The following is a 57,671-nucleotide window of genomic DNA, read 5'->3' as shown; positions in this document are numbered from 1 at the left end:
GAACATCGTCAGCTGCAACACCAACCTGACCTCGATCATGATCGGCGAGCGGCTGGCGGACTGGCTGAGCCGCGACTGACCGCCACCGGCCGCCACGGCCGGCCGGCCCCGGGCCCGTTCGCGTACCAGGCGGACGGGCCCGGGGCCGTTCGCGTACCCGGGACGCCGGCCGGCCGAAATGACCAATACCCGTGCCCGGTCCGGCCTTTGACCAACCGGCCGACCGGTCGTTCAATCCACCTGGCAGAGGGCAATCTCGGAGACACCAGACCGACCGCCCGGTGCCACCATCGTGGGAAAGCAAAGCACCGAAATCACCGTCCGCGGAATATCCGAACCACTCGGAGAGCAGGAGAGATTGACATGACGGAGCAGCAGCAGATCCCCGGGGTCCGCGTCCCGATGGTGTCCGAATCCGAGGCCACCGGCCGCACCGCGGAACTGTACGAGCGCATCAAGGAGACGACGAAGCTTCCCTTCGTTCCGGACATGTTCCGGCTGGTATCCGCCCGGCCGGCCCTCCTGGAGGTGGTACTCGCCGGCTATTCCGGGGTCTTCAGCGACGGCGTGCTGCCGCGCGGCACCCGGGAACTCATCTCCGCCTGGACGTCGAAGGTCTGCGGCTGCCCGTACTGCGTCGGGACGCACAACTGGTTCCTGCTCCAGTTCGGCGGCAGCAAGGAGCTCGCCGACGCCATCACCGTCGCGAGCTCCCCCGACGAGCTGCCCGTCGACGCGCCCACCGCCGAACTGCTGCGGCTGGTCACCAAGGTGACCACCGGCGCCTACCGGGTCACCGACGAGGACTGGCAGCGGGCCGCCGCCGCGGGGTGGAACGACGAGGAACTGCTGGAGGCGGTCTTCGTCGCCGCCTTGTTCAACTTCATCACACGGCTGGTCGACGGCCTCGGGCTCGGCACGACGGTCCGCGAGAGCCGGATCTCCCGGCAGGACACCGAGGAGCAGGACACCGGGGAGCAGGCGACCGGAGACGCCGGGGACGCCGGGGACACCGAGGACGCCGCCCGGTGAACGCCTCCCGCGCCGTTCTGCTCACCGGCGCCTCCTCCGGCACCGGCCTCTCCTCCGGCACCGGCCGGGCCGTCGCACTCCGGCTGCACCGGGCCGGCTGGCCGGTGTACGCGACCGCCCGCGACCCCGAGATGCTCGCGCCGCTCGCCGCGGAGGGCATCACCACGATGCGCCTGGACGTGACCGACGAGAAGTCGATGCTGGCGGCGGTGGAGCGGATCACCGCCGAACACGGCGCGGTGGGCGTGCTCGTCAACAACGCGGCCTACAGCCTCAACGGGACCATCGGCGAGACGCCGATCGAGGAGGTCCGCCGGCAGTTCGAGACCAATGTCTTCGGGCTCTCCCGGCTGACCCAGCTGGTCCTGCCCGGCATGCGCGAGCAGGGGCAGGGCCGGATCGTGATGATGTCCTCGATCTTCGGGCAGTTCGCCACCCCCGGGCGCGGCTACTACCAGGCCACCAAGCACGCGCTGGAGGCCATCGGGGACTCGCTGCGGCACGAGGTCGCCCACGTCGGGATCAAGGTGGTCCTGGTCGAGCCCTCGCCGATCCTCGGCGGCTTCGTGCCGACCAGCGTCGCCGACCTCGGGATGTCCGGCCAGGAGAAGTCCGGCCTGTACGACGCGTTCTGGGAGCACTTCGTCGACTGGCACGGGGCCTACCGCGAGACCGAACACCCCACCGGCCGCGGGCGGATGGCGGTCCGGGCCGAAACGGTCGCCAAGGTCGTGGAGCGGGCGGTGGCCAGCGACAACCCGAGGATCAGGTACCGGATCGGGGTCCCGTCCCGGCTGCTGCCCCGGATGCGCTGGACCATCGGTGACCGCATGTTCGAGCGATTTGTGCGAGCTTTCTTCCCGATCCCTTAACATGCGGTCCACCGAACGTTCCTGACTGGCACTCAGTCGGACTCCCCAACCACCGCCGGTCCCGCCGGCGCCCACCGGACGTCCGGCCCCGTTCCCGTCCCTCCGGCCCACACACCTACTACAGGGGAACCGCGTGCACCGAAGAATCGTCCAACGCGGGCTGCGCAACCTGTCGCTCGCCCAGATCCGCCACGTCTCGCCGGCCGGCTACCACAGCGGCGGACTGCCCGTACGCCGCGTCTACCGGGAGGTGGAGCGCGACTTCGGGGTGCTCGCCCCGCCCATCGCACTGCACTCCCCCGCGCCGGACGTGATGACCGCGAGCTGGCTGGTCCTCCGCGCCTCGCTGGTCGCCCCCGGCCGGGCGCGGCGGGCGGCGAAGGAGGCGGTGGCCGTCGCGGTCTCCGAGGCCAACTCCTGCCCCTTCTGCGTCCGGATGCACGCCGCGACCCTGGCGGTGCTGCTGCCCGGCGGCGGCGCCGGTCCGGGGCAGCCCGCCACCGTCGCGGGCGGCGACGGGCTGCCCGACCCCATCCCGGCGGACGAAGTGCCCGAACTGATCGGGACCCTGGTGGTGATGCACTACCTCAACCGGATGGTCAACGTCTTCCTGAGCGAAGTCCCGCTGCCGCCCGGCGCCCCCAGGACCTCGCTCGGCCCGGTCCTGCGGGTGCTCACCTGGCTGATCCGCTCGGCGGGCCGGACGGCCTCCCCGCGCTCGCGCAATCACGGCCTGCTCCCCGCGGCCGAGCTGCCGGAGGACCTCCGCTGGGCGGCGGGCGAGCCGAGCGTCGCGGACGCCTTCGCCCGGGCCTGCGCCGCCCTCGACGAGGCCGGCCGCCGGGCCGTTCCGGCCGCCGTCCGGGCCGTGGTGACCGCCGAACTCGACCAGTGGGACGGGCAGCCGCCGGGGCTCGGCACCCCCTGGCCGGAGCGGGCGCTGGCCGGCCTGTCGGCCGAGGACCGGCCGGCGGGCCGGCTGGCCCTGCTCAGCGCGATGGCCTCCTACCGCGTCGACGACCGGACCGTCGCCGCCGCGCGGCCCGGCCGGACCGACCGCGACATCGTCGAAATCACCGCCTGGGCGAGCTTCGAGGCGGCCCGCCGAATCGGCGACCGGACCTACCGGCAGACCGGCCGGAAGGACGCCACCGGCCATTGAGGGCTACCCCGCCCGGGCATGGCCCGAACCTCGGGCGTGACCTTGAGTTCGACATACGACTCCGCTAACGTAACGGCCCATAACACGGGGGCATCACAAATTGACGACGGTTTCTCCACTAACGGAACAGAGCGTCCCGCCGAATCGGCGGAATTCCACGGCCGCGCGCCGCCACAGGCTCGACGGAGGCTGCGCCCGGCCGGTTCCATGCGCCATCTGATCCGGGCGCCGCTTCCCGCGGCGCCCGCGGTCTCATGCCGCGCACCTCTTCCCCCGATTGGAGAGATGTCATGCGGGCTGCTGTCGAGCGTGCGATCAACACGATGTGGGACCACTACAACGAGCCGCTCTCGCTGGCCGACCTGGCCGACACCGCCATCCTCAGCAAGTTCTACTTCTCCCGTGTCTTCAGAGACCAGACCGGCACCTCCCCCGGCAGATTCCTGACCGCCATCCGCCTGTTCAAGGCCAAGGGCCTGCTCCAGCACACCCTGCTGAGCGTCACCGACATCTCCTATCAGGTCGGTTACAACAGCCTCGGAACATTCACCAGCCGTTTCACCCGGAGCGTCGGAATGTCGCCGGCGCGATTTCGCGCGTTTACCCGAACCGGAATTCACGATATTAACCGCCCGCCGGCGGCAGGTTTAGGACAACGGGTCTCCACGGTCACCGGATCGGTCACCGTGCCGCCCACCGAAGGCGCCGTCCGGGTCTATGTCGGGGCTTTCAAGGAACCGATCGTGCAGGGTTTCCCGGTGGCCTGCGCCGTCCTGAACGGCCCCGGGCGCTACCGGCTCGACGCGCTGCCCGACGGGCTCTGGTACGTCCGCGCCACCGTCCTCGCGCTGGACTCCCAGCCCCGCCGGCGCTCGCACCAGCCGCTGTTCGTCGGGTCGAGCGCGCCGATGACGGTCCGCAGCGGCCGCGCCGAGGCCGACATCGACACCAGACCGCTCTGTCTGCTGGACATGCCGATCCTGCTCGCCCTGCCCGAACTGGACTGCCACTTCTCGGGATCCGCGTGCACACCCGCGGCGTCCTCGCCGTGGAGCCGCGAGGCGAGGTCCGAGCTGACCCAGCAGGCGTACCCGGCCTGACGGCCGGGCCGAGACCCGGCACCCCGGACCGCCGGCCGGTGTGCCGTCGAACGAACCGGCCGACCACGCCCCACCGTGCCGTGTCGTGCCCTGCCGACCATGCCCGCCGAGCCGTGCCCTGCCGCGTCACCCCCACCGCGGACGGCCTCGGGGAGCAGGCCGGGACCAGGGTGTCCCGCCGCCGGAAGCCCGACCGCCGGTCCCGCCCCGGCCCGCCTCCGACCGGGCCCGCCCGGCCTCGCCCGGACCGGCCTCGCCCGGACCGGACGCACCGACCCGGACGCGCTCAGACCCGGCCGGACGCGACGGTATCCGGGTGCCCGCCGGCCGCCCGGCCGGCCTGTCGGGCGGAGATCCGCCCCGAGCGGTGCAGCCAGCCGACGGTGTCGGCCAGGGTCTGCGCGAGCGGTCGCGCCCGCAGCCCCAGCGACGGCGCGTCCACGGCCACCGGCGCCGCCACCGCGCAGGTGTAGACCGCGCCGAACTCCGCCGGGATGTACCACGGCCACACATGCTGCAGCAGCCCGACCAGTCGGCCGACCGGGAACATCGCCCGGGCGGGCAGATACCCGGCCGGCAGCCGCCGACCGGTCACCTCCCCCACCGTCTCGACATACTGACGGGTCGTCAGAAACTTCCCGGGCGCGAAGTACCGGTCGGCGGCGGGGACTCGGCCGGCCGGCCTGGTGACCAGCGCGGCGTGCAGGGCCGCGGTGTCCCGGACGTCCCCGAGCGGGAGCCCGCCCGACGGCCAGAGCGGCATCAGGCCGCGCAACTCGTTGCGCAGCCGCGCGTTCTGGTCGCCCAGGTACGGATCGTGCGGCCCCAGCAGCGCCGGCGGGTAGCTGATCACCACCGGGGCGCCCGCCTCCTGGTGCCCGCGCGCGAGCAGGTCGGCCGCCGCCTTGCTCGCCAGGTAGGCCTCCCGCGGCCGCCCGACCGGCGAGTGCGCGCCCAGCTCGGCCTGCGGGGAGGGGAAGAGCGCTCCGACGCTGGAGACATGGACGATCGGGTCGGCCCCGGCCCGGCTGGCGGCCTCGATGACCAGCCCGGTGCCCTGCACGTTGACGCGGCGCACCTGCGCGTACTTCCTGCTGTCGAAGGAGTAGACGGAGGCCGCGTGCAGCACCGCGTCCGCTCCCGTGACCGCCCGGGCCACCGCGTCGGGATCCGTGACGTCGCCGACCACCACCTCGACCCGGGCCGGGTCGACGCCCAGCGGCCCGAGCGCCCGGCCCACCGCCGCCGGATCGCGGACCAGCAGGCGTACCCGGCAGCCCGCCGCGAGAACCGCCGCTACCGAATGGGCTCCGACGAACCCGGTTCCCCCCGTGACACAGACCAGCATGAGCCCTCCACCCTCGGCCGTACGACGGTCCCGTTCAGCCGGCCGGTCCGGGTGGACGCGGTGGCCCGGCCATCGTGCCGCAGCGGGGTGGACGGCGTCTTCTCACAGCGTGCCCCCCGTGGGCCGAACCCCGCCCCCTGGCCAGGTGGTTCGGCCGGGCCGGGTTCGGTCAGCCGGTGCGGCCGGGCGGGGTTCAGCCGGGCAGGCCGGCCGCGAGGTCGGTGAGCGCCCGGACGACGGAGCCGGCGGCCGGCGAGCCCGGCTCGATCAGGGTGTAGTGCCCGGTGCCGGGCAGCACGATCTCCCGCGCGTCCCGGTGCGCGGCCAGGTAGCCGGTGAACTGGTCGTGCGGCAGCTCCTCGTCGTTCGCCCCGCGCAGGACGACCGTCGGCACGCCGGTGGTGCCCGCGCCGCGCAGCAGCGTCAGCGGGTCCACCGCGGGCAGCCGTTCGACGGCCGGGCCGTCACCGCCGAGCAGGAGCAGCCCGGCGTCGTCGCTGAGGCCGTCGCGGATCACGCCGGCCAGGTCGGTGATCGGCGCGAGCCCGAGCACGGCGTCCGGCAGCCGGGTGCTGTACCAGGGCGAGTCCTCGGGGAGCAGCGCCCGGGCGGCGGCCCACAGGGCCAGGTGCCCGCCGGAGCAGTGGCCGGCCAGGATGTAGGGCCGCCCGGCGGGCAGGGTGTCCACGGCCCGGGCGACGTCGTCGAAGGTCGCCGGGTAGCCGCCGGCGCCGCCCGCGCGGCGGAAGCCCGGCAGCAGGACGTCGAAGCCCTGGCGGGCGAGGTGGGCGGCGAACGGCGTCAGGTGCAGCCGGTCGTAGCGCCAGTAGCCGCCGTGCAGCAGCACGACCAGCGGGGCGTCCGGCCGGTTCGCCGTCCAGAGGTCGTAGGTCTGGTGCGGATGGCCGCCGTAGGAGCCGCGCGCGGGCGCGAGCACCGGCTTCAGGGAGAGGACGCGGCGTTCCTCCTCGGCGCCCTGGGCGGAGAGCGGCGGGCGGACGCGGGGTGCGGGGGCCGGGACATCGGGGCTGCCGGGGGCGTCAGACATGGCTGCGGGCCGTCCAGAGCTCGGGGAAGACCGGCCGGGCGGCGCGCTGTTCCAGCCAGACCACGCCCGGTGAGCCGCCGCTGCCCGTCTTGGCGCCCATCGCCCGCCGGACGACCAGCACATGGTCGGCGCGCCAGCGCAGCACCAGTTCGGCGATGTCGGTGAGGGTCTCCGCCAGGGTGAGCAGCGGGTCGTGCGCGGGCCCCGCGTAGATCCGGCGCCACACCTCCTCGACGCCCGGGTCCGGGCGGTAGGGCTCGGTGACGTCGCGCTCGCGGACCGCCTCGGGGACGGGCAGGCCCCGGCGGTACAGGAACTGCAGCACCTCGTCGTAGAGCGACGGCCGGACGAGCGCGGCCTCCAGCGCCTCGTGCGCCGCCCGGTGGCCCCGGTAGGAGTCGACCATCGGGCGGGACTTGTCCCCGAGCAGGAACTCCATCTGCCGGTACATCGCCGACTGGAAGCCGGAGGCCTTGCCGAAGGCGGCGCGGAAGGAGTTGAAGCGGCCGGGGGTGAGGGTCGCGATGGGGTGCCAGGAGTCGTTGAGCGCCCGGTGGGCGCGGGCGCTGCGGCGCAGGGCGTCGAGCGCGGCCTCGGGGTCGTCCTTGGACAGCGCCTCTCCGGCGGAGCGCCACTCGTGCACGGTGAGGGCGAACCACAGCTCCATCACCTGTGCGGTGACCAGGAAGCCCATCTCGTCGGGGGCGTCGGTCAGCGGTTGCTGGAGCGAGGCGAGGAGGTCCGCGTGGACGTAGTCCTCGTAGGGGGTCACTCCCTGGAATTCCAGGAACGGTGCGTCGGTCATGAGGACTCCGTGGGAATCGGGGCTGTCGACCGGGACGGCCGGTCAGCGGTGTCAGAGGTCGAAGTCGAGGGCGATCTCGCCGGTGGCGTCCGGCTCCGGCCGGGCCCGGCAGGTGAGCACGCAGCCCTCGGCCACCTCGCGCTCGCCGAGCGCGTAGTGGCGGTCCATCCGGACGGCGCCGCGGACGACCCTGGCCCGGCAGGCGCCGCAGAGGCCGTCGCGGCAGGAGTACGGGGTCTCGGGCCGGGCGCGCAGCACCGCGTCCAGGACGACGCGGTCGCCGGGTGCCATGGTGACCGCGCTGGTGCGGCCGGCCAGCCGTACCGTGATCGGGCGGCCCGCGGTGCGGGCGTCGGGGGCGGCGGCCGGTGCCGGGGTGTCGTCGGCGGTGAAGAACTCGCAGTGGATCCGGTCCGGTTCGGCGCCCCAGCGGGCGAGCGCCGACCGGGCGGTCCGCACCAGCCCCCAGGGGCCGCAGAGGTAGAAGGAGCACGGGTCGCCGGGGGCGGCGCCGAGCAGGGTCAGCAGGCCGGGCAGCCGTTCCTCGTCGATCCGGCCGGAGAGCAGTTCGCTCTCCCGGCTCTCGCGGGAGAGCACATGGAGGGCGGTGAACCGCCGCAGGTGGGCGTCCTTGAGGTCGGCGAGTTCGTCGGCGAGCAGGGCGGCGCGGGCGGTCGGCACCGCGTGGACCAGGGAGACCCTGGCGTGCGGGTCGGTGCGCAGGGCGTGCGCGGCCATGGCGAACAGCGGGGTGATGCCGCTGCCGCCGCCGATCATCACATGGTGCTCGCCGGGGCGGTCGGCGAGGGCGAACCCGCCGGTGGGCGTGGAGAGTTCGAGGGTGTCGCCGGCGGCGAGCGCGGTCGTGGCGTGGTCCGCGAAGCCGCCGGGGCCGAGCCGGCGGACGACCAGGCGCAGCGTCCGCGGTTCGCCGGGCGGCGGGCAGAGCGAGTAGCTGCGGCGCAGTTCGCCCCGCGGCCCCCGGTGGCGGACCACGACGTGCTGTCCCGGCCGGTGGGCGAAGGCCGGGGCGAGCGGGTCGGGCAGGTCGAGGCGGATCGCCACGGCGTCGTCGGTGAGCCGGTCCAGGCCCGCGACGCGCAGCCGGTGCCAGCCGGGCGTGCGGGGCGGGGCGGCCGCCGGTATCGCTGTCATGACGGATCGTCACATCGCTTTCAGGTGGGCGAAGGTCTCCCGGCAGGCGGTGCAGACGAGCACGGCCTGGCAGCGGGTGGCGCCGAACGGGCTCTGCGGCCTGGTCGCGGCCGAGCCGCAGTTGGGGCAGGGCAGGCCGAGGCCGAGGCGCAGCGGCAGGGGCGCGGTGGCGGGGCCCGGGGGCACGATGCCGTGCTCGGCGAGCCGGCGGCGGCCCTCGGGGGTGATCGCGTCGGTGGTCCAGGCGGGGGTGAGCTCCTGGCGGACCCGGCCGTCCGGGTGGCCGCAGTCGGCCAGGGCCTCCCGGATGGCCTCCGTCATGGCGGGCAGCGCGGGGCAGCCGAGGTAGGTCGGGGTGATGACCACCTCGACCGCGCCGTCGGGGGCCAGGCCGACGGCGCGGATCACACCGAGGTCGGCGAGCGTGATCATCGGCAGTTCCGGGTCGGGGACGGTGGCGACGCGGGCCCGGACGCGGTCGAGGTCCGGGGCGGCCGGGGTGGCAGGCGCGGTCACCAGGTGCCGCCGGGGTACTGACGGTGGACCGACTGGAACTCGGCGAGCAGCGGGGCGAACGCCTCGGTGTGCAGGCCGGCCCGTCCGCCGGTGGCCCGCCAGCGGGGGGCGGGGACGGCCAGTCCCGCGGTGGCGAGCACGGCGGCCGTCTCGCGCTGCCAGGCGTCGCGCAGCCGGGCGGGGGCGACGGCGGTGCCGGCGGCGTCGAGCCGGCTGCTCGGCCCGTCCTCCTCGAACAGTTCGTCGGTGTAGGGCCAGAGCGCGTCCAGGGCGGTGGTCATCCGGCGGCGGCTCTCGGTGGTGCCGCGGCCCAGCCGGACGGTCCACTGCGCGGCGTGCATCCGGTGGTACTCGACCTCGGCGGCGGCGCGGGCGCCGAAGCCGGACAGGACGGGGTCGGCGCAGTCCGCGAGCGCGGTGTAGAGCAGTCCGGCGTAGTGGGAGAAGACCAGCTGGCGGACGACGGTCGCGGCGAAGTCCGGGTCGGGCAGTTCGACCAGCAGCACGTGGCGGAACTCGCGCTCGGTGCGGCGGTAGGCGAGGTCGTCGTCGCCGCGTCCGGTGCCGTCGCGCTGCCCGCTGTAGGAGAGCAGGGTGCGGGCGTGGCCGAGGAGGTCGAGCGCGATGTTGGAGAGCGCCAGGTCCTCCTCGATGGTCGGGGCGCGGGTGATCCAGCCGCAGAGCCGCTGGCAGAGCACCAGGGCGTCGTCGCCGAGCCGCAGCGCGTAGCCGGCCAGGTCCGGGTGGGGGGCGGGGCCCGGGGCGGCGGGGCGGGCCGGTGTGGTGTCAGTCGTCATGGGCGCCGTCCTCGGTGAGGGAGACGTAGTGCTCCGGGTAGCGGTACGGCTTGTCCGCGGCGTTGCTGAACAGCGGGTCCTTCTCGGCGGGCGAGGAGGCGCGGACGGCGTCGCTGCGCACCACCCAGATCGACACCGGGTCGCCCCTGCGGGCGTACAGGTCACGGGCGTTGGCGAGCGCCATGTCGGCGTCGGCGCCGTGGACCGAGCCCACGTGCTGGTGGGACAGGCCGCGGCGCGGCCTGATGAACACCTCCCAGGGCGTCTGCACCCGTCCGCTCCCCCGCGTCGTCGCCGTCATGACCGCCGCCCGGCCGGTTCGGCGGCCTCGGGCCGCGCCGCGTCCGGCAGGGTGCCGTCCTCGTCGAGGCGGGCGGCGTAGGCGTCCACCGCGGCGCGGACCCAGGCGCCGTTCTCGTGCGCCGCGACCCGGTGGGCCAGCCGGGCCCGGGCGCACTGCGAGTCGTCGCCGAGGGCGTCCCGGAACAGCTGCCAGTCGATCGGGCTGAAGTCGTAGTGCCCGCGCTCCTCGTTCCAGCGGATCGCCGGGTCGGGCAGGGTCACGCCCAGCCGCTCGGCCTGCGGGGCGGCGTTGTCGACGAACCGCTGGCGCAGCTCGTCGTTGGTGTGCCGTTTGATGCCCCAGGCCAGCGAGCGGCGGGAGACCCCGGCGCCGATGGCGGCGGTGCGCCTGTCCAGGCCGCCGGCCTCCGTGTCGGGCGGGCCGAACATCAGCGCGACGGCCGGCAGCCACCACCGGTCGACGGCGTCCTGCGCCATCGCCCGCTGCCCGGCCGTGCCCCGGCAGAGCGCCCACAGGACGTCGTAGCCCTGGCGGACGTGGAAGGCCTCCTCCTGGCAGACCCGGCGCATGGCCCGGCCGTAGGGGCCGTACGAGGTGTGGCAGAGCGGGGCCTGGTTGACCACCGCCGCGCCGTCCGTCAGCCAGGCGATGGCGCCGGTGTCGGCCCAGGTCAGGGCCGGGTGGTTGAAGGTGGCGGCGTACCGCTGGTGGCCGCGGTGCAGGGCGTCGAGCAGGTCTTCGCGGGAGGCGCCCAGGGTCTCCGCCGCCGCGTACAGGTAGAGCCCGTGCCCGGCCTCGTCCTGCACCTTGGCCAGCAGCGAGGCCTTGCGGTGCAGCGAGGGCGCGCGGGTGATCCAGGAGCCCTCCGGCTGCATGCCGATGATCTCGGAGTGGGCGTGCTGCGCGATCTGGCGCAGCAGCATCATCCGGTAGCCGGGCGGCATCCAGTCGCGCGGTTCGATCCGCTCGTCGGCGGCGAGCAGCGCCTCGAAGTGCTCCTCCAGCCGCTGTCCTGCGGTGCCGTCGCCGTCGTCCGGCGCCGGCCCGGCCGGTGCCCGGCCGGCCTCCTCCACGGGCCCTGAACGCACCCGGATCACCCCTCGCTCCTCCTCGTCGCACGCACGCTCCGGCCGACGGCCCGGCGCGTGCCTTCACGGGTAGAGGAGGAGCGGGGCGGGGTGCTCCATCCCCCGGCCGTACAACCGCGCCAGTGATGCTGATCACAGACATGACAGGGATTGGTCAGGCCGCGACCGCTCCTCTGTAAGGGCGGGTCAGACACGCCCGGGGGCGGCAAGGCCCCGCACGGGACCGCTACGAGAGGCAGGGCATGAGCACTGTACGAAAGATGCTGGTCGACCTGACCGGCCTGCCGGAGTTCGCCGACGCGATCGAGGACACCGCCGATCTCACCGCCAGCGGCATCGACTCGGGCGACATGGTGCGCCTGGTCCTGCTGATCGAACAGCACACCGGGGCGGAGGTGACCGCCGGGGACCTGGAGGGGCTCTCGACGATCGCCGACTACGAGCGGTTCCTGGCCGGGCACGGCGGTCCCGCCTGATGTGGCTGACCCAGCTCTTGGAGCGCAACCGCCAGTGCTACCCGGACCGCCGGGCCCTCGTGGACGAGCGGCGCTCGGTGACCTGGAGCGAGCTGCACGACCGGACGCTGCGCCTCGCCCACGGGTTCGCCAGGCTGGGCCTGCGGGCCGGTGACCGGGTCGCGGTCCTGTCGCTGGACCGGATCGAGGTGCTGGAGACGTACTTCGCGCTGGCCCGGATCGGCGTCCTGTTCGTGCCGCTCAACCACAGTCTGACGACCGCGGAGATCGGCGGGATCGTCGAGCGCACCGGGCCGGCGGCGATCGTCGGCGAAGGGAAACTGCTCGGCCGGCACCCGGATCTGCCGGTGCGGCTGCGGATCGCCCTGGACGGCGCGGAGTACGCCGCGCTGGCCGACGGCGACGGCGACGGCGGGGCCGGTGCCCCCGGGCTGCCGGCCGTGCCGGACGACGCGCTCGCCGCGATCCTGCACACCTCGGCCACCACCGGCCAGGCCAAGGGCGTCACGGTGGACCACGCGTCGTTCCGCGCGATCGCGCTCGGCTGGCTGGCGCTCGCCCGGCCCGAGGACGACATGGTGCTGGTCAACTGCTGCCCGCTGTACCACGGGAGCGTGGTCGTCTCGCTGACGTACCTGGCCGCCGGGGCCACCGTGGTGCTGATGCCGGGCTTCAAGCCGCAGACCGCGCTCGCCGCCATCGAGGAGAACCGCGCCACGCACGTCTGGCTGGTGCCGCAGATGCTGCGCTTCATCCTGCGGGCCGGGGCGCGACAGGGCACGGACCTCTCCTCGCTGCGGGAGATCCTGTACGGCGCGGCGCCGATGCCGGTCGACGTGTACGGCGAGGCGCTGGAGGAACTGGGCTGCGGCTTCCGCCAGGTGTACGGGATGACCGAGGTCGGGGGTCCGTTCGTCACCCTCGGCCCCGAGGAGCACCCCCCGCTGGACCGGATCCCCGACATCATCCCGAGCGGCCGGGTGATCCCCGGGATGTCGGCGCGGGTGCTGGACACCCGGGGCGGCGAGGCCGGGCCGGGCGAGATCGGCGAGATCGGCGTCCGGGGGCCGGGCGTGATGCGCGGGTACTGGGGCAACGACGAGGCCACCGCCGAGATCACCGTCGACGGCTGGACCCTCACCGGCGACCTCGGGTTCATCGACCGGGACGGCCGGATCCACCTGGTCGACCGGAGCAAGGACCTGATCATCCGGGCCGGGCAGAACGTCTACCCGACGGAGATCGAGCGGGCGCTGCGCTCCCACCCCGGGGTGGCCGACGTCGCGGTGGTCGGGGTGCCGGACGAGGACTACGGCGAGGTGCCGCTGGCCTATGTGGTGGCCGACGGCGAGGTCGGCGCGGCCGAGCTGCTGCGGCACGCGGCCGGGCTGCTGGCCCCCTACAAGCGGCCCCGGCGGGTCGAGTTCATCGAGCAGGTGCCGAGGAACCCGGCCGGGAAGATCGTCAAGAAGCTGCTGCGGACGGCCGGTTGACGGGCCCGTGGTGCACGGTGAGGGGCCCCGTCGACGACGGGGCCCCTCACCGTGCACTCGGCGCGCAGGCTCAGCGGGCGGCCCGGACGTCCTCGACCACCAGCCGCAGCAGCGGGGTCGGGGCCGGCTGGAAGTAGAAGTGCGCGCCGGGCAGCAGCCTGGTCCCCAGGAAGCGCGTCGTCCGGGCCGCCCAGCCGGGCAGCAGGCCCGGCGGGGTGACCTCGTCCCGTTCGCCGCCGTACACCGCCAGCGGGACGGGCAGCGGCTCCCGGTCCAGGTCCGGGCGCCAGCACTCGACGAGTCCGAAGTCGGCCCGCAGGACGGGAGTCAGCAGCGGCCAGAACTCCGGGTCGTCCAGGATCGCGCGCGGGGTGCCGCCCATCGCCTCGACGGCGGACCGCAGCTGGTCGTCGTCGGAGAGGTCGAAGCCGGAGACCCGCCGGGGGTGGTGCTCGGGCGCCGCGAGCCCGGAGAGGCCGAGCCACTCGGGCAGCGGCAGCCCGCGCCGGTGCAGCGCGTGGGTCAGCTCGTAGGCGGCGATGGCTCCCATGCTGTGGCCGAACAGCGCGTACGGGCGGTCGAGTTCGCCGGACAGCCCGCGCAGCAGCGCCCCGGCGAGCTCGTCGGCCGTGCGGCAGGGCGGCCCGGACCGGCCGATCCGCCCCGGCGCCTCGACCAGGCACACCTCCCACTCCGGGGGCAGCAGCGGGGCCCAGGGCCGGTAGCCCACGTGGGAGCCGCCGGCGTGGTGCAGCACGAACAGCCGCAGCTCCGGTGCGGCCGGGCGGCGGACCCGGAGCAGCTCGGCCGCGGGACCGGCGGCGCCCGGGTCGACGGCGTCCGGCCCGGACCGGGCCCGCCCGGTGGGCGAGTCCGGTCCGGCGGGGTCGGGCCGCCTCATCGCGGTCCGGCCGGCGCGGCCGGGCGCAGGTCCAGCCAGTGCTCGTTGACGTGGGCGACGCAGGCGGCGCGGTCCGCCGGGCCGTGCGCGGTCCGCCAGCCGGCCGGCACGGCGAGCGCGGCGGGCCAGAGCGAGTGCTGGTTCTCCTGGTTGACCAGCACCAGGTAGTCGGCCGACTGGTCCTCGAACGGGTTCGTCACCGGTGTGTTCCCTTCAGTTCGGTCTCGATGAGGTGGGCGATGTCGGCGGCCGCCTCGGGCCGCAGCATGTCGCCGTGCGCGCCCGCGACGGCGTGGTCCCTGATCCGCCCGGCCACGTACGGGCGCCAGGCCCGGGCGGACGGCCCGGTCTCCGGGCCGGCGCCGACGGTGCCCTCGGAGGCGTGGAAGAACAGCGCGTCCCCGTCGTAGTGGCCGGGCACGAAGGCGTAGCCGAGCGCGGTGTCGTTGGCCATGACGGCGAGCAGCGCCGAGACCGCCCGGTCGTCCAGCCCGCGCAGCGTGCTGTCCTCGCGCTGGAGGACGGCCAGTACCCCGGCCCGGTCCGGCGGGGCGTCGTCCGGGCCGGCCGGGCGGGCCGCGCCGGAGGAGGCGAGCAGGATGCCCAGCAGGACGCGTTCGAGCTCCTCGGCGGCGGGCAGCGGGGGCCGTCCGGGCAGCGCGCCCATCGGGAGGCAGTCGAGCATCGCCAGCAGCCCGGTCGGCTCGCCCGCCGCCCGCAGCCGGACGGCCATCTCGTGGGCGACCAGACCGCCGAAGGACCAGCCGAGCAGATGGAACGGGCCGTGCGGGTGGACGGTCCTGATCTGCCGGAGGTAGTCGTCGGCCATCTCCCGCACCGAGCCGGCCGGCCGCTCGCCGGGCAGCAGGCCCCGGGCCTGGATGCCGTAGACCGGGCGGTCCGGGTCGAGGCCGCCGAGCAGGGCGGCGTACGGCCAGCCGACCCCGGCGCCGGGGTGGACGCAGAACAGCGGCGTGCCCGAGCCGGCCGGGCGCAGCGGCAGCAGGACGTCGAGCATGCCGCCCGCCACCGGGTCGGCGCCGCCGTCCGGGCCCGCCCCGTCGGCCTGGGCGGCCAGGCCCTCGACGGTGGGGCTCCGGAACAGCGCGGCCACCGTCAGGTCGACGCCCAGGGCGGTGCGCAGCCGGCCGAGCATCTGGGTGGCGAGGATGGAGTGGCCGCCGAGTTCGAAGAAGTTGTCGCGCAGGCCGATCCGGTCGTGCTGGAGCAGGTCGCGCCAGATGCCGGCGACGGTGCGTTCGGTCGCGGTGGCCGGCCGGTCCGGTCCGTCCTCGGCGTCCGGGCTCGGGCCGGTGCGGGCGAGCCGGTCGCGGTCGATGGCGCCGTCCGCGGTCCTGGGCAGTTCGGCGACGGGCAGCGCGGCACAGCCGACGGGGGTGCCGTAGCGGTCCGGGAGTTCGCCGCCGGGGTCCGGGGCGGCGCCCGCGGCCGGGGCGGGCCCGGTCTCGACGTGGGCGGCCGGGGTGCGCAGCGGGTGGACCGGGGCGAGGGTCTGGGCGCGGATCCACGGCGCGTCGGGGTCGAGGCCGATCAGCACCTGCGGGGTGTCGTGGCACAGGGCCGTGTCGAGCGAGCGCAGGGCCTCGCGGACGCCGAGGATGCGGTAGCCGCGGGCCTCGGTCAGCTCGCGCATCGCGTAGCCCCGGCTCATGCCGCGCTCGTCCCACATGCTCCAGGCCAGGCTGCGGCCGTCGATGCCGCAGTTGTCGCGCTGGTGGGCGGCGAGGGCGTCGAGGTAGGCGTTGGCCGCCGCGTAGCTGCCGACCCCGGCGCCGCCGAAGTGGCCGTTGACGGAGGAGAAGGAGAGGAAGAGCGCGCCGGGCCGGTCGGCGACCAGCTGGTGCAGGGCCCAGCCGCCGAGGATCTTCGGGGCCAGGACGGCGGCGCGCTGTTCGGGGGTCTCCCCCGTCACCGGCCGTTCGGCGAAGTGCCCGGCCAGGTGGAGCACGCCCGCCAGTTCGGTGTCCCAGGCGCGCTCGGCGGTGCGGACGACGGCCCGGACGGCGTCGGCGTCGGTGATGTCGACGGCGGCGTAGGCGATGTCGCCGGCGGCGCTCAGCTCGCGGTGGGCGGCGAGGCGGCGGGCGAGCTCGCCGCCCTCGGCGAGGTGGCGGTCCTGGTCGGCGGGGGCCGGCAGCGGGGTGCGGCCGAGCAGCAGCAGCCGGACCGGGTGGGCGGCGAGCAGGTGGCGGGCGGCCTCGACCGCGACCCCGCCGAGGCCGCCGCTGATCACGTACAGCCCGCCGTCGCGGAAGACCGGGGCGGCCGGGGCCTTGAGGTCGCCGCCGGGCAGCCGCCGCAGCCGGCGCGCCCAGCGGGCGGGGGCGCGGCCCCGACCGGGGCGCAGCGCGACCTCGGTGTCCCCGGCGGGGGCGGCGAGTTCGGCGACGAGGTGGGCGAGGAGCGCCTGGTCCGGGCCGGGGGCGGTGAGCGCCGTACGGCTGCCGAGGTCGATGTGCCGAGTGTGCAGCCAGGGCAGTTCCTGGCCGAGGCTCTTCGCCAGGGCGACGGCGGGGGCGCGGCGCGCGGCCGGGGTGTCGGTGGCCAGGACGCGCCCGCTGTCGGCGGCGACGACGTACAGCGCCACCGGCCGTTCGGGGCCGTAGCGGTCGGGCCGGGCGGCGAGCGCCGTCGCGAGCTGGGCGATCTCCTCGACGCCGTCGGCGCCGGGGCCGTCGTCGGGGGCGCCGGTGGTCAGGTGGACCACCCGGCCGAGCGGCGGCATCGCGTCCAGGAGGGCGTCCCACTGGGCGCGGTCGGTGGCGTCGAGCGGGGCCAGCGGGGCGTCGGCCGGGCCGGGGCCGGCGGCCGGGGCGCGCCGGACGAGGGTGGTGTCGTGGCCCTCGGCGCGCAGGGCGGCGGCGAGCCGTTCGCCCGGCCCCGCCTCGTCCGCGACCAGCAGGGTGTGTCCGCCGGGGCGGGCCGCCCCGGGCCCGGCCGGGTGGACGAGGGCGGCGGGCTGCCAGACGGGCTGGAAGAACCAGTTCGGCAGGGTGTCGCCGAGCGCCGTCGTGGCGAACTCCCCCGCCTCGAAGCGGGCGCGCAGCCTGGTCCGCTGGATCTTGCCGATCTCCGTCTTGGGGATGTCCGCGCGGTCCAGCGGGACGAGGTGGGCGGGGTTGACCCCGCCCTCGCGCAGCACCTTCTCGCGGATGCGGCGGGCGGCGGCGTCCGGGTCGGCGCCGGGCGCGAGGACGTAGAAGAGCGCGAGTTCGTCGCTGTCGCGGCCCTCGGCGCGCACCGCGCAGGCGGCCGTGAACGAGCTCTGGACGTCGTCGAGTTCCTCGACGATCGCCTCCAGCTCGTGGCTGGGGTGGTTGACGCCGCCGATGATGACGACGTCCTTGGCCCGGCCGGTGAGGGTGAGCGCGCCGTCCCTGAGCAGGGCGAGGTCGCCGGTGCGGAACCAGCCGTCGGCGGTGAACGCCTCGCGGTTCTGCCCGGGGTCGGCGTCGTAGCCGCGGGTGACGGCCGGGCCGCTGACCTGGAGGTGGCCGACGGTCCCCTCCGGGACGACGGTGTCGGTGTCGTCGGTGATCCGGACCGCGAAGCCGGGGTAGGGGCGGCCGACCTCGGTCGGGGCGTCCGTCGCCCCGGCCGTCGCGGAGAGCGGGGCCGAGACCTCTCCGGAGGAGGTCTCGGACATCCCCCAGACCGGGTGCATCGCCCCGGCGGGCAGGCCGTGCGGGGCCAGCAGGCGGACGAAGCGCCGGGCGACCCGGTCGACCACGGCCTCACCGCCGTTGAGCGCCAGGCGCAGCGCGGAGAGGTCCCACCGCTCCCCCGCGATCCGTTCGGCCTGGTCGTTGACCAGGCCGAACGCGAAGTTGGGGGCCCAGGTCGCGGTGGCCCGCCGGGTGTGCAGCGCCTCGATCCAGCGCAGCGGGTCGGCGAGCACCCAGGCGGTGGGCGCGTGGATCTGGGCGGCGCCGGCGGCCAGGAAGGCCAGGTGGAACATGACCACGCCGCCGACGTGGTCCAGCGGCATCCAGTTGAAGGCGGTGTCGGCGGGGCCGAGTCCGTGCGCCTGGCGGGAGGCGGCGGCGTGGGTGAGCACGTTGTCGTGGCAGAGCCGGACGGCCTTGGGGGTGCCGGTGCTGCCGGAGGTGAGCATCAGCAGGATCAGGTCGTCGGGGCGGGCCCGGTGCGGCGCGTCGTCGGCCGGGCCGGTGCGCAGGTCCTCGATGACGGCCCGGCGGCGGTCGGCCGGGAGCGTGGCGCCGTGGGCGCGGTCGGTGAGGGTGAGCGGTTCGCCGAGGGAGCGCCAGGCGTGGGCGGCCCGGGTGGCGACCGCGCCGTCCGGCTGGTCGGCCGGGGGCGTGGCGAGCGGGACGGCGACGAAGCCGCCCAGCACGCAGGCCCAGAAGCCGGTGACGAAGTGCCGGTTGTCGGCGAGCTGGAGCAGCACCCGGTCGCCCGGCCGGAGTCCGGTGGCGCGCAGGGCGCCCGTCACCCGGGACGCCTCGTCGAGGAGTTCGGGGTAGCTCTGCCGCTCGGTGGTGCCGTCGGGGCGGAGGTACTCCAGGCCGGACGGCTGCGCGGCCCCGGCGACGCGCCGGAGCACGGCGCCGAGCGTGGACTCGGGGTAGGGCCGCAGCGGGGCGCCGGTGCTGAGCGAGGGCGGGGCGGCCCGGTCGGGGGTGGTCGGCTCCGGGGTGGCGAGGTCCGGGGTGGCCTGGTCGGCGGCGCGGACCGGGGGCCGGGCGGGCCCGGGCGGGCGGACGCGCCGGGCGGGACCGCCGGACGGCCGGTGGGCGACGCGCGAGACGGCGGCCCGGTCGCGGCCGGCGGTGGTCAGCCAGCGGTCCTCCCAGCGGGCCAGCAGGTCGTCGTCGAGGACGGGGATCCGGGCCAGCGCCGCCTCGTCGAGCGCGCCGCCCGGGGTCCGCGGCAGGTCGGAGACCAGGACGGCGGCGGTGAGCGGCAGGGCCGCGGGCAGTTCCCCGGTCGCGGCGCGGACGATCCACTCCTCGCCGATGTCGCGGGTGGGCACCACGTAGGCGACCAGTTCGGCGACGCCCGCGGTGCTGTGGCGGACGGCCAGGGCGCAGTCGCGGACGGGCTCCAGCTCCCTGATCCGCCGGGCGAGCGCGGCGAGCCGGAGGGTGTGGTCGCCCACCTGGGCCAGGCCCGGGGTGCGGGTGGTGGTCTCCAGGTCGCCGTCCTCGGTGAGCCGGCCGAGGTCGCCGGTCGGCGTGCCGGCGGCGGCCGGCCCGGCGGGGAGCGGGGCGTCGGCGGCCGGGGCGAGGTGGACGGCGCCGGACACGCCGAGCGGCGCCGGCCGGCCGTACCCGTCCAGGACGCGCAGCGGGCGGACGGGGCGCAGGGCGCCGGGGCGGCCGGGGTCGGCGACGGCGAGCGGGCCGGTCGCGGCCGTGGTGTGGGTCGGGCGCAGGACGGCGCCGAGCGCGTCGTGGTACCGGGCGGTCTGGTCGGGCGTCAGCGCCCGGCCGGTGTGGACCACCGCGCGCAGGGTGGTGGGCAGGGGCTGCGCGGCGAGCCGGGCGAGGTCGCGGTCGACGGCGAGGGCGACGCTCGCCCCGTCGTCCTCGGTTTCCCCCGCCGGGACGGCCAGGGCGGCGCCGTGGAGCAGCGGCAGCAGGGTCTCCCAGACCGATCGGGCGGTGCCGGGCGGTGCCCACCGCCGGACGGTGTCGGCGGCGGTGAGCCCGGCGGCGGCAGCCAACTGGTCGATCTGGTGGACGAGTTCGGCGTGGTCGACGGTGACCGGCGGTTCCTCGGCGCAGAGCAGGACGGCCGGGTGCCGCCCGGTGAGCGGCACGGGCGCGTCGTCCGCGGCCGGGGCGTCGGCGGCCGGGGCGGCAGCGTCCAGGGCGTCGGGGCCGGCCAGGGCGGCGAGGTCGAGGACCACGGGTGCCGGGCCGTCGGCCGCCGGGCGGGCGGCGAGCGCGCCGGCCGTCCCGGGCGGCGCGTCGGTGAGGACGAAGGCGGCGCCGGACCGCCGGAGCAGGGCGGTCAGCCGCTGCGGCGGGTCGGCGGGGTCGAGCGGGACGCCGACCGCCCCGGCCCGCACGACCGCGAGCAGCGCGAGGGCGCCGTCGGCCCCGGGGCCGCAGCAGAGCGCGACCCGGCTCCCGGGCGTCACGCCCCGCGCGCGCAGGCGCCGGGCCAGCCGGTCGGCGCGGGCGTCGGCGTCCCGGTAGGTGAGGGCGGCCGGGCCGGTGCGCAGCGCGGTCGCCGCGGGGGTGGCCGCCACCCGGGCGGCGAACCGCCCGGTGACGGTGGCGTCCCGGTCGTAGCCGGGCACGGCGGCGGTGACGCCCACGAAGCCCACGGGGTCGGCGGCGTCCTCGGCCAGCGGCAGCCGGGACAGCGGCAGGCCCGGATCGGCGGTCACGGCCTCCAGCAGCAGCCGCAGCCGCTCGGTGGCGCGCCGGGCGGTGCGGCGGTCGAACAGGTCGGTGGCGAAGACGAGGGTGCCGCGCAGGGTGCCGTCCTGCTCCCACAGGTGCAGTTCCTGGTCGAACCGGCAGGTCCAGTCGGCGACGGTGGCCGGGGTGACGGTCAGGCCCGGCAGCCCGATCTCCGGGCGGTCGAAGTTCTGCAGCGCGAAGACGACCTGGAAGAGCGGGTTGCCGCCCGGGTCGCGCTGCGGGGCGATCTCCTCGACGATCTTCTCCAGCGGGATGTGCTGGTGGGCGAAGGCACCGAGGCTCACCTCCCGCACCCGGTGGACCAGCGCGGCGAAGGCCGGATCGCCCGAGGCGTCCACGCGCAGCGGCAGGGTGTTGACGAACATACCGATGAGCGGGTCGAGTTGGGCGTTGTCCCGGTTGGCCGAGGGGGTGCCGACCAGGATGTCGTCCTGCCCCGTGGTGCGGTGCAGCAGGGCGGCGAACGCGGCCAGCAGCACCATGTAGAGGGTGGCGCCCTGATCGCGGGCGAGCCGTTTGACGGCGTCGGCGAGGTCCGGCGGGAGAACGAAGTCCAGCCGGTCGCCGGCGAAGGAGCGCTCGGCGGGCCGGGGCCGGTCGGCGGGCAGCCGCAGCACCGGCAGGTCCCCGGCCAGGCGTTCGCTCCAGTAGGCGAGCCCTTCGGCGAGCGGTTCGCCGGCCAGGTGCTCGCGCTGCCATTCGGCGAAGTCCCCGTACTGGATCTCCAGCGCGGGCCAGCCGGGCGCGCTGCCCGTGACCCTGGCCCGGTAGGCCTCGGCGAACTCGCGGACGAACACGCCCGCCGAGACGCCGTCGATGACGATGTGGTGCACGCAGACCAGCAGCAGGTGGTCGGCCGGCCCGAGACGGAACAGGACGGGCCGCAACAGCGGGCCCCGCTCCAGGTCGAACGGGTGCCGGACCTCCGCGAGCAGCCGCTCGCGCAGCTCCTGGTCCGCGGCGAGGTCCGCCCCGGCGGCGACGACGCCCGTCAGGTCGACGGTGGCCAGCGGCAGCTCCAGCCCGTCGGCGACCACCTGGAGCAGACCCTCGGCGGAGTCGGCGAAGGTGGTGCGCAGCGTCTCGTGCCGGTCCACCAGGTCGCCCAGCGCCCGGGCGAGCGCCCCGGTGTCCGGGGCGCCCCCGGTCAGCCGCAGCAGCAGCGGGACGTTGTAGAAGGCGTTGCGCGCGTCGAGCCGGTAGAAGAACCACATCCGTTCCTGGGCGTACGACGCCGGGAAGGTGAGGGGCTGCGCCGTCGCGGGCGGCTCGGACGGGCCGTCGGGGCCGGCCGTCGGGCTGGGCATCGTGGTGCTCCTTGGGGTGTGGGTGCCTGGACGCCCGCGCGGGGCGGGTCACCAACGGGTCGGGGGGCCGGGTGGGCGGAACCGGCCGCCCACCCGGCGGGTGGTCAGCTCCGGCCGCCGCGCCGCCGGCTGGGGGCGATCCGCTCCGGGGCGGGCGCGGCGTTCTGCCGGAGGGCCTCGATCTCGCGGACGACGGCGGCCACCGTCAGGTTCTCGAACAGCTTCTTGACGGCGAGGTCGACCGACAGTTCGTCACGCAGCCGGCTCGCCATCTGGAGAACCAGCAGCGATTCGCCGCCGAGGTCGAAGAAGTTGTCCTCGACGCCGACCTCGTCGAGGCCGAGCACGGCGGCCCAGTGGCGGGTGACCAGCTTCTCCAGCTCGGTGACGGGGGCGACGTAGGCCGTGGCGAGGTCGGGGCGGCGGTTGAACGACCCGCCGGCGGCTGCCGGGGCCGCGCCGGGCGCGTCCTCCTCAGGGGTCCGCTCCGGCGCCGGACCGCCGGGGGCCTGATCGCCGGGGAGCTCGCCGTCCGCGAGGAGTTCCACGGTGGCGCCCAGCGCCCGCAGTTCGGCGAGCCGGGCCGCCGCGAGCCCGTCCGCGACGGCGCCGCCGGGCCGGGTGCCGATGATCAGGCCGTGGTCGGGGGCGGTGGCACGGCCGGGGGCCGGCAGGGCGAGGACGGGGTCGAAGCCCAGCGTGGACAGGAGCCCGGCCCAGCGGTGCGGGGGCAGCAGCGGGGAGTGCTCGCGCAGGTCGTCGTCGAAGTACCACCAGCCCTCGAAGAGGCCGACGGTCATGGTCGCGGCGCGCGGGGTGCCGGTGGCCTCCAGGATGTAGGCCCGGCCGCCGGGGCGCAGCAGCTCCCGCAGATTGCCGACGGTACGGCGCAGGTCCGGGGTGGCGTGCAGGACGTTGAAGGCGAGCACCGCGTCGAAGCCGCCGAGCTCGGCCGCGGCGGCGCCCTTGTCGATGTCCAGCACGCCGAAGGTCAGGAAGTCCAGGCCCCGGTCGGCGGCCTCCTTCTGGGCCGCCACCACGAAGGAGCGGCCGAGGTCGGTGAAGTGGTACTCCACCGGCCCGGCCCCGCGCAGCGCCTCGACCACCGGCCAGGTCAGATAGCCCTGGCCGCCGCCGACCTCGACGATCCGCAGCGGGCGGCCGGCGGCCTCCCGGACCGTCCTGGCCATCTCCTCGGCGACCAGCTCGCGGTAGACCGCGACGTCGCCGTGGGCGAGCACCCGCTCGGCGCCCGAGCTGGAGCGGTCGCCGCTGCCGTCGGGGCGCAGGACCTCGGTGCCGGAGCGGGTGCCGCCGAGGACGGCGTCGTACGCGGCCACGCAGTCCCGGAGCAGCTCCAGCTCGCCGGCCAGGTCGGGGTGGCGGGCGGTCAGCGACCGCCCGGTCTCCGCGACGAGGCCCGCGAGGACGTCGTCGCCGCCCGGGCCCGCCGTGGCCGGGCCGGTGAGGGCCACCAGACCCTCGGTGAACCGGAGGGTGTCGGTGTCCGGGTCGAAGTCCGCGACCCCGTCGGCGACCAGCCCGTCGAGCAGGGCGTGCACGAGCTTGCGGTAGGCGGGGACGGCGCCGAGGCGGGCCACCACCTCGGCCCGGGTGCGGGTCTCGCCCGGGCCGCCGGCGAGGCCGTGACGGCGCAGGTGGATGAGGGTGTGCAGGGTGCAGAGCCGGTTGAGCCCGGCCGTCCGCTCCTCCTCGCCCGCCGGGGCCGGCGGGGCGGCCGCGCGCAGCCGTTCCTCCGCCTCGGCGAGCCGGGCGGCGGCGTCCTGGCCGGGCGCGGGCACGGGCTCGGCGGCGGGGGCGGCGGGCGCGGACACGGACACGGGCGCGCCGGTGATCACCAGGTGCCCGCGGGTGCGGGCGGCGAGCGCCCGGGTGGTGGGGTAGTTGTCGTCGCGCAGGCCCTCGGGCAGGACGTACACGGTCCGCCCGGCGGCGGCCGGGGCGGCGGCGGGCGGCGCGTCGATCCAGTGGCGGCGGCGCTGGAACGGGTAGCCGGGCAGCGGCACCTTGCGCGGCAGCGGGCCGGCCGCGTCCGTGCTGTCCGTGCTGTCCGTCCAGCGGATCGGGGCGCCGTGCGTCCACAGCTCGCCGAGCGCGCCCAGCAGGACGTCCCGGTCGTCCAGTTCGGCCTGGGCGTGACGCATCGCGGCGACGGTCGTGACGGACTCGCCGAGCCCGAGCCGGGCGAAGCGGGAGAGCGAACGGCCGGGACCGACCTCGACCAGGGCGGTGCGGCCCTTGGCCGCCAGTTCGGCGTGGAGCACCGCCACGCCGTCGGCGAAACGCACGGTCTCGCGGAACTGGCGCAGCCAGTAGTCGTGGCTGGTGGCCTGTTCGTCGGTGATCCAGGTGCCGGTCGGCCCGGCGCAGAACGGGATGCCCGGCGCCGCCAGCTCGACCCGCCGCAGCGCGGCCGCGTAGGCGTCCAGGACGGGGTCGAGCAGGGTGCTGTGCGGCGCGGTGGGCAGCGGTACCCGGCGGTGCTCGACGCCGAGGCCGCTCAGGTGGCGTTCCAGCCGCTCGACGGCGTCGGCGGGCCCGGAGACCGCGCACACCTCGGGCGCGTTGACGGTGGCGAGGCCGAGCCCGGCACCGGCCGGGCCGGAGAGCAGCTCGCGGACGGCCGGTTCGGCGAGCGCGACGCTGAGGGTGCGGCCGCCGGCCAGCCCGAGCAGCCGCTCCCGCTCGCTGACCAGCGGCAGGGCGTCCTCCAGCGTCATCACCCCGGCCAGGCAGGCCGCGGTGTACTCGCCCAGCGAGTGGCCGATCAGGGCGTCCGGCCGGGCACCGCGGGCGATCAGCAGCCGGGCCAGCGCGTACTCGGTGGCGACCAGCGCCGGGAAGGACCACGCGCCCCGGCCTTCGGCGCCCTCGTACAGCACGGCGCGCAGGTCCTGGCCGAGGACCGGCTCCAGGACGGCCGCGGCCCGGTCGATCTCGGCCCGGTAGCGGGGCTCGGAGGTGTACAGCCCCCGGCCCATCCCGGGGTGCTGCGCCCCGCCGCCGGGCAGCAGGTACGCCAGCCGCAGGCGTCCGGAGCCGTCGGTGCCGGGGTCGGGGCGGGCGAGCCGCTCGGCGGCCTCGCCGAGGGTGCGGGCGACGACGGCCCTGCGGTACGGGAGGTCCCGGCGGCCCTCGGCCAGGGTGCGGGCCACCGCGTCGGGGGCCAGCCCGGGGTGGGCGGCGAGGTGTCCGGCGAGCAGCCCGGAGAGTTCCTGGAGCGCGGCCGGGGTGCGGGCGGAGACCGGCAAAACGACGGAGCGGGCGGAGACCGGCAGGACGACGGAGCCGTCACCGGCCGGCGGGACGGCCGTCCGGTCGGCGGCCGGCGGGGCCTCCTCCAGGATGACGTGGGCGTTGGTGCCGCCGATGCCGAGGGAGCTGACGGCCGCCCGCCGGGGGCCGTGCTCCGGCGCCGGCCAGGGCGCGGTCGCGGTGTTGACGTAGAACGGGCCGTGCGCGAAGTCGATGGCGGGGTTGGGCCGTTCGAAGTGGAGGCTGGCGGGCAGCGTGCGGTGGCGGAGGGCGAGCACCGTCTTGATGAGTCCGGCGATCCCGGCGGCGGCGTCCAGGTGGCCGAGGTTGGTCTTCACCGAGCCGAGCGCGCAGTAGCGCTCGCGGGCGGTGCTCTCGCGGAACGCCTCGGTCAGCGCGGCGACCTCGATCGGGTCGCCGAGCGCGGTGCCGGTGCCGTGCGCCTCGATGTAGCCGATCGAGTCGCCGTCCACGCCGGCCGCCGCCTGCGCGGCCAGGATCACCTCGGCCTGGCCCTGCGGGCTGGGTGCGGTGAAGCCCACCTTGCGGCGGCCGTCGTTGTTGATCGCCGAGCCCTTGATGACGGCCCAGATGTGGTCGCCCGCGGCCAGCGCGTCCGCCAGCCGCTTGAGGACCACCACGCCGACCCCGTTGCCGGGCGACATCCCGGCCCCGGCGGCGTCGAAGGCCCGGCAGCGGCCGTCCGGGGAGAGCGGCCCGTCGGGGGTGTGCCGGTAGCCGCGCAGCGCCAGCGGGTCGAGCGAGGCGCCGCCCGCCAGGGCCGTGTCGCAGGAGTGGTTGAGCAGGTCCTGGCAGGCCAGGTGGACGGCGACCAGCGAGGTGGAGCAGGCGGTCTGCACCGAGACGGCGGGCCCGGTCAGGTTGAGCTCGTACGCCACCCGGGTGGCGAAGGCGCCGGCGTCGTTGCCGAGGCCCGCCGAGAACCAGTCCAGCGAGAGCGCCCGGCCCGCCAGCCGGGGCTGGACGTTGGCCAGGAAGTACTTGCTCTGGCTGGCGCCCGCGTACAGGCCGGTGAGGCCGTCGGAGCGCTCGGGCTGGTGGCCGGCCTGTTCGAGGGCGTGGTAGCAGCATTCGAGGAAGAGCCGGTGCTGCGGGTCCATCACCTCGGCCTCGGTGGGCCGGCAGTGGAAGAACTCCGCGTCGAACAGCTCGATCCCGTCGACGACCGACGCCCGGCGGACGAGGTACGGGTCGTCCAGTCCGGCCGGGTCGCCGCCCGCCGCGAGGTACTCTGCCTCGCCGACGTCCCGGATCGACTCGTGGCCGGCCACCAGGTTCGCCCAGAAGCGGTCGAGGTCTGGGGCGTCGGGGAAGCGGCCGGCCATGCCGACGACCGCGATGTCCGCGCCGGTCCCGTCGTCCATCCCGTCGTCCGCGCCGACGCCCGCCCCCTCGTACGGCCCGTGCTCGGCTGCCGCGCTGGTCTCAGTCATCCTGGGAGGTGTCCTTTCGGGAGGGGCCGGCCGGGCGGCGGCCGCGGTTCTGGCGCTGGGCGCGGCCGCGTTCGGCGCGGGCGGCGCGTTCCCGGGCGGCGGTGAGCCGGTCGGGCGTGCCGTGGTCGGCGGAGCCGGATGCCGGGGCGGTGTCCGGGGCGGTCGGTGCGGTGCGGCCCAGGTGGGCGGCCTGCGCGGCGACCGTGGTGTGGGTGAACAGGTCGACGATCGGCACCGGCCGGCCGGTCAGTTCGGCCAGCGCGCCCTGCAGTCCGACCAGCAGCAGGGAGTGCCCGCCGAGGTCGAAGAAGTTCTCGTCGCTGCCGGGCGTCCCGCCGAGGCCGAGGAGGGTCGTCCACAGCTCCGCGATCCGCCGCTCCAGCCCGTCGCGCGGCGCGGTGCGGCCGGTGCCCGCGGGGCGGGCGAGCGGGCGCCGGGCCAGCTCGGCGCGGTCGGTCTTGCCGCTGGGTGTCAGCGGCAGTTCCGCGACGACGACCAGGGCGGCCGGCACCAGGTGGTCCGGCAGCGTCCCGGCCAGCTCCCGGCGGAGCGCGGCGGGGTCGATCGCGGTCCCGGGCGCGGCGGGCACCAGGTAGCCGACGAGCTGCTTGCCGCCGGGGCCCTGGTGGGCGACGACGGCGCTGCGGGCGACCTCCGGCCGGGCGTCCAGGACGGCCTCGATCTCGCCCGGCTCGATCCGGAAGCCCCGGATCTTGACCTGCTCGTCGGCCCGGGTGAGGAACTCCAGCTGGCCGTCGGCGCGTCGGCGCACCAGGTCGCCGGTGCGGTACATCCGGGTGCCGGGCGGGCCGTAGGGGTCGGCGACGAAGCGTTCTGCGGTGAGCCCCGGGCGGCCCAGGTAGCCGCGGGCCAGCCCGGGACCGGCGAGGTACAGCTCACCGGGGACGCCGGCCGGGACGGGCCGCAGGGCCGCGTCCAGGACCCGGGCCCGGGTGCCACGCACCGGCCGGCCGATCGGCGGCGCGCCGGCCGGGCCGTCGGCGGGCGCGGCGAGCGGCAGGCTGAGGGTGGCGCAGACGGTGGACTCGGTCGGGCCGTACGCGTTGACCATGACCCGGCCGGGTGCCCACCGGGCGACCAGCTCGGGCGGGCAGGCCTCGCCGCCGACGGCCAGGGTGGTGCCGGCCGGCAGGGCGTCCGGCGGCAGGGCGGCCAGCGCGGACGGGGGCAGGATGAGGTGGCTGATCCGCTCGGTGCGCAGCAGGTCGGCCAGGCCGGGGCCGGGCAGCAGCCGGGTGCGCTCGGCCAGGACGAGGCAGCCGCCGTTCAGCAGGGCCGCGCAGACGTCCCAGAAGGCGGCGTCGAAGCTGTGCGAGGCGAACTGCAGGACGCGGGCGTGCTCGTCGCTGCCGAAGCGCTCGCGCAGGGTGGTGGTGAAGTCGGCGATGCCGCGGTGGGTGACCAGCACGCCCTTGGGCCGGCCGGTGGAGCCGGAGGTGTAGATCAGGTAGGCCGGGTGGTCGGGCCGGAGCGGGGCGGTGCGCTCGGCGTCGGTGAGGTCGGTGTCGGCGAGCGCGGCCAGCTCGGCCCGGGTGGCGGGCGCGTCGAGCAGCAGCCGCGGCCGGGCGCCCGGGGCGTCGGCGGCGCCGAGGGCGGGGTGGCCGGCCAGCTCGGTGCCGGTGATGACCAGCGCCGGGTCGGCGTCGTCGAGCATGTAGGCGATCCGGTCGGCCGGGTAGTCCGGGTCGACGGGCAGGTAGGCGGCGCCGGTCCGGCCGACCGCGAGCAGGGCGGTGACCAGGCCGGTGGAGCGGGGCAGCAGGAGCGCGACGGTGCGCTCGGGGCCGATGCCCCGGGCGGCCAGCAGCCGGGCGAGCCGGGCGGACCGGGCGTCCAGCTCGCGGTAGTCGAGGTCCTCCGGTTCCGGTCCGGCCCAGCGCAGCGCGGGCCGGTCGGGGGTGCGGCGGGCCTGGGCGGTGAAGAGGGCGGGCAGGGTGTGGACCGGGCCGGCGGGGCCGCCGTCCTCGGCCTCGGCCCGCCGGGTGTGCTCCTCGGCGGAGAGGATGTCGGCCGCGCCGACGGGCCGGTCGGGGTCGGCGGCGACGGCGGTGAGCAGCCGTTCCAGCCTGACGGTCAGCTCCCGGACGGTCGTCTCGTCGAAGAGGTCGGTGCTGTACTCGACGACGCAGTCGAGGCCGGCCGGTGCGGCGCCCGCCGGACCGGAGTCCGGCCCGGCCCCGGCGGTGCGTTCGGCGGTGCGTTCGCGGAAGCCGAAGAACAGGTCGAACTTGGCGGTGCCGCCGTGCACGGTCACCGGGTCGGCGGCGGCACCCGGCAGGCCGGCGGTCGGCCGGGCGTTGTTCTGCAGGACGAGGCCCGCCTGGAACAGCGGGTGGCGGCCGAGCGAGCGGGCCGGGTTGAGCACCTCCACCAGCCGTTCGAAGGGCAGGTCCTGGTGGGCGAAGGCGTCCAGGGCGGTGTCCCTGGCCCGGCGCAGCAGCTCCCGGAAGCCCGGGTCGCCGCTGGTGTCGGTGCGCAGGACGAGCGTGTTGACGAACAGTCCGACCAGGTCGTCGAGGGCCTCGTCGGCGCGGCCGGCGACGGTGGTGCCGAGCGGGATGTCGGTGCCCGCGCCGTGCCGGGTGAGCAGGGCCGCGACGGCGGCCTGGAGCACCATGAACAGGCTGGCCCGGTCCTCCTTGGCCAGCTCGGTCAGGGCCCGGTGGAGCGGGGCGGGCAGGGTGGTGGAGACGAGCGCGCCGCGGTGGCTGGCCACGGCCGGGCGGGGCCGGTCGGCGGGCAGCGCCAGCTCCTCCGGCAGCCCCGACAACGCCCGGCTCCAGTGGGCGAGTTGGCGGGCGGCCGGGCTGTTGGGGTCGTTCTCGTCGCCGAGCACCTCGCGCTGCCAGAGGGTGTAGTCGGCGTACTGGACCGGCAGCGGCGGCCAGTCGGGGGCCCGCCCGTCCAGGCGGGCCCGGTAGGCCGCCGTGAGGTCGCGGTACAGCGGCGCCAGGGACCAGCCGTCGGCGGCGATGTGGTGCAGCACCAGCAGCAGGACGTGCTCGTCGTCGCCGGTGCCGAGCAGCCGGGCCCGCAGCGGCAGGTCCCGGGCGAGGTCGAAGGGGCGGCGGGCCTCCTCGGTCAGGCGCCGGTCGAGGTCGCCCGGTGCCACGGTCTCGGTGGTCAGCGGGTCGGGCAGGGCGGCGTCCGCGGCGAGGACCAGCTGTTCGCCGGCCCCGGCCGGGCAGACGGTGCGCAGGCTCTCGTGCCGGGCGAGGACGTCGTACAGCGCCGCGCGCAGCGCCTCGGTGTCGACGTCGCCGGTCAGCCGCAGGGCGACCGGGATGTGGTACGAGGGGCTGGAGCCGCTGACCCCCTGGAGGAACCAGAGGCGGCGCTGGGCGTGCGAGAGCGGGACGGGCCCGGTCCTGGGCACCGGCCGCAGCGCGGGGGTGCCGCCGGGCCCGCCGGCGGTGCCGGTGACCAGCCGGGCGAGGGCCGCGACGGTGGGGTGTTCGAAGAGCGCGCCGACGGCGAGGTCCACGCCGAAGGCCGTCCGGATCCGGCTGACCAGGCGGGTGGCGAGCAGGGAGTGCCCGCCGAGGTCGAAGAAGCTGTCCTCGACGCCGACCCGGTCGCGCTCCAGGACCTCGCCCCAGATCCGGACCAGGGCGCGTTCGGTGTCGTCGCGGGGGCCGAGCGGCGCGGCGCCGCCGGGGCCGTCCCCGGACGCGGGCTCGTGCCGTCCGACCAGCCGGCGCCACCCGTCGTGGTCGCCGGGCGCGGGCAGTCCGGGCACCGGGAGGACGGCGCAGGACACGGGCGCGCCGTAGCGGTCGGGCAGGGTGAGCCCGTCGGTGTGCGGGGCGGGCGCGCCGGGCTCGGTGACGACGCAGCCGACGAGGCGCTCGGCGGGCCGGGCGGGCCCGTCGGTGTGACTGCCCACCCAGGGGGCCGCCGGGTCGAGGCCGATGAGCAGGTAGGGGTCGTCGTGGGCGAGCGCGACGGCGAGCGACTGGACGCCCTCGCGGCGGCCGAGGACCGCGTAGCCCCGGGCCCGGGTGAAGTCGGTGAGCGCGTAGCCCCGGCTCATGCCGAGGTCCTCCCACATGCTCCAGGCCAGGACGCGGACGTCGGCCCCGGTGCGCGCGGCCTCGGCGCAGAGCGCGTCGGCGCAGGCGCTGGCGGCGGCGTAGGGGGCGAGCCCGCTGCCGCCGAAGTGGCCGTTGACGGAGGAGAAGACCACCAGCGGCAGCCCGGGGCGCTCCTCGGCGAGCCGGCAGAGCACCCGGGTGCCGGCCGCCTTGGCGGCGAAGGCGGCCTGCCAGTCCTCGTCGGTCAGCCCGGTCAGCGGCCGCTGGGTGAGGTCGCCGGCGAGGTGGAGGACGGCGTCGAGCGGGGTGTCCCGGTCCCGTTCGGCGGCGGCGAGCGCGCGGCGCACGGCGGCGGGGTCGGTGACGTCGGCGACGGCGTAGTCGACCTCGCCGAGCGCGGCGAGCCGGCGGTGCGCGGCCAGGGTGCGGCCGAGGGCGGTGCCGGCGGCGATGTGCCGGTCCCGGTCGGCCTCGTCGGGCAGGGCGGTCCGGCCGAGCAGCAGCAGCCGGGCGCCGTAGGCCGTCAGCAGGTGTTCGGCGATCTCGGCGCCGACGCCGCCGAGGCCGCCGGTGAGCGCGTAGTGGCCGCCGGGGCGGAAGAACCGGCCGGCCGGGCGCGGCGCGGGGGCGGGCAGCCGCCGCAGCCGGCGGACCCAGCGGCGGCCGGCCCGCCAGGCGGTCTCGGGCTCGGCGGTGGCGGCGGCCAGCTCGGCCAGGACGTGGCCGGCGGCCACGGCGGTGGCGCCGTCGCCGCCGTCCTCGGCGGGCAGGTCGATCAGGCGGGTGCGCAGCCACGGGAGTTCCTGGCCGAGGCTCTTGACGGTGGCGACGGCGGCGGCCCGGGCCGGGTCCAGCGGTTCGCCGTCGTGGACGCTCTGGGCCCGGCTGGTGACGGTGTACCAGTCCACCCGCCGCTGGTCGCCGGCGGCGGGCGCGGCGGCCAGGGCGGTGGCGAGCCGGGCGGCGGCGCGGGAGCCCGCCGACAGGGCGGCCGGGGTGCCCGGCGCGGCGGTGCCGGCCGGCGGGGGGCCGTAGCCGGTCAGGTGGAGCACGGTGTCGACGCCGGTGAGCGCCTCGGCGGGCAGGTCGGTGCCGTCCCCGGTGCCGAGGCGGACGGTGCGGCCGTCGGCGCGCAGGCGCTCGGCGAGCGCGGCGGCGAGGGCCCCGGCGGGGCCGGGCACGATCAGCACCTCGCCGCGGCCGGGGCCGGCCGGATCCGCGCCGTAGGAGGGGAGTTCGGCGCGCCGCCAGATCCGGCGGAAGAACCGGTCGGGCACCGTGCGCTCGTTGCCGAGCAGCAGGTCGACCCGGGTGAGGTCGGCGTCGAAGGCCCCGGCCTGGAAGTCCTGGGCGAGCCTGGTCCGCTGGATCTTGCCGATCTCGGTCTTGGGGATCCGCCCGGGCTCCACGGGGACGACGTAGGCGGGGGCGATCCCGGCCTGCCGGGTGATCCGGCCGCGCACCCGGCGGACGGTCTCCGCCGGGTCGGCGCCCTCCCGGGGCACCAGGAAGACGGCCAGTTCGTCGCCGGCGCCGCCGGGCCGGGCCGCGTCGCGGCCGCGGACCGCGCAGGCGGCGGTGAACGAGCGCTCCACGCAGTCGAGTTCCTCGACGGCCGCCTCGATCTCGGGGCCCGCGTGGTTGACGCCGTTGACGATGATGACGTCCTTGGCGCGGCCGGTGATGGTCAGCGCCCCCTCCTGGAGGAAGCCGAGGTCGCCGGTCTCGAACCAGCCGTCCTCGGTGAACGCCTCCCGGTTGTGCTCGGGCGCGTCCAGATAGCCCCGCGTCACGGCGGCGCCGCGGACCTGGATCCGGGCGATCCGGCCCTCCGGGACGATGCCCCGGTCGTCGACGATCCGGACGGCGAAGCCCGGGTAGGGGCGTCCGACGCTGACGTACGGGTCCTCGTCGGCCGTGCCGTCCAGGGTGAAGGTGCCCTCGATCTCGCCGGACGAGGTCTCGGACATGCCCCAGGCCGGGCGCATCGCGGTCTTCGGCAGACCGAGCGGGACGAGCAGCCGCAGGAACCGCCGGGCGGTGCGGGCCACCACGGCCTCGCCGCCGTTGAGCACGTAGCGCAGGCAGGAGAGGTCCCAGGAGGCGCGTTCGACCGCCCCGGCGTGCTCGGCGAGCAGGCCGAAGGCGAAGTTCGGCGCCCAGGTGACGGTCGCCCGGTGGCGGTCCACCGCCGCCATCCAGCGCGGCGGTTCGGCCAGCACCCAGCCGGTGGGCGCGTGGATCTGGCGGCAGCCCAGGATGACGTCCCGCAGGTGGAACATCACCACCCCGCCGACGTGGTCCAGCGGCATCCAGTTGAACGAGACGTCCGCGGGCGTCAGCGTGTTGGCGAGCGCGGTGGCGGCGGAGCGGACGAGGACGTTGCGGTGGGTGAGCGGGACGGCCTTCGGCCGGCCGGTGCTGCCGGAGGTGAACAGCAGCAGCACGGTCTCGTCCGGGTCCGGGCGGTGCCAGTCGTGGTCCGGCTCGCGGCGGGACAGCTCGGCGAGGTCCGCCGTGCGGGCGTCCTGCCAGCCGTACTGCCGGGCGGTGTCGAGCAGTCCGTCGGCGCGGGCCGCGTCGGTGAGCACCAGCGGTCCGCCGAGGGCCTGCCAGATGCCGTCCAGGCGGGCGGCGGCGGCCTCGTCGCCGGTGCCGGTGCGCGGCACGGCCAGGGGGACGGCGGTGAGGCCGCCCAGCAGGCAGGCCCAGAGCCCGGTGACGAAGTCCCGGTTGTCGCCGAGCTGGAAGAGCACCCGGTCGCCGGGGCGCAGGCCGAGGCCGCGCAGGCCGGCGAGCACCCGGGAGGCGTCGGCCAGCAGCTCCGGGTAGGACTGCTCGCGCTCGCCGCCGTCCTCGCCGAGGTAGGTGATCCCGCCGCCCGGACCGGCCGCGGCGGCCGCGCGCAGGGCGGAGACCAGGTCGGGGTGGGGCGGTTCGGGGGCCGGGCCGCCGTCGCTCAGGGCGGGCGCGGCGGCGCCCGCCGCCACGCCCTCGTCCGGCGCGGTGCCGTCCGCCGGGGCGGCCGGGCCGGCCGGCTGCGGGGCGTGGACCGGCAGGCCGGTGTGGACCCGCCCGGAGGGTTCGGCGCGGTCGGCCCGCAGCACGGCGGCCTCGCGCAGCCCCGGCAGCTCGCGCAGCCGCCGCTCCCAGCGCGCGGCGAGGTCGTCGTCCAGCACCGGGAGGGCGTCCAGGGCGGCCGGGTCGGGCCGTCCGTCGGCGGTCCTGGGCAGCGCGGTGAGCAGGACGGCGGCGATCGGCGCGGGCAGGCCGGGCAGGGCGGCGCGCAGCCGCCGGGCGACCTGGGCGGTGGTCAGCGGGCCGCTCGCGACGACGTACGCGACCAGGCCGGTGCGGCCGGCCGGGCCGCGCCGGGGGCGCAGCGCGCACTCCCGGACGGCGGGCAGGTCGAGCAGGGCGCGCTCGGCCTCGCCGAGGTCGGTCCAGCGGCCGTCGAGCTCGGCCCAGCCGTCCTCGGGGCCGCGCAGGTCGAGGCGGCCGTCGGGGGTGATCCGGCCGGTCAGTCCGGTGCGGGCGAGGCGGTCGACGCCGGGCAGGGCGGCACCGAGGGTGTTCGGCGGCAGCCAGGGCCCGGCGTCCGGGTCGAGCAGGCCCGGCGCGGCGACGTGCACGGCGCCGTGGACGCCGGTGGGCACCGGCGCGCCGGCGGCGTCGAGCACGACGGTCGGCACCACCGGGGTGTAGGGCGCTCCCCCGCCGCCCGGGGCGCCGTCCTCGCCGGCGGCGGGGTCGGCGAAGGCCACCACCCCGGCGGCGGGCACGGCGAGCAGGCGGCGCAGCGGGACGGCGAAGCGGTCGGCGAACCGCCGGGCCTGGTCGGGCGAGGAGCCGGTGCCGACGCACCAGACGGCGTCCGGCAGGGCGTCGGCCAGGGCGGGGTCGTGGTCGGCGGCGGTCAGCAGCAGGTCGGCGTGGTCGGCGGTGAGGAAGGCCAGGGTGGGGCCGTGGGGGGCGAGTCGGCGGATCCGCTCGCCGGCGGCCCGGGCGGCGTCCGGGCGGTCCGGTCCTTCGCCGTCCGGCGAGGCGGCCGGGGCGGCGTCCGAGGTGGCGGCCGGAACGGCGTCGGGGGCGGCGGGGCCGGGGTCGACGACGATCCGCGCGCCCCGGGTGAGCGGGGCCAGGATCTCCCAGCAGGCGCGTTCGGAGTCGAGCGGGGCGAGCAGGGCCACCGCGTCGGCGTCGCTCAGCCTGGTCCGGCGCAGCAGCGGGCGCAGGGTGCGGCCCAGGGCGGCGTGGGTGAGGACGGCGGTGCCGCGCGGCGGGCGGACCAGCCAGGCCGGGTCCTCGTCGGTGAGGGGCACCGCGGGCGCGGTGGCGTCGGGGTGGGCCCGCCCCTCGGCGAAGGTGACCACGGCCGGGCCGCCGGGCCGGGCGCCCTCGGGGCGTTCGGCGGCGAGCAGGAAGGCCGGGGCGGTGGGCAGGGCGGTGGACAGGGCGCGGTCGGTGCCGGCGAGGACGCCGCCCGCCTTGAGGACGGCGAGGACGGCGGTGACGGCGTCGGTGCCGGCCGGGGCCGCCACGGTGACGCGGTCGCCGGGGGCGAGGCCGCGGTCGAGCAGGCGGTTGGCGAGCCGGTTGGCGGCCCGGTCGAGGTCGCGGTAGGTGAGGCCGGTGTCCGGGCCGACCAGGGCGAGGGCGTCCGGCCGGCGTTCCACCTGGTCGGCGAAGAGGCCCAGCACACCCGGCAGTTCGAGGTCGTCACCGGCGCCGGCGACGCCGGTGACCAGGCGGCCGCGCTCCTGCGGCAGCACGATGTCGAGGCCGCTGAGCGGGGTGTCGGGGGCGGCGGCCGCCGACTCCAGCAGCCGGACCAGGCGGGCCAGCAGGGTGCGCGCGGTGGCGGCGTCGAAGAGGTCGGCGCTGTATTCGAGGTAGGCGTCGAGGCCGTCGGGCGCGCCGTCGGCGGTCCGGCGCTCGACCACCGCGAAGAAGAGGTCGAACTTGGCGGTGCCGGTCTCGACCGGGTCCACCTCGGCGGTGAGTCCGGGCATGCCGGCGCCGAGCCGGGGCGTCTCCTGGACGGCGAAGGCGACCTGGAACAGCGGGTGCCGGGCGCGCGAGCGGACCGGGTTGAGCTCCTCGACCAGGCGGTCGAAGGGCACGTCCTGGTGGGCGAGGGCGGCGAGGTCGCTCTCCCGGACGCGCTGCAGGAGGTCGCGGAAGGCCGGGTCGCCGTGGGTGCCGGTGCGCAGCACCAGGGTGTTGACGAAGAAGCCGACCAGGTCGTCGAGCGCTTCGTCGGAGCGGCCGGTGACCGGGGAGCCGAGCGGCAGGTCGGTGCCGGCGCCGAGCCGGGTCAGCAGGGCGGCGATCCCGGCCTGGAGGGTCATCAGCAGGCTGGCGCGGCCGGCCGCGGCCAGGTCGGTGAGCGCGCGGTGCAGCGGGGCGGGCACCCGGGTGTGCACCCGGCCGCCGGTGCCGCTGCCGGTCGCGGGGCGCGGCCGGTCGGCGGGCAGCGGCAGCTCCTCCGGGATGCCGTCCAGCGCGGTGCGCCAGTAGGCGAGCTGGCGGGCGACCGGGCTGGCCGGGTCGGTCTCGTCGCCGAGTGCGGCGGTGTGCCAGAGGGTGTAGTCGGCGTACTGCACCGGGAGCGGCGTCCAGGCCGGGGCGGTGCCCCGGCTGCGGGCGGTGTAGGCGTGGGCGAGGTCGCGGGCGAGCGGGCCCATCGACCAGCCGTCGCCGGCGATGTGGTGGACGACCAGGACGAGCACGTGGTCGCGGGCGTCCGGTCCGCCGGTGAGCAGTTCGGCGCGGAGCGGCAGGTCGGTGGTGAGGTCGAAGGTGTGCCGGGCGGCCCGCCGGATGTGCTCCTCGCGCTCGCCGCCGGTGGCGACGGTGACGGTCAGCGCGGCGGGGGCCGCGCCGGGCGGCAGCACCACCTGGCGGGGTACGCCCTGGTCGTCGGTGTAGCGGGTGCGCAGGATCTCGTGGCGGTCGGTGACGTCGCCCAGCGCGGCGCGCAGCGCCCCGGTGTCCAGGGTGCCGGTGAGCCGGACCACGAGCGGGATGTCGTAGGTGGGGCTGGGGCCCTCCAGCTGGTTGAGGAACCAGAGCCGCTGCTGGGCGTAGGAGAGCGGGACGTTCTCCGGCCGGGCCGCCGGGACGAGCGGCGGGCGGGCCGGGGCGTCGCCGCGTTCGGCGGCGCGTTCGGCGCCCAGGGCGGCCAGCGCGGCGAGGGTCGGGGCGGCGAACAGGTCGGCGACGGTGAACTCCAGGCCGAGGACGGTGCGCAGGCGCCCGACCAGGCGGGTGGCGAGCAGGGAGTGGCCGCCGAGGGCGAAGAAGTCGTCGTCGCGGCCGATCCGGTCGGTGTCGAGGAGTTCGCTCCAGATCCGGGCCATGTCCTGCTCCGGGCCGGGGGCGGGGGCGCCGCCGGCCTCGGCGGCGCGGGCCTGGCCGGCGAGCAGCTGCCGGTCGATCCGGCCGTCCGGGGTGGCGGGCAGGGCGTCCAGGGTCTCCAGCGCGCAGCCGACGGGGGTGCCGAAGCGGTCGTCGGGGGCGGCGGGCGGCTCGGCCGGGGCGCCGGCCCGGTAGCCCGCGAGTTCCTGGAGCGGGCGGGCGGGGGCGGCGAGGTGGCTGCGGACCCAGGGGGCCGACGGGTCGAGGCCGACCAGGACGTGCGGGTGGCCGTGGCGCAGCGCGGCGGCCAGCGAGCGGACGCCGTCGCGGCGGCTGAGCAGGCGGAAGCCGCGGGCGCGAGTGAGCGCCTTGAGGGCGTAGCCGCGGCTGACGCCGAGGTCGTCCCACATGCTCCAGGCGACGCTGTGGGCGCGCAGTCCGAGCGCGCGCTGGTGGACGGCGAGGGCGTCGAGGTAGGCGTTGGCGGCCGAGTAGGCGGCGGCGAGGGCGCCGCCGAAGTAGCCGTTGACGGAGGAGAAGGAGACGAAGAGGGTGCCGGGCCGGTCGCGCAGTTCCTCGGTGAGGACGGCGGCGCCGGTGGCCTTGGCGGCCATGGCGCGTTCCCACTGGTCCGCGGTGGTGGCGGTGAGCGGGTGTTCGGCGAAGTGGCCGGCGAGGTGGAGCACGCCGGCGAGTTCGCCGTACTCGGCGCGGGCCTCGGCGAGGGCGTGCCGCACGGCCTCGGGGTCGGTGACGTCGGCGGTGCGGTGGCGGACGTCGCCGAGCGCCTGGAGTTCGCGCAGCGCGGCGGCCTGTTCGGGGCGGGTGGCGGCGGGGTGGCGGCCGATCAGGGTGAGCCGGACGCGGTAGCGGGTGAGCAGGTGGCGGGCGGTCTCGGTGCCGACGCCACCGAGGCCGCCGGTGATCAGGTAGTGGCCGCCCTCCTCGAAGACCGGTCCGGCGGCGGGGTCCTCCTCGGGCGCGGGCAGCGGGGCGAGGCTGCTGGTCCAGCGGCCGTCGGGGCGCAGGGCGACGTCGGGGTCGGCGGGCGGGGTGGTGATCTCCTGGTGGAGCCGGCGGGCGGTCAGGTCCGGCTCCTCCCCGTCGGGGCCGAGGTCGGTCCAGCGGCCGTCGAGCCAGGGCAGTTCCTGGACGGCGCTGCGCAGGACGGCGACGGCGGCGGCGCGTTCGGGGCGGACCGGCTCGCCGGGGTGGACGGCGTGGCTGTGCCGGGCGGCGACTTCGAGGGTGACGGTGTGTCCGGGGCCGTCCGGGGTGTCGGCCGGCGGGGGTGTGAGCGCCTCGATCAGCCGGGTCAGCGGGGTGGTGGCGGCCAGCGGGTCGGCGGGTGCCCGGTCGGCCGGGCCGGGGTCGGCGAGCAGCCGCAGGTCGACGATCCGGGCGGCGGCGCGCCCGCGGAGGGCGTCCGGGCCGGTGACGGCCTCGGCCGGGGAACCGTCGGCGGTGAGCAGGGCGGCCAGCGCGGTGCCGACGGCGTGCGAGCGGTCGCCGGCCCCGCCGGTGAGGACGAGGGTCGGAGCGGGGTGCGCGGTGGCGGCGTGGACGGGCCGGGTGCGCTGCCAGACCGGCCGGTGGAACCAGTCGGGCAGGGTGCGTTCGGTGCCGAGCAGCAGGTCGGTGCGGCGGATGACCTCGGTGAACTCGCCGGCCTCCAGGCGCTTGCGGAGCAGGGTCCGCTGGATCTTGCCGATCTCGGTCTTGGGGATGTCGGCGGGGGCGACGGGCAGGACGAACGCCGGGGCGGCGCCGGTCTGCCGGGTGACCCGGCCGGCGATCTCGGTGAGCAGGGCGCGCTCGTCGGTGCCGGGCGCGGGGCAGCAGAACACCGCGATCTCGTCGGTGGTGGCGGTGGCGGAGGTGCGGACGGCGACGGCGGCGGTGCAGGCGCGCAGGACGCCCGCGCTCTCCTCGACGGCGTCCTCGATCTCGTGGCTGGGGTGGTTGACGCCGTTGACGATGATGACGTCCTTGGCCCGGCCGGTGAGGTAGAGCTCGCCGTCGCGCAGCAGGGCGAGGTCGCCGGTGCGGAACCAGCCGTCGGCGGTGAAGGACTCGGCGTTCTTCTCGGGGTTCTCGTGGTAGCCGGGGGTCACGGAGGGGCCGCGCACCTGGAGGTGGCCGACGCGCTCCTCGGGGACGATCCGGTCGTGGTCGTCGACGACGCGCATCGCGAAGCCCGGGTAGGGCCTGCCGCAGCTCACATAGGTGTCGTCGGAGCCGGGCCCGGTGGGGGTGTAGGAGGTGTCGGTGACGACGGAGCTGGTCTCGGACATGCCCCAGCCGGGGTGCATCACCGTCTGGTCCAGGCCGTACGGCTCCAGCTGGCGCAGCCACTGGCGGACGACCCGGGGGACGACGACCTCGCCGGCGTTCATCACGAGCTTGAGCGCGGAGAGGTCCCAGCCGCGGCCGGGTTCGGCCGCGACCCGCTCGCTGACCAGGCCGAAGGCGAAGTTGGGCGCCCAGGTGACGGTGGCCCGCCAGTGGTGCAGGGCGTCGAGCCAGCGCAGTGGCTCCTCGGTGATCCAGCCGGTGGGGGCGTGGATCTGGCGGCAGCCGAGGACGACGTCGCGGATGTGGAACATCACCACGCCGGTGACGTGGTCGAGCGGGATCCAGTTGAAGGTGGTCTCGTCCGGGCCGAGGGCGTTGAGCCGGGCGGTGGCCGCCGAGCGGTTGAGCACCATGCCGTGGGTGACGGTGACCCGCTTGGGCAGGCCGGTGCTGCCGGAGGTGAGGAGCAGCAGCGCGGTGTCGTCGGGGCCGGCCTGGTGCCAGTCGGTGGCGGGCTCGCCGGTGCGCAGCTCGTCGGCGACCAGTACGTCGAGGTCGGTCCAGCCCTGGTCGGCGGCGCGGGCGCGCAGGGCGGCGCCGGCGGCGGTACCGGCCGCGATGCGGGGCCGGCCGAGCGCCTCCCAGATCCGTTCGATCTTGTCGCGCAGCGGTGAGGCGTCCCGGTAGGAGGCGGGGGCGCCCATCGGCAGGACGGTGACGCCGCCGGCGACGCAGGCCCAGAAGACCGGCAGGAAGTCCTGGTTGTCCTCGAACTGGAAGATCACCGTCTCGCCGGGGCGCACGCCCCTGGCCCGCAGGCCGCCGAGGATGCGGGCGGCCTCGGCGGCGAGTTCGGCGTAGCTCTGCCGCCGGTGGGTGCCGTCGGCGCGCAGGTGGACGATCTCGCCGGTGCCCTCGGCGGCGGCGCGCAGGGCGGCCGCGAGGTGCGGGAAGGGCAGCGGGGGCGGGGGCGGGCCCTCGCTGAGCGCGGGGACGGCGCCGGCCGGGTCGGGGCCGGTGTCGAGCAGCGCGGACGGCTCCTCGGGGGCGGTGCCCGCGCCGGCCGTGCCGGGGAGTCCGCCGAGGTGGAGCAGGCCGGGGGCGGGGGGTGTGGTGTCGCGGACGACGGCGGCGGCGGCCTCGGTGCCGGGGGTCCGGGCGAGGTCGCGTTCCCAGGCGGCGGCGAGCGCGTCGTCGAGCACGGGCAGGCGGTGCAGCGCCTCGGTGTCCAGGGCGCCGTCGGCCGTCCGGGGCAGGGCGGAGAGCAGCACGGTGAGCAGCGGTCCGGCGGCGGCGGGCAGGTCGCGGCGGACGGCGGCGGCGAGCCGGCGGCGGTCGACGGGGCCGTCGGGCACCACGTACGCGACGGCCCCGGGGGCCCCGGCGGTGGAGCGGCGGACGGTGACGACCGCGTCCCGGACGCCGTCCTGGGCGAGCAGGGTCCGTTCGCAGGCCGGGGCGCAGCCGGCCCACTCGGCGTCCTCGTCGGGGTCGGTCAGGGGCAGCGCGGAGAGCGGGGTGTGCGGGGCTGCGGCGGCCTCGGCGAGCAGGCGGCGCAGCCGGGCGGCGAGCCGCTCGACGGTGCGGCGGTCGAAGAGTTCGGTGCTGAACTCGATGGTGCCGTCGACCCCTTGGGCCCGGTGGCCGTCGGCGGGGCGCTCGGCGAAGTCGAGCATGAGGTCGAAGCGGGCGGTGCCGATGCCGCCCGGGTCGAGGCGGACCCTGGTGCCGGCGATCTCCAGTTCGGTGTCGTCGGCGCCGTCGGCGTTCTGGAGCGCCAGCATCACCTGGAAGAGGGGGTGGCGGCCGATCGCGCGGGCGGGGTTGAGGTGCTCGACGACGCGGTCGAAGGGCACCCCGGCGTGGGCGTGGGCGGTGAGGTCGGCGTCGCGGACCCGGTCGAGCAGGTCACCGAACGCGGGGTCGCCGGCGGTGTCGGTGCGCAGCACCAGGGTGTTGACGAAGTAGCCGACGAGGTCTTCCAGGGCCGGGTCGTCGCGCCCGGCGGTGGGGGTGCCGACGGGGATGTCGGTGCCGGCGCCGCCGCGGGTGAGGGTGGCCGCCCAGGCGGCCTGGAGCACCATGAAGAGGGTGGCCCGGTGGGCGCGGGCGAGGTCGGTGAGGCGCTGGTGGAGGCCGGCGTCCAGGTGGAGGGTGACGGTGTCGCCGGCGTGGCCGGGGGTGCGCGGGCGGGGCCGGTCGTAGGGCAGCGGGAGTTCGTCCGGCAGGGCGGCCAGGGTGTCGTGCCAGTAGGCGAGCTGGCGGGCGGCGGGGCTGTCCGGGTCGGTCTCGTCGCCGAGCAGGCCGTGCTGCCAGAGCGCGTAGTCGGCGTACTGGACGGGCAGCGGCGGCCAGTCGGGGGCCCGGCCCTCGGCGCGGGCGTCGTAGGCGCGGGCCAGGTCGCGGCCGAGCGGGCCGAGGGACCAGCCGTCGGCGGCGATGTGGTGGACCACCAGGACGAGCAGGGCGGTGCCGTCGTCGGTGCGCCGCAGCAGGTGGGCGCGGAGCGGGGGTTCGGTGGCCAGGTCGAAGCCGTGCCGGACGGCGGCGCGGCGCAGCTGCGCCAGCTCCGCGGCGTCGGCGGCGTCGGCGGTGGCCAGGTCGGGCCGGGCGGCCGGGTGGCCGGCGGGCAGGACCAGCTGGTGCGGGACGCCGTCCTGGTCGGGGTGGAGGGTGCGCAGCACCTCGTGCCGGGCGGTGAGGTCGGCGAGCGCGGCGCGCAGCGCGTCCTCGTCGGTTCCGGCGGGCAGCGGGAGGGTCAGCGGGATGTTGTAGGTGGGGCTGGGACCTTCGAGCCGGCCGAGGAACCAGAGGCCGGCCTGGCCGGGGGTGAGCGGGACGCGGTCGGGACGCTCGGCGGGCCGGAGCGGGGGCCGGGCGGGACCGTCCTGGGCCGGTCCGGCCGCGGCGAGGCGGGCGGCGAGCCCGGCCGGGGTCGGGTCGGCGAACAGGGCGGCCATCGGCAGTTCGGCGCCGGTCTCGCCGCGCAGCCTGGTGACCAGGCGGGTGGCGAGCAGGGAGTGGCCGCCGAGGTCGAAGAAGCCGTCGTCGGCGCCGACGGTGCCCCGGGGCAGCCGCAGGACGTCCTCGTAGAGGCGGCAGAGCAGGGCCTCGGCCTCGGTGGCCGGGGCGCGGCCGCCGGCGGTGGCGGCGTAGTCGGGGGCGGGCAGTGCCGCGGTGTCGAGCTTGCCGTTGTGGGTCAGCGGCAGGGTGTCGAGCAGGACGCAGGCGCTGGGCACCATGTGCTCGGGCAGCAGGGCGGCGAGGTGGGCGCGCAGCCGCCCGGGGTCGGGGTTCGTCCCGGGCCGGGGCACGGCGTAGCCGACCAGGACGCGGTCGCCCTCGCCCTGCTCGCGGGCGACGACGGCGGCCCGGGCCACGTCGGGGTGGCCGGCCAGCGCGGCCTCGATCTCGCCGGGTTCGATCCGGAAGCCGCGGATCTTGACCTGCTGGTCGGCCCGGCCCTGGTAGGCGAGGGTGCCGTCGGGCAGGCGGCGGGCGAGGTCGCCGGTGCGGTACATCCGGGTGCCGGGCGGGCCGTACGGGTCGGCGACGAAGCGCTCCGCAGTGAGGTCGGGGCGGCCGAGGTAGCCCTGGGCGAGGCCGGGTCCTGCCACGTACATCTCGCCGGTGCGGCCGGGCGGGACGGGCTGGAGGGCGTGGTCCAGGACGTGGACCCGCAGGTCGGGCAGCGGCGCGCCGATGGCGCCGCGCTCACCGGGCCCGTCCAGGCGGTGGTGGGTGACGTGCACGGTCGTCTCGGTGATGCCGTACATGTTGACGAGGGCGGGGGCCCGGTCGCCGTGCCGCTCGGTCCACGGCAGGAGGTGGGTGGGTTCCAGTGCCTCGCCGCCGAAGACGACGTGGCGCAGCGCGAGCGGTCCGGCGCCGGGCGGCTCGTCGCGTTCGGCCTGGACGAGCTGCTGGAAGGCGGAGGGGGTCTGGTTGAGGACGGTGACGCCCTCGGCGCGCAGCAGGCGCAGGAACTCCGCGGGTGAGCGGGTGGTGGTGCGCGGGACGACGACCAGCCGGCCGCCGTGCAGCAGCGGGCCCCACAGCTCCCACACCGAGAAGTCGAAGGCGTAGGAGTGGAAGAGCGTCCAGACGTCGTCGGGGCCGAAGCCGAAGTGCTCCGCCGAGGTGGTGAACAGCCGGACGACGTTGGCGTGCGGGACGACGACGCCCTTGGGCCGGCCGGTGGAGCCGGAGGTGTGGATGACGTAGGCCGGGTCGGCCGGGGTGAGCGGCGCGGGCCGGTCGGCGTCGGTGAGGTCGGCGGGCGACTGCGCGGCGAGCGCGGCCTCGGTGCCGGCCTCGCCGAGGACGACGGTGGTGGCGGCGGTGACCGGCAGCCGGTCGGCCACCTCGGCCCGGGTGACCAGCAGCCGGGGTGCGGCGTCGGCGGTGACGGCGAGGATCCGCTCGGCCGGGTAGTCGGGGTCGAGCGGCAGGTAGGCGGCCCCGCTCTTGAGGACGGCGAGCACGGCGACGACGAGGTCGCCGGTGCGGGGCAGGGCGAGGGCCACGGTGCTGCCGGGTCCGGCACCGTGGGCGACGAGCAGCCGGGCCAGCCGGTTGGCCCGCTCCCCCAGCGCCCGGTAGCTGAGCTCGGTGTCCTCGGCGGTGACGGCGACGGCGTCGGGGGTGCGGGCGGCCTGGGCGTCGAAGCGGGCGGGCAGGGTGGCGTCGGGGGCCGCGGGCGTATCGGTGGTCGCGCCGGCGGGCGCGGGCCGCTCGGCCGGGTGCAGCAGGGTGGTGCGGGCCAGCGGCAGGTCGGCGCCGGCGTCGGCGAGCTGGTCGAGCAGGAGCAGTAACCGGTCCTGGTGGTCGGCGAGTTCGTCGTCGGTGTAGAGCGCCGGGTTGGCGTCGAAGGAGAGCCAGAGCCCGGTGTCGTCGGCGCCGGGGCGGACGTTGATCTGGAGGTCCTCGACCGCGCCGCCGGTCAGGTGGTGCCAGGTGGTGGGGTGTCCGGCGAAGCCCACCTCGTTGGCGAACGGGATGAGGTTGACGACGGGCCCGTACAGGCGCCGGGCGCCGTCGCCCAGCAGCCGCAGGTCGCGGCGGAGGTCCTCGCCCCGGTACAGCTGGTGGCGCCGGACGGCGTCCAGTTCCTCGCCGGCGGCGCGCAGCAGGCCGCCGACGGTGGTCCCGGCGGGCAGGGTGAGGCGCAGCGGCAGGATGTTGGAGGCGGTGCCGGGGGTGCGCAGGGCCGCCGAGCCGACCCGGCTCATGGTGGGCAGGCCGAGGAGGACGTCCTGGGCGCCGGTGGCGCGGTGCAGGTAACCGGCGACGGCGCCGAGCAGCAGGGCGGTGCGGGTGACGCCGAACCGGGCGGCGGCGGCGTCCAGCCGGGCGGTGGCCGCCGCGTCGAGGACGGTCTCGCGGCGGCGGAACGGCGCGGCGGGGGGCGCGGTGTGCGGGGTGAGGCCCACGGCGGCGGGGGCGTCGGCCAGCCGCGCCGTCCAGTGGGCGCGGTCGCGCGCGAAGGCCGGGGACTCCCGGTAGGCCCGCTCCTCGGCGGTCAGCCGGTCCAGCGGCAGGAACGGTCCCGGCTCCGGTTCGCGGCCGTCGGCGAGCGCGGTGTAGACCTCGGCGAGGCGGCGGCCGACGAGCTTGAATCCGTAGCCGTCGAGCAGGATGTGATGGGCGCGCAGGAACCAGAACCAGCGGTCGGGCGCGGCCTTCAGCAGGGCGTGGGTGAACAGCGGGCCGTCGACGAGGTCGACGGGGGTGGCCAGGTCGGCGGCGGTCCAGGCGTCGACGGCGGCGCCCGGGTCGGGTTCGGCGGCGAGGTCGACGTGGTGCAGGGGCCACGGGGCGTCGGGGTCGAGGGTGGCGCGCGGGCCGTCGGCCGTCTCCGCGAGGCGCAGCTGGAAGGTCTGTGCCTCGGCGACCGTGTACCGCAGCGCGGTCTCGAAGAGCCGCGGGTCCACCGGTCCGTGGATCTCCACGGACTCGCCGGTGTTGAACGCGGCGCTTCCGGGGTCGATCCGCTGCGCGAACCAGATGCCCCTCTGCGCACCCGACAGCGGGTGACCGGCGTCCTCGTGGCCAGACATGGCACCAACCCTCAATAGGTGTGAGTGGAATTTCCGCCTGAATACCCCCCGGCGCCCCGGGGCGGGCCGGAGCAGGACGGGTCGTTCATATTTCACGTAATCCACGGGCGCCGACGGGAGAGCGCGACGGCCCGGCTTCGGCGCCGACCCGAGTTTCACTCTGCATGAGGAGAACTCGACGAGTCAAGCGATCCATTTCACTGGCCGATAAAGGTCACGCGGAAATGCCGGACGGCCGCCCCCGCGCCGCCCGGCCTGACGTTACCCCCAGGTGAGCCCGGTGTAACACCCAGGCTGAGCTGATGACATAACACCGAGCGATCATGGTGTCACCTACCGGAGTTCGGCCACCGGAAGGCCTGGAAACAAGCCAATCTCCACTGATCGGTTCCCACCCATGCCGGATCGGCCTTGAATGCGGTCATCGATGACGATTCACTCATCGCGGTTCCGCTTGGTGTTTAGGACCGGCTCGGGGGCGCCATTCCGGCACACCCCGGCAATCCTTGTGACCTTATCCATCCCATTCCTGGAACGGCACATGAACGCCCGTGTCCGCACGGTGGTCCGGGGCCCCTCCCGAACACGTCGGCCGACCAGGACGGAAACAGTGAAAGGCGATCCGCATGGACCGCACCGCGCGGCCCCACGCGCACCTCACCCCACCGGCCCCGACGCCCGCCGTCCCGGGCGCACCCGACCCCGCCGTGTTCCCGGTGGCCGCGCTGCTGCGGCGCGCGCAGGCCGGCGACCACGTGGCGATGAACGACCTGCTGGTACACATCACCCCTTTCGTCGGGCGTCTCTGCCTGCCGATCGCGCGTACCCACAGCTGCGACGCCGCCCAGGAGGCGATGCTCGCGATCTACCGCGGCCTGCGCGGCCTGCGCGAACCCCTCGCCTTCTACGGCTGGGTGCGCTCCATCGCCGTCCGGGAGGCCGTCCGCACGTCGAGACGGCTGGCCCTGGAGCACACCGACGGCCTGCCCGACGTCGCCCCCGACGGCGACCCCCTGGGCGCCGTGCACATCAGCGACGTGCTGGACCGGCTGCCCCGCGAGCACCGCGAGATCCTCACGCTGCGCGCCGTCTACGGCCTGAACGAACGGGAACTGGCCTCGGCCCTGCGGCTTCCGGTCGGCACCGTGCGCTCCCGGCTGCACCGCGCCCGCCGCAACTTCCAGCGGGCCTGGACCCACCAGCCCGCCTGAACGGAGCGGCGCCCGGGCGCCGCACGGGCCCGGCCGGCGGCGGGCCCGGATTCAGGTCACGGTGGCCCTCGTCCGGTAGCGGGCCCGCAGGTGGTCCCCGGCGTCGACCGCCTCGCGCAGCAGACAGAGCGCCCGCCAGATGTCCCGGTGGCTCAGGAACAGGGCGTTGACGCCGAAGCGGAGCAGGTCCGGGGCCCGCATGTCGCCGATCACCCCCCGGTCGGCGAGCGCCCGCACCAGCGCGTACGCCTCCCGGTGGCGCAGCACGACCTGGCTGCCGCGGCGCCCGGGCTCCCTGGGGGTGACCACCGTGAAACCCCGGCCGTCCAGCAGGGTGTCGGCGCAGTCCTGGAAGAAGCCGGTCAGTGACAGGCTCTTGGCCCTGACCTGCGCCAGGTCCACCCCGTCGAAGGCGGTGAGCGCGGCTTCCAGGGCGAGCAGCGACAGGATGGCGGGGGTGCCGATCCTGGCCCGGCCGACGCCCTCGGCCGGGGTGTAGTCGCCGCTGAGGCCGAACGGGTCGGCGTGGCCGTTCCAGCCGGTGAGCGGGTGGTCGAAGGAGGCCTGGTGACGCCGCGCCACGTAGAGGAAGGCGGGGGCTCCCGGGCCGCCGGACAGGAACTTGTAGCCGCAGCCGACGGCGAGGTCGGCCCCGAGCTCGTCCAGCCGCACCGGGAGGGCGCCGGCCGCGTGGCAGAGGTCCCAGAGCATCAGGGCGCCGGTCCGCTGGACGGCGCCGGTGAGCGCGGGCAGGTCGTACAGTTCGCCGGTCCGGTAGTCGACCGGGGAGTACCCGGCCACCGCGACGCGGTCCCCGTGCCCGGCGAGGAAGCCCGGCAGGTCGTGCGGCGGGACCCGCTCGACGGTGAGGCCGAACAGCCGGCCCACGGCGTCGGCGACGTACTGGTCGGTGGGGAAGTGGGCCGGGTCGGTGAGCAGCAGCGGCCGGCCGGGGCGCAGCCGGGCGGCGGCCCCGAGCGCGTTGAACAGCTGGACGCTGGTGGAGTCCCCGGCCAGGGTCTGGCCGGGCGCCGCGCCGACCAGCCGTCCGATCGCGTCCCCGACCCGCAGCGGTGCCTCCCACCAGCCGGCGTCGTTCCAGGAGCCGATCAGTCCCCGGCCCCACTGCCGGTGGACGGCGTCCTCCAGGGCGGCGGGGACGGCGGCGGGCAGCGGACCCAGGGAGTTGCCGTCCAGGTAGACGACGCCGGGCGGCAGCAGGAACCGTTGCCGCAGCGGGGCCAGCGGGTCGGCGGCGTCGAGGGCCTCGGCCCGGTCGGCGAGGAGGCGGTCGGGGCCGCTCGCCGCCGTCACCGTCGCGGGCCCGGGTGTGCGATCCCCCTCCGGACCGCTCCGCCGGTCCCGGATACGTTCAGACATGGCCACCTCTTCGTCTGGGCCCGCCGCTTGGCATGGCCTCCGACAATGAAGAGGCTGACCAGGGGCCGCCCTATCCCGCCCCCCGCGTGACGAAGGACACACACCGGACGGCGAGGCGCCCCGCCGTCGGCACCGCGCCGCACACCGTCCCCGAAACGCCGCCGGTCGCCGGCCGGCCGCCCGCAGGCGACGGCGGCCCCGCGCACCCCCGCCACCGGCCGCCTACCAGAGCCCCGGCCCGGCCGGCCGGCCCGGCGGGCCCGGGCGGTAGGGGAAGGGCCGGTACGCGTGGAGGAAGCGGTGGTAGCTGCGGGCGGTGCCGACCAGGGATTCCATCCGCAGGACGTGTTCGATCGCGTCCAGCTGCCCGCCGGTGGCCGTCAGCACCCAGTGCGCGGTGCCCGCCACGGGGCGGGCCTCGGCCACCGCGGTCCGGAGGCAGGCCGCGTCGACGGCGGCGAGCCCGGCGATGCCGCGGGTGCCGGCGAGGGCCTGGCGCAGGAACGTCATCTCCGTCTCGGTGAACCGCAGCCGGGTGCGGCCGGGGATGTCGCCCTCCTCCTCGGGCCAGGGGGCGACCGGGCCCTTCCGGAGTTCGCGGTACTTCAGCAGCAGCCGGCCCTCGGGGGTGATCCGGGCGGCCCAGGCCGGCGGTCCGTCGGCGGTGGCCAGCGTCTCCAGGACGCTCTCCGGGGCGAGTTCGCACAGCCGCTCGGCGGTGAGCCGGCGCGCGGCGCTGGCGCGCCGCCGCGACCACGACGGGGCGGCCGGGGCCGCGGCGAGCCACCCGCCCTCCTCGGCGGCGACGTCCTCCAGCAGCTCCACGTCCTCGGCGCGCAGCGGCATGTCCCGGCCCCTTCGTCGTCCTGGCGTCGTCCTGGCGGTGCGCCGGCCGGCACGACCCGCGCAGCGGGACTCTACGCCCGGGGGCCGCCCGCGCGCCGGTCTCTTCGCCGACCGGGGGCGGCGGCACCGCTCCAGGGCCTCCCGAGCTAGAACTCCCGTACGAGGGAAGCTCGTTCGCGCGAGCGGGGCGGGCCGTCAGCCGATCGTGACCCGCAGGTTGGCGAGCACGGCGGAGCCGTCGGCCGAGACGGCCAGCACCCGGCCGCCGCGCTGCCAGTACGTCACCGCCCCGCCGTGCCGCCGCACCCGGACCGGGGACCGGTCGGCGCCGGGGAAGAGGGCGAGGCCGGTCGGCGCGGAGGCGGCGCCCTCGCCCGCCGTGAGGCGGATACCGCGGCCGCCGTCGAGGGCGCGGGTGAACGCCCAGTGGTCGCCGTCGGCGGTCAGGCCGGCCGGCTCGTCCCCCTGGCCGGCCGGCCCGTCCTCGCGGGCAGCCGACTCGTCCTCCTGGACGGTCAGCCCGGAGTCCGTCCCCTCGCCGAGGAAGCGCAGCACCGTCCGGCCCGGCTCCGGCGTGGGGTCGGGGTCGGGCACGATCAGCCGGCCGCTCGCCAGCACCGTCGCACCGGTCACCGCGGCCGGGTCGAGCGCGGTCCTGGACCGCAGCTCCCAGCCCGGCAGGTCCCAGCGCCAGAGCTCCGTCAGCGGCGCACCCACGGCCGGGCCGGAGACCACCACGGCCGCGCAGCCGGACGGGGTGCGGGCGATCCGCCCGGTCACCCCCTGGTCGCCGCCGAGTTCACGCCAGACCACGGTGGGGCGGCGGGCCAGGGTGTCGAGGACGGCGATCCCGTCCTCGTCCACCGTGATCAGCTGCCGGCCGTCGTAGGACGGCACGATCTGCCGCACCCGCAGGGCGGTCCAGCGCCGTACGGCCCGGGTGGCGAGGTCCAGCCGGGAGACCTCGGCGACCTCGCCGTAGCGGGCGACCAGCAGCGCGGTGCCGCCGTGGTCGGCGAGCACCAGCTGGTCGGCGGGCACGTCCCAGCGGGCCCGGGTGCGGCCGTCCGGGCCGAGCAGCCGCACGCCCGCCTGGCCGCACGCGACCAGCAGCGAGCCGGAGTCCAGCAGCGCCGCGTCCAGGACCGGGAGTGTCCCGGGCCGGTCGGCGGCGGTGGCGGCCCAGCCGGCCCCCGTGGGGCGGGCGGAGCGGCGGGGCCTGGGCAGGTCGGCGGCGGCCAGCGGGTCGGCGCGCTTCACCAGCCCGTCGAAGAGGGCGCGTCCGGTCCGGTGGTCGAGGGAGCCGCCGAAGCCGCCGTCCCGGACGACGGCGCGGGCCGCGGCGGTGGCGAGTTCACGGTCGGCGGCCCGGTCCGCGCCCGGCAGCCCGGCCAGGGCGGCGGCCAGCGCGGGCCGGCCGGTGGTGTCGGGGTGCCCGTCGCCGTCGAGGACGGCCAGCGCGAGCGTACGGGTCGCCTCGCCCGCGCCGAGGGCGAGCAGGTGGGCGAGGGCCCGGCCGCGGGCCGGCCCGCCGAGGGCGACGGCGTCGCGCAGGTCGGCGGCGACCGTCGGCCGCAGCGTCTCGTCCGGCCAGGCGGCCTCGACCGCGCCGAGCCGGTCCCCGGCCGCACGGCGGTGCTCGGCCCAGGCGGCCCGCAGCTCCCGGGCGGACTGCGGGTCGGTGGCGGTGAGCCGCTCGACGGCGGTGGAGAACGCGCCCCGGCGGTAGGCGGTGCGCACGGCCCGGTCCCGGTCCCCGGCCCGCCACCAGAGGCGGACCACCAGGTCGGCCGCCAGCTCGCGGCCTTCGGCGAGTTCGGCGGCCTGGGCGCCGCGGCCGTGCCGGTCGAGCAGGGCCACCGCCTCGGCGGGCGCGTCCAGCAGGTCGGCGAGGACGAACGCCGCCTCGTCGATCCGGCCCTCCCGCTCCAGCCCTTCGGCGGCCTTCCGGTAGAGGTCGGCCAGGAGTTCGTGGACGGTCGGGCCGGAGAGCGGCGAGACGGCCGCCGCCCGGCCCCCGGCGTCCGGGGTGGGGCGCAGCGGGCCGGCGAAGCGGCGGGGCAGCCCGAGTGAGAGCCAGGCCCGCTCGGCCTCGGGCGACTGCCCGGAGAGCCGGACGGCGTCGCGCAGGGCGTCCTCCCAGCGGCGCTGTTCGAAGGCGCGGGTCAGTTCGCGCAGGTAGCGGGCGTGGCGGCCGCGGACGAGACGCGCGGCGGGGGTGCGCAGGGCCAGCCGGGCGAGCAGGCCGCCCAGCCGGGACCGCCAGGACGGTCCGGGGTTCCGCCGCCCCTCCGCCGCCCCGGGGGCGGAGGCCTCGGAAGCTGTTCCCGGGGCGCGGCGACGCAGCGCGAAGGCCGCTCCGATGAGCAGCCCGGTCAGCAGCGTCGACAGGTGGAGGCCCCGCCCGGCGACGAGACGGACGAGACCGACGACGAGGTGGGCGAGACCGGCGAGCAGCGGCAGGCCCACGAGGACGAACAGCAGGGCGAGGCCGGCGACGGCGACGGCCCGGCCGACCGGGGCGGGCAGCCGGGGCAGGGACCACCAGCGGCGGGGGCGGTCGCCCCGGGCGCCGGGCGCGGTCGGCCGACGGGACCACCAGCGACGGGGGCGACCCCGCTCGGCGGGCGCGGTCAGCCGACGGGCCCGCTCGGAGCGGGGGCCGATTCCGGCGGCGGTCCGCAGGTCCGCCGCCGGGCGCCGCGGCCGGTCGTCGAGCACCGGTTCGGGGGCGGCCGGGGCGCCGACCGGCCCGAGCCGGCGGAGGGTGAGGCCGGCCGGGTCGAGCCAGTCGGCGGGCCGCAACTTCGCCAGACCGTCGATCTGGTGACGGTCCATCAGCCCTACGGTGGTGAGCAGCAGCTGCCCGGCGGCGGCCTGCGCGCCGTCGGTGCCGACGGCGACGAGCGCGCCGTCCCGCCCCAGCAGTGGCAGCCCGGGGGCACGGTCGGCCCGGGTCCCGACCGGTTCGGGCAGGACGAGCAGCCAGCGGCCGTCCGGCAGCCCGCGCAGGTCGGCGCCGTCCTGCCAGTGGGCCAGGACGCGCCCGGCGGCCTCGGCCGCGCCGATCAGCGGCACGTCCAGCACAAAGCCGGTGGCGTCGACGGTGGCACGGAACGCTCCGGCGGAGGTGGCGCTCACTGCTCGCTCCCGATCAGGTGGTGGATCCGGCCGCTGCCCGCGTCGCCGACCACGATCCGCCCGGGGTGCGGTTCGGCGGCGATGAGGGAGAGACCTGGGTGGACGGTCGCCGGGGTGACGCCGCCGGAGAAGCGGCTGAAGGTGCGGACGGCGTCGGCCCGGACGCTGCGCACCACCCGGGCGCTCCGGCTGCAGGTGATCAGCGCCGGCCGGCCGTCGTCGTGCCGGACGAGGCCGATCACCTCGGCATCCTCCCGGAAGGTGATCAGGCTCCGGTCGCCGGCCGGGGTGCGGACCTCCCAGGCCTTGCCGTCGGCCGACCAGGCGACGGCGGTGCCGCCGTGGACGAGGTGCGGCGCGTCCTGGGCCCCGGGTGACAGCGGGTGGTCGAACGCCCGCGGATCCCGGGAGCGGTGGTACCGCGCGCCGTCGGCGCTCGGCGCGACCGGGCCGTCGTCGTGGACGGATCCGTCGGGCGCGATCCGCCACCAGCGGCCGTCGAGCGGGAGCGCGAGGCCGTCCCCGGCGCGCAGCAGTGGCAGGACGGGGCCGGTGAGCAGGGTGTCGAGCAGGGCCTGGTGCAGGCCGAGGGCGACCCGGTCGGCGGTGTACTGGCCGGGCTCGCCGAGCGGGCGGCCGCTGATGTACGGGACCAGCCGGTCACCCTGGACGGACAGCGCGACCAGGCGCCGGCCGAGGCGTCCGGCGGCGACGACCGGCCCGTTCAGCTCGTGGCGACGGGTCCGGACGGGGGTGACGCGCTCCGGTGCGCCGCTCGGCAGGTTGACGGCGAGCAGGGTGGCGGCGTTCGCACCACGGGCCAGCAGGGTGCGGGCCGCGGTGGTGAAGACGGGGTGCGCTCCCCCGGTGGGGCCGGCCGGCGGCGCGGCGGCGGTCGGCGCGCTGCGGCGGAACTCGGCGCCGCGCAGCGCCCGGACGGCGATGTCGGTCGCGGGCAGGGGCAGTTCGGCCCGCGCCTCGCCCAGCCGGACGGTGACCGAGCCGGCGCCGGCCGCGGTCCAGCGGGCCTCCTCGCTCGCCAGCACCCTTCGCCGGGAGGGGAGCCGGTCGGCGAGCCGGGGCGAGGTGAGGACCCAGGCCTGGTCGGCGGCGTCGAGCGTGCCGCAGGCACGCCGGACGTCCTCGGGGGTCGGGTCGGTGCGGCGGCGGGCGTCGAGCCAGTGCGGCAGCAGTTCGGCGAGGTCGCCGTCGAGCCAGTGGCCGGGCCGGTCGCCGAGGATGCCGACGAGCAGTTCGGTGCCCCGGGCGGCGGCCCTGCGGTGCAGGACGAGCAGGGCGGCGAGCTGGACGAGCCGGCCGGCGCCGGCCTGGGCGGGCCCGGTGTCGGCCAGGACGACGACCCGGCCCCGGCCGGCCGGGGTGCGGAACTCGGGTGCGAGGTGGAGGAGTTCGCCGTCGACCAGGCGGCGCAGGAACTCGTCGGGGTACTCGTCGGCGAGCAGCCACTCGGAGGGCAGCAGCTGGTCGGGCCGGCCGGAGCGGGCCAGGCCGCCGTGGCCGTCCGGGGTGCCGTGGTCGTCGGTGGCGGGTTCGCGTTCGCCGGCCAGGGCGTCCAGGCGGCGCAGCAGGGGGCCGAGGGCGGTGGCGAGTTCGGGGGTGAGCGCGGAGAGGCCGGCGGCCCAGGGGGCGAGGGCGGCGGGCAGCGGCGTGGTCATCGCGGGTCGCTCCCGGTGCCGCCCGGACGCGTCGTGCCGCCGGTGCTCCGGGTGTACGGCTCCAGGGCGGCCGGGTCGGTGGTGGGCGGCGGCGGATCGGCGACCAGGGCGTGGCCGGGCAGCAGGACGCAGAGCTGGCCGTCCCGGGCGCCGAGCGCGGTGCGCCAGAGGGCGGCGGCGGGCCGGGGGCGGGCGGTGGTGGGGACGAGCAGTCCGGCGTCGCGGCCGAGGTAGCGGGCACCGTCGGCCCACGGCAGGTCGTCCTCGGCGCCGAGGACGAGCAGCGCGCCGTCGTCGGCGACGGCACCGAGCCGGGCGCCGCCGGTGAGCCGCTCCCGGGTGGCGGCGGCCAGGGCTGGCACGTCGGGGCCGAGGGCGAGCACGGCGGCGGCGGGCAGCGGCGGTTCGCACCGCTCCCAGCGGAGCGGGAACGGCGGCGGGGCGGTGGTCACGAGGGTGCGACCACCGCGACGAGCTCGGCGCGTATGCCGGCCAGCCCGGCGGGCAGGTCGGCCGGGTCGAACCCGGCGTCGATCTCCCGCAGCGCGGCCTCCAGCCGCAGCCGCGAGTCGCGGCCGTCCGGCAGGGTGCGGTGTTCGGCGAGCAGGGCCGTACTCTGCCGGGCGAGCCGGTCGGCGCGGGCGGCCGAGCTGCGGGACAGCTCCTCGGCGGCGTGCGCCAGGCTGCGGTTGGCGGACTTCTCGACCAGGTCGGCCAGGGTGTCGCGGGCCAGTGCCTGGGTGTCGGCGGTGGGGGCGATGAGCGGCAGCACCCAGAGGTCGCGGGCGGTGCCGGCGGTGCGGCCGTCGAGGACGGCGGCCGCCGCGACCAGCTTCTGCGAGCGGACGGCCCGCCGGTCGCTGACCGGGACCCCGGCGGCGCGCAGCCGGCGCAGGGCGGTGCCGAGCAGCGGGGTGACCTCGTCCAGGTCGCAGTCGCGGGCGGCGGCGGCCAGCCGGTCGACGGCGCCGAGCAGGTCGGCGGGGCGGGCCGGGGCGGTCGCGGGCCGGCGGCCGGCTTCGAGCAGTTCCTCCAGCCGGGCGTCGGCCACCGGTTCGACGAAGACCCGGGCGAGGAAGCGGTCGGCGAAGGCGGCCAGGGCCGGATCCTCCGGCAGGTGGTTGGCGGCGCCGACGCAGACCCGCAGCGGGCTGGCGAGGACGGTGCCGCCGCGCCGGAAGACCCGTTCGTTGAGCAGGCCGAGCAGGGTGTTGAGGACGGCCGTGGAGCCGAGGAACACCTCGTCGAGGAAGGCGATCTCGGCCTCGGGCAGCATGCCGGCGGTCTCGAACTCGACCCGTCCTTCGCGCAGCCGGCGCAGGTCGACCGGGCCGAACAGCTCGTTGGGTTCGGTGAACCGGCCCAGCAGGTACTCGAAGTAGCGTCCGCCGAGCTGCCCGGCGACCCGGCGCACCGCCTCGGACTTGGCGGTGCCGGGCGCGCCGACGACCAGCAGGTGCTCGCCCGCGACGGCGCAGAGCGTCACCACCTCGGCCACCGTCTCGCGGTCGATCATGCCCTGCCCGGCGGCGGCCACGGCGGCGGCGATCAGCTCGGCGTCACCGGCCGCGGCGGTGCCGCCGGCGCCCGGGCGGGTGGTCGGGGTGGTGCTGGTCTCGGTCACGAGCACCGGAGTCTACGGGGGGTCCGGCGGCGCCCACCAGCGGATTGACGCTCGCCGCGCGGTCCCGGGGCCGGGGCCGCGCGGCACGCCGGGCCCCGGCGGCTCGGTCCGGGAGGCCTTCCCCGCCGTGGCCGTCGAGACCTCCCCCGGGCTGTTCGAGCAGCCCCTCCACAACCGCTCACACCACGGACCCGGGCCGGGCGCCGTCGGAGCGCTGGGCGCGGTGGGCGGCGACCCGGACCCGGGTGGCGCAGCGGGGGGTGCAGTAGCGCTGGGGGGCGCGGCGGCCGGTGTCGATGAAGTAGCGGGCGCAGCCGGGGGCGGCGCACCGGCCCCAGGCGCAGCCGCCGCGCTCGCCGAGCCAGAGGGCGAGGGCGGCGGTGGAGGGGAGCCAGTGGGTGAGGCCGGCGCCGGCCGCGGCCTTCGAGGTGACCGGAGCCGCCGTCAGCCGGGTCCGCGAGGTGGTGCGCGGCCACGGCGTGCCGGACGGCGACGTCTCGACCTCCCGGCTGGACCTGCAGTCCTCGTGGAGCTACGGCGGCGGCGAGCGGCAGTTCCTCGGCTACGAGTGCACCGCCTCCTTCGTCGTCGAGCTGCGCGAACTCGACGCCCTGGAGCGGCTGTTGGTGGACGTCGTGGAGGCCGGGGCGAACCACGTGGAAGGGGTGGAGTTCGACGTCCGCGCCAAGCGGGAGCTGCGGGCGCGGGCCCGGGAGGCGGCCGTCGCGGACGCCCTGGAGAAGGCGGAGCTGTACGCGCGGGCCGCCGGCGTCCGGCTCGGCCCGGTCGTGCGCATCAGGGACGTGGACTCCGAACAGCCGGGCATCGGCTACGTCGGCCACAGCCAGGGCGGCGGCGAGGGCTCGCTCGCGCCCGGCAGGATCCGCGTCTCGGCGGGCGTACTGCTCGGCCTGGCCATCATCGGCGGCTGACCGGACGCTCCCGGAGCTCGGCCCCGGCGGGACGGGGCGGGGCGGCGAGCGGTGGACGGCCGCCAGTCACCCCGCCCCACCCGGTCAGGCCTGCCAGTGCGGTTTGCCGCTGACCATCCGGCAGGTGATCATCCGGCCGTTGGCGTCGTGGGTGCTCTTGTCCAGGTCCGCGTTCCGGCAGAACTGGCCCGCCTGGTAGCAGTTGCCCGCGTTGGACCGGATCTCGCAGGAACCCGTCGCCCCCTTGGCCGCTTCGGGCTCGGGGTCGGTCGGCGGCTGGGCGGTGGTGATCTTGGGCTGCGGCGCCTTGGTGGCGGGCGCCTGCGGCTTGGCCGTGGTCGGTGCGGGTACCGGCGCCGGCGGCTGGGTCGGCTGCGGCGCCTCCGTGGTGGGCACGGCCGCGGGCGTCGTCACCACGGGCGGAGCCGGCACGGGCGCGGCCGCGGTCGCCACCGGCGCGGGGGTGGTCGGCGCGGGGGTGGTCGGCCCGGCCGCGGCCACGGCGGCGGGCGAGGAGGAGGCGGCCGTGGCACCGTCACCCGCCGCCGGGTCGCAGCCGGTCAGGGCGAGACCGACGGTGAAGACGAGTCCGGCGACGGCGGCCAGGCCGCGATGGCCGGCGCGTATCCGTGAAGACATGGGGGAAGAACGCTCCGTTCCGCTGGGGTGAGGTTCACGATTCAACCAGAACTGCGACACGGCTCGCGCACAGTTCCCGCACCTGTTGGCAGATCGAGATCTACGGCCCACGGAACGTCAGCGCACCGGCCTGGCCCGGCCCCGCTCCCCCACCGACGCCGTCACCCGGCCGACAGCTCTGACATGATCGGCCCGCCGGGCGGAAGGAGTCCCCGCATCATGCCGGACAGCAGACCCCCACGCGACAGCATGAGCACGGAGGAGTGGACCGAGGCTCCGCCGCCCCGGGCGCCCAGGGGCGGGTGGCCGAAGCTCCTCGGGCCGCTCATCGGCCCGGTGTTCCTCCTGGTCGGCATCGTCTTCTCGGCCGGCCACTGGACGGTGTGGCAGCTTCAGCGGCACCTCGCGGGTCTCCGCCGTGGTCGACGAGGTGCGGTACGGCCGGCCGGAACAACGGACCGACGCCACCGAGGCACTGGTCACCGTGGAACCGGACGGCCGGCGACAGCCGGCCGTGGTGGACTCGCCGCACTCGGCGCCGGACCGGCTGTCCGCGGGCGACGCCGTGACCCTGCTGCACGACCCCCGGCGGCCGGGCCATGCCCTCTTCCCCGCCCAACTCGGCTGGGCGGACACCCTCTTCCCCGGCCTGCTGTTCTGCGCGACGGGCCTGGCCGCCACCGCGGCGGGCACGGTGGCGACCGTCCGGTACGTGCGCGGCCGGGAGGGCTGAGCACCGCCGGGCAGACCGGTGGGGCCGCCCGGCGGGCGCCGGAACGACCGGCCGCGGGGGGGCGGGCCCCCCGCGGGGCGGCCCCCCCCCCCCCCCGTAGCGCCCCCACGCGTTTGGGGGTGGCCCCAAACAAGGAAAGGGGGGTGGGCGGGTGGCCGAGGATTGCGGGG

General features: G+C 77.1%; 31 protein-coding genes (1 of these 31 cut by a window edge). 10 read left to right on the top strand and 21 right to left on the bottom strand.

The features are described 5' to 3' along the window. The 5 genes from ACIQIB_RS06380 to ACIQIB_RS06360 all read left to right on the top strand — a co-directional run. Positions 1 to 79, top strand: partial view of a GMC family oxidoreductase N-terminal domain-containing protein gene (locus ACIQIB_RS06380; protein ID WP_363608281.1) — the 3' portion only. The gene continues 1,475 nt to the left of window position 1, outside the view; only the last 79 of its 1,554 coding nucleotides appear in the window; its start codon lies beyond the left edge, outside the window; its stop codon occupies positions 77 to 79. 284 nt (positions 80 to 363) lie between these two features. Continuing rightward, positions 364 to 1,032, top strand: a complete 669-nt coding sequence (locus ACIQIB_RS06375; protein WP_400652722.1) for a carboxymuconolactone decarboxylase family protein — start codon at positions 364 to 366, stop codon at positions 1,030 to 1,032. Beyond that, complete coding sequence (locus ACIQIB_RS06370; protein ID WP_363608285.1) at positions 1,029 to 1,904, top strand: SDR family NAD(P)-dependent oxidoreductase; 876 nt, start codon at positions 1,029 to 1,031, stop codon at positions 1,902 to 1,904. Before ACIQIB_RS06375 ends, ACIQIB_RS06370 begins: the two co-directional genes overlap by 4 nt. A gap of 133 nt (positions 1,905 to 2,037) precedes the next feature. After that, positions 2,038 to 3,066 (top strand): carboxymuconolactone decarboxylase, encoded by a 1,029-nt coding sequence (locus ACIQIB_RS06365; protein WP_400756990.1) that lies wholly within the window; start codon positions 2,038 to 2,040, stop codon positions 3,064 to 3,066. 290 nt (positions 3,067 to 3,356) lie between these two features. After that, on the top strand, positions 3,357 to 4,166 hold the full coding sequence (locus ACIQIB_RS06360; RefSeq protein ID WP_363608289.1) for a helix-turn-helix transcriptional regulator: 810 nt from the start codon (positions 3,357 to 3,359) through the stop codon (positions 4,164 to 4,166). A 286-nt stretch (positions 4,167 to 4,452) separates the two neighbouring features. Here the strand turns inward: ACIQIB_RS06360 and ACIQIB_RS06355 are convergent, their stop codons facing one another. The 8 genes from ACIQIB_RS06355 to paaA form a co-directional block, all read right to left on the bottom strand. Then, positions 4,453 to 5,514 (bottom strand): SDR family NAD(P)-dependent oxidoreductase, encoded by a 1,062-nt coding sequence (locus tag ACIQIB_RS06355; RefSeq protein ID WP_400756988.1) that lies wholly within the window; start codon positions 5,512 to 5,514, stop codon positions 4,453 to 4,455. 193 nt (positions 5,515 to 5,707) lie between these two features. Next, positions 5,708 to 6,562, bottom strand: a complete 855-nt coding sequence (locus ACIQIB_RS06350) for an alpha/beta hydrolase (protein ID WP_363608293.1) — start codon at positions 6,560 to 6,562, stop codon at positions 5,708 to 5,710. Continuing rightward, positions 6,555 to 7,367, bottom strand: a complete 813-nt coding sequence (locus ACIQIB_RS06345; protein WP_363608295.1) for a tryptophan 2,3-dioxygenase family protein — start codon at positions 7,365 to 7,367, stop codon at positions 6,555 to 6,557. The genes ACIQIB_RS06350 and ACIQIB_RS06345 overlap by 8 nt, the downstream gene beginning before the upstream one ends. Positions 7,368 to 7,418: 51 nt before the next feature. Next, entirely contained in the window at positions 7,419 to 8,522 is a 1,104-nt protein-coding gene (locus tag ACIQIB_RS06340; RefSeq protein WP_400756987.1) for a 2Fe-2S iron-sulfur cluster-binding protein, read from the bottom strand. Between the two features lie 9 nt (positions 8,523 to 8,531). Then, entirely contained in the window at positions 8,532 to 9,038 is a 507-nt protein-coding gene (paaD, locus tag ACIQIB_RS06335) for a 1,2-phenylacetyl-CoA epoxidase subunit PaaD (RefSeq protein ID WP_400652733.1), read from the bottom strand. After that, positions 9,035 to 9,835 carry a 1,2-phenylacetyl-CoA epoxidase subunit PaaC gene (paaC, locus tag ACIQIB_RS06330; RefSeq protein WP_400756986.1) on the bottom strand — a complete coding sequence of 267 codons (801 nt, stop codon included), beginning with the start codon at positions 9,833 to 9,835 and terminating at the stop codon, positions 9,035 to 9,037. The genes paaD and paaC overlap by 4 nt, the downstream gene beginning before the upstream one ends. Continuing rightward, complete coding sequence (gene paaB, locus ACIQIB_RS06325; RefSeq protein WP_363608301.1) at positions 9,825 to 10,136, bottom strand: 1,2-phenylacetyl-CoA epoxidase subunit PaaB; 312 nt, start codon at positions 10,134 to 10,136, stop codon at positions 9,825 to 9,827. The genes paaC and paaB overlap by 11 nt, the downstream gene beginning before the upstream one ends. Further along, positions 10,133 to 11,212, bottom strand: a complete 1,080-nt coding sequence (paaA, locus tag ACIQIB_RS06320) for a 1,2-phenylacetyl-CoA epoxidase subunit PaaA (RefSeq protein WP_400757072.1) — start codon at positions 11,210 to 11,212, stop codon at positions 10,133 to 10,135. The genes paaB and paaA overlap by 4 nt, the downstream gene beginning before the upstream one ends. A gap of 257 nt (positions 11,213 to 11,469) precedes the next feature. Between paaA and ACIQIB_RS06315 the strand changes: the two genes are divergently transcribed. Together ACIQIB_RS06315 and ACIQIB_RS06310 are read left to right on the top strand one after the other, a co-directional pair. Further along, positions 11,470 to 11,703, top strand: coding sequence for an acyl carrier protein (locus ACIQIB_RS06315; RefSeq protein WP_363608303.1), 234 nt, complete (start codon positions 11,470 to 11,472; stop codon positions 11,701 to 11,703). Continuing rightward, entirely contained in the window at positions 11,703 to 13,196 is a 1,494-nt protein-coding gene (locus ACIQIB_RS06310) for a class I adenylate-forming enzyme family protein (RefSeq protein ID WP_400756985.1), read from the top strand. Before ACIQIB_RS06315 ends, ACIQIB_RS06310 begins: the two co-directional genes overlap by 1 nt. Positions 13,197 to 13,266: 70 nt before the next feature. Here the strand turns inward: ACIQIB_RS06310 and ACIQIB_RS06305 are convergent, their stop codons facing one another. The 5 genes from ACIQIB_RS06305 to ACIQIB_RS06285 all read right to left on the bottom strand — a co-directional run bounded on the left by ACIQIB_RS06305 (position 13,267) and on the right by ACIQIB_RS06285 (position 45,319). Beyond that, positions 13,267 to 14,097, bottom strand: coding sequence for a thioesterase II family protein (locus ACIQIB_RS06305; RefSeq protein ID WP_400756983.1), 831 nt, complete (start codon positions 14,095 to 14,097; stop codon positions 13,267 to 13,269). Further along, positions 14,094 to 14,297 carry an MbtH family protein gene (locus tag ACIQIB_RS06300; protein WP_363607599.1) on the bottom strand — a complete coding sequence of 68 codons (204 nt, stop codon included), beginning with the start codon at positions 14,295 to 14,297 and terminating at the stop codon, positions 14,094 to 14,096. The genes ACIQIB_RS06305 and ACIQIB_RS06300 overlap by 4 nt, the downstream gene beginning before the upstream one ends. Further along, on the bottom strand, positions 14,294 to 21,820 hold the full coding sequence (locus tag ACIQIB_RS06295) for a condensation domain-containing protein (protein WP_400756981.1): 7,527 nt from the start codon (positions 21,818 to 21,820) through the stop codon (positions 14,294 to 14,296). Before ACIQIB_RS06295 ends, ACIQIB_RS06300 begins: the two co-directional genes overlap by 4 nt. 104 nt (positions 21,821 to 21,924) lie before the next feature. Beyond that, positions 21,925 to 26,550, bottom strand: a complete 4,626-nt coding sequence (locus ACIQIB_RS06290) for a beta-ketoacyl synthase N-terminal-like domain-containing protein (RefSeq protein ID WP_400756980.1) — start codon at positions 26,548 to 26,550, stop codon at positions 21,925 to 21,927. Further along, positions 26,543 to 45,319 (bottom strand): amino acid adenylation domain-containing protein, encoded by an 18,777-nt coding sequence (locus tag ACIQIB_RS06285; protein ID WP_400756978.1) that lies wholly within the window; start codon positions 45,317 to 45,319, stop codon positions 26,543 to 26,545. The genes ACIQIB_RS06290 and ACIQIB_RS06285 overlap by 8 nt, the downstream gene beginning before the upstream one ends. Positions 45,320 to 46,080: 761 nt before the next feature. Here ACIQIB_RS06285 and ACIQIB_RS06280 point away from each other — a divergent pair. Then, a complete protein-coding gene (locus ACIQIB_RS06280; protein ID WP_363607683.1) occupies positions 46,081 to 46,530 on the top strand; it encodes an RNA polymerase sigma factor in 450 nt (149 codons plus the stop codon). 51 nt (positions 46,531 to 46,581) lie between these two features. Here ACIQIB_RS06280 and ACIQIB_RS06275 read toward each other — a convergent pair whose 3' ends face one another. The 7 genes from ACIQIB_RS06275 to ACIQIB_RS06245 all read right to left on the bottom strand — a co-directional run bounded on the left by ACIQIB_RS06275 (position 46,582) and on the right by ACIQIB_RS06245 (position 55,495). After that, positions 46,582 to 47,910, bottom strand: a complete 1,329-nt coding sequence (locus tag ACIQIB_RS06275) for an aminotransferase class V-fold PLP-dependent enzyme (RefSeq protein ID WP_363607603.1) — start codon at positions 47,908 to 47,910, stop codon at positions 46,582 to 46,584. A 222-nt stretch (positions 47,911 to 48,132) separates the two neighbouring features. Beyond that, a complete protein-coding gene (locus ACIQIB_RS06270) occupies positions 48,133 to 48,756 on the bottom strand; it encodes a hypothetical protein (protein WP_363607604.1) in 624 nt (207 codons plus the stop codon). Positions 48,757 to 48,951: 195 nt separating this feature from the next. Further along, on the bottom strand, positions 48,952 to 51,897 hold the full coding sequence (locus ACIQIB_RS06265; protein WP_400756976.1) for a bpX6 domain-containing protein: 2,946 nt from the start codon (positions 51,895 to 51,897) through the stop codon (positions 48,952 to 48,954). Further along, positions 51,894 to 53,573 carry a hypothetical protein gene (locus tag ACIQIB_RS06260; protein ID WP_400756974.1) on the bottom strand — a complete coding sequence of 560 codons (1,680 nt, stop codon included), beginning with the start codon at positions 53,571 to 53,573 and terminating at the stop codon, positions 51,894 to 51,896. The genes ACIQIB_RS06265 and ACIQIB_RS06260 overlap by 4 nt, the downstream gene beginning before the upstream one ends. Beyond that, positions 53,570 to 54,025 (bottom strand): hypothetical protein, encoded by a 456-nt coding sequence (locus ACIQIB_RS06255; RefSeq protein ID WP_363607607.1) that lies wholly within the window; start codon positions 54,023 to 54,025, stop codon positions 53,570 to 53,572. The genes ACIQIB_RS06260 and ACIQIB_RS06255 overlap by 4 nt, the downstream gene beginning before the upstream one ends. Next, entirely contained in the window at positions 54,022 to 55,197 is a 1,176-nt protein-coding gene (locus ACIQIB_RS06250; RefSeq protein WP_363607608.1) for an AAA family ATPase, read from the bottom strand. The genes ACIQIB_RS06255 and ACIQIB_RS06250 overlap by 4 nt, the downstream gene beginning before the upstream one ends. Positions 55,198 to 55,375: 178 nt before the next feature. Continuing rightward, complete coding sequence (locus ACIQIB_RS06245) at positions 55,376 to 55,495, bottom strand: CGNR zinc finger domain-containing protein (RefSeq protein ID WP_400658808.1); 120 nt, start codon at positions 55,493 to 55,495, stop codon at positions 55,376 to 55,378. A gap of 100 nt (positions 55,496 to 55,595) precedes the next feature. Here ACIQIB_RS06245 and ACIQIB_RS06240 point away from each other — a divergent pair, with 100 nt between their 5' ends. Further along, complete coding sequence (locus tag ACIQIB_RS06240) at positions 55,596 to 56,129, top strand: SIMPL domain-containing protein (RefSeq protein WP_400756972.1); 534 nt, start codon at positions 55,596 to 55,598, stop codon at positions 56,127 to 56,129. Positions 56,130 to 56,213: 84 nt separating this feature from the next. Here the strand turns inward: ACIQIB_RS06240 and ACIQIB_RS06235 are convergent, their stop codons facing one another. Beyond that, the gene (locus ACIQIB_RS06235; RefSeq protein ID WP_400756971.1) at positions 56,214 to 56,768 is read right to left on the bottom strand and encodes a hypothetical protein; all 555 of its coding nucleotides are present in this window, start codon (positions 56,766 to 56,768) and stop codon (positions 56,214 to 56,216) included. Between the two features lie 418 nt (positions 56,769 to 57,186). Here ACIQIB_RS06235 and ACIQIB_RS06230 point away from each other — a divergent pair, with 418 nt between their 5' ends. Beyond that, the gene (locus tag ACIQIB_RS06230) at positions 57,187 to 57,501 is read left to right on the top strand and encodes a hypothetical protein (protein WP_400756970.1); all 315 of its coding nucleotides are present in this window, start codon (positions 57,187 to 57,189) and stop codon (positions 57,499 to 57,501) included. Positions 57,502 to 57,671: the final 170 nt, after the last annotated feature.

The organism is Kitasatospora sp. NPDC092286, from assembly GCF_044755565.1.
Classification (GTDB): domain Bacteria; phylum Actinomycetota; class Actinomycetes; order Streptomycetales; family Streptomycetaceae; genus Kitasatospora.
This window is presented reverse-complemented; position numbering and strand designations above follow the sequence as displayed.

Bases quoted from the DNA above. Each gene is read 5' to 3' on its own strand.
- ACIQIB_RS06375 (WP_400652722.1), top strand. From the start codon at position 364: ATGACGGAGCAGCAGCAGATCCCCGGGGTCCGCGTCCCGATGGTGTCC.
- ACIQIB_RS06360 (WP_363608289.1), top strand. From the start codon at position 3,357: ATGCGGGCTGCTGTCGAGCGTGCGATCAACACGATGTGGGACCACTAC.
- ACIQIB_RS06355 (WP_400756988.1), bottom strand. From the start codon at position 5,514: ATGCTGGTCTGTGTCACGGGGGGAACCGGGTTCGTCGGAGCCCATTCG.
- ACIQIB_RS06350 (WP_363608293.1), bottom strand. From the start codon at position 6,562: ATGTCTGACGCCCCCGGCAGCCCCGATGTCCCGGCCCCCGCACCCCGC.
- ACIQIB_RS06345 (WP_363608295.1), bottom strand. From the start codon at position 7,367: ATGACCGACGCACCGTTCCTGGAATTCCAGGGAGTGACCCCCTACGAG.
- ACIQIB_RS06340 (WP_400756987.1), bottom strand. From the start codon at position 8,522: ATGACAGCGATACCGGCGGCCGCCCCGCCCCGCACGCCCGGCTGGCAC.
- paaC (WP_400756986.1), bottom strand. From the start codon at position 9,835: ATGACGACTGACACCACACCGGCCCGCCCCGCCGCCCCGGGCCCCGCC.
- paaB (WP_363608301.1), bottom strand. From the start codon at position 10,136: ATGACGGCGACGACGCGGGGGAGCGGACGGGTGCAGACGCCCTGGGAG.
- ACIQIB_RS06315 (WP_363608303.1), top strand. From the start codon at position 11,470: ATGAGCACTGTACGAAAGATGCTGGTCGACCTGACCGGCCTGCCGGAG.
- ACIQIB_RS06310 (WP_400756985.1), top strand. From the start codon at position 11,703: ATGTGGCTGACCCAGCTCTTGGAGCGCAACCGCCAGTGCTACCCGGAC.
- ACIQIB_RS06305 (WP_400756983.1), bottom strand. From the start codon at position 14,097: ATGAGGCGGCCCGACCCCGCCGGACCGGACTCGCCCACCGGGCGGGCC.
- ACIQIB_RS06295 (WP_400756981.1), bottom strand. From the start codon at position 21,820: ATGCCCAGCCCGACGGCCGGCCCCGACGGCCCGTCCGAGCCGCCCGCG.
- ACIQIB_RS06290 (WP_400756980.1), bottom strand. From the start codon at position 26,550: ATGACTGAGACCAGCGCGGCAGCCGAGCACGGGCCGTACGAGGGGGCG.
- ACIQIB_RS06285 (WP_400756978.1), bottom strand. From the start codon at position 45,319: ATGTCTGGCCACGAGGACGCCGGTCACCCGCTGTCGGGTGCGCAGAGG.
- ACIQIB_RS06280 (WP_363607683.1), top strand. From the start codon at position 46,081: ATGAACGACCTGCTGGTACACATCACCCCTTTCGTCGGGCGTCTCTGC.
- ACIQIB_RS06275 (WP_363607603.1), bottom strand. From the start codon at position 47,910: ATGTCTGAACGTATCCGGGACCGGCGGAGCGGTCCGGAGGGGGATCGC.
- ACIQIB_RS06270 (WP_363607604.1), bottom strand. From the start codon at position 48,756: ATGCCGCTGCGCGCCGAGGACGTGGAGCTGCTGGAGGACGTCGCCGCC.
- ACIQIB_RS06260 (WP_400756974.1), bottom strand. From the start codon at position 53,573: ATGACCACGCCGCTGCCCGCCGCCCTCGCCCCCTGGGCCGCCGGCCTC.
- ACIQIB_RS06235 (WP_400756971.1), bottom strand. From the start codon at position 56,768: ATGTCTTCACGGATACGCGCCGGCCATCGCGGCCTGGCCGCCGTCGCC.